The 57455-nt window shown below is 72.8% G+C and carries 48 protein-coding genes and 3 pseudogenes (1 of these 51 running past the window's edge); 27 read left to right on the forward strand and 24 right to left on the reverse strand.

The annotated features are described in order from the left end of the window. Window positions 1-828 (reverse strand): aminotransferase class I/II-fold pyridoxal phosphate-dependent enzyme (locus tag IE321_RS07800; RefSeq protein ID WP_190222264.1); only part of this gene is annotated, 828 nt, incomplete at its 3' end. A gap of 83 nt (window positions 829-911) precedes the next feature. After that, a complete protein-coding gene (locus IE321_RS07805; protein WP_190222265.1) occupies window positions 912-2138 on the reverse strand; it encodes a sulfite oxidase in 1227 nt (408 codons plus the stop codon). A gap of 468 nt (window positions 2139-2606) precedes the next feature. On the opposite strand from IE321_RS07805, the gene IE321_RS07810 reads away from it, so the two are divergent. After that, on the forward strand, window positions 2607-3440 hold the full coding sequence (locus tag IE321_RS07810; protein WP_190222266.1) for a methyltransferase domain-containing protein: 834 nt from the start codon (window positions 2607-2609) through the stop codon (window positions 3438-3440). A gap of 13 nt (window positions 3441-3453) precedes the next feature. Here the strand turns inward: IE321_RS07810 and IE321_RS07815 are convergent, their stop codons facing one another. Next, entirely contained in the window at window positions 3454-5415 is a 1962-nt protein-coding gene (locus tag IE321_RS07815; protein WP_190222267.1) for a DUF5107 domain-containing protein, read from the reverse strand. Between the two features lie 157 nt (window positions 5416-5572). Here IE321_RS07815 and IE321_RS07820 point away from each other — a divergent pair, with 157 nt between their 5' ends. After that, complete coding sequence (locus IE321_RS07820) at window positions 5573-5908, forward strand: DUF6204 family protein (protein WP_043224071.1); 336 nt, start codon at window positions 5573-5575, stop codon at window positions 5906-5908. On the opposite strand, the gene IE321_RS07825 is transcribed toward IE321_RS07820, so the two are convergent. From IE321_RS07825 to IE321_RS07835, 3 genes are all read right to left on the reverse strand, one after another. Then, a complete protein-coding gene (locus IE321_RS07825) occupies window positions 5889-6434 on the reverse strand; it encodes a GNAT family N-acetyltransferase (protein WP_043224070.1) in 546 nt (181 codons plus the stop codon). The genes IE321_RS07820 and IE321_RS07825 overlap by 20 nt on opposite strands. Before the next feature lie 84 nt (window positions 6435-6518). Next, window positions 6519-6881, reverse strand: a complete 363-nt coding sequence (locus IE321_RS07830) for a hypothetical protein (protein WP_190222268.1) — start codon at window positions 6879-6881, stop codon at window positions 6519-6521. Continuing rightward, the gene (locus tag IE321_RS07835; RefSeq protein WP_190222269.1) at window positions 6878-7129 is read right to left on the reverse strand and encodes a LapA family protein; all 252 of its coding nucleotides are present in this window, start codon (window positions 7127-7129) and stop codon (window positions 6878-6880) included. The genes IE321_RS07830 and IE321_RS07835 overlap by 4 nt, the downstream gene beginning before the upstream one ends. 168 nt (window positions 7130-7297) lie before the next feature. Between IE321_RS07835 and IE321_RS07840 the strand changes: the two genes are divergently transcribed. From IE321_RS07840 to IE321_RS07850, 3 genes are all read left to right on the forward strand, one after another. Further along, complete coding sequence (locus IE321_RS07840; RefSeq protein WP_190222270.1) at window positions 7298-8059, forward strand: GntR family transcriptional regulator; 762 nt, start codon at window positions 7298-7300, stop codon at window positions 8057-8059. A 135-nt stretch (window positions 8060-8194) separates the two neighbouring features. Next, window positions 8195-9292, forward strand: a complete 1098-nt coding sequence (locus tag IE321_RS07845; protein WP_190222271.1) for an adenosine deaminase — start codon at window positions 8195-8197, stop codon at window positions 9290-9292. A 55-nt stretch (window positions 9293-9347) separates the two neighbouring features. Further along, entirely contained in the window at window positions 9348-10001 is a 654-nt protein-coding gene (locus IE321_RS07850; RefSeq protein ID WP_043224120.1) for a GntR family transcriptional regulator, read from the forward strand. Window positions 10002-10268: 267 nt separating this feature from the next. On the opposite strand, the gene IE321_RS07855 is transcribed toward IE321_RS07850, so the two are convergent. After that, the gene (locus tag IE321_RS07855; protein ID WP_043224063.1) at window positions 10269-11204 is read right to left on the reverse strand and encodes a carbamate kinase; all 936 of its coding nucleotides are present in this window, start codon (window positions 11202-11204) and stop codon (window positions 10269-10271) included. Window positions 11205-11329: 125 nt separating this feature from the next. Between IE321_RS07855 and IE321_RS07860 the strand changes: the two genes are divergently transcribed. From IE321_RS07860 to IE321_RS07875, 4 genes are read left to right on the forward strand one after another with little or no spacing between them, the layout of a single operon-like run. Continuing rightward, window positions 11330-12244 (forward strand): oxamate carbamoyltransferase subunit AllH family protein, encoded by a 915-nt coding sequence (locus IE321_RS07860; protein WP_190222272.1) that lies wholly within the window; start codon window positions 11330-11332, stop codon window positions 12242-12244. Then, window positions 12241-13791, forward strand: coding sequence for an acyl-CoA synthetase FdrA (gene fdrA / locus IE321_RS07865; RefSeq protein ID WP_226652789.1), 1551 nt, complete (start codon window positions 12241-12243; stop codon window positions 13789-13791). Before IE321_RS07860 ends, fdrA begins: the two co-directional genes overlap by 4 nt. Beyond that, on the forward strand, window positions 13788-15230 hold the full coding sequence (locus IE321_RS07870; RefSeq protein WP_190222273.1) for a YlbE family protein: 1443 nt from the start codon (window positions 13788-13790) through the stop codon (window positions 15228-15230). Before fdrA ends, IE321_RS07870 begins: the two co-directional genes overlap by 4 nt. A gap of 34 nt (window positions 15231-15264) precedes the next feature. Further along, complete coding sequence (locus IE321_RS07875; protein WP_190222274.1) at window positions 15265-16611, forward strand: cytosine permease; 1347 nt, start codon at window positions 15265-15267, stop codon at window positions 16609-16611. Between the two features lie 85 nt (window positions 16612-16696). Here IE321_RS07875 and IE321_RS07880 read toward each other — a convergent pair whose 3' ends face one another. The 5 genes from IE321_RS07880 to IE321_RS07900 all read right to left on the reverse strand — a co-directional run bounded on the left by IE321_RS07880 (window position 16697) and on the right by IE321_RS07900 (window position 23655). Then, the gene (locus IE321_RS07880) at window positions 16697-17635 is read right to left on the reverse strand and encodes a S66 peptidase family protein (protein WP_190222275.1); all 939 of its coding nucleotides are present in this window, start codon (window positions 17633-17635) and stop codon (window positions 16697-16699) included. Next, window positions 17632-19629: a S9 family peptidase gene (locus IE321_RS07885; protein ID WP_043224054.1), complete on the reverse strand. Its 1998-nt coding sequence runs from the start codon at window positions 19627-19629 to the stop codon at window positions 17632-17634. The genes IE321_RS07880 and IE321_RS07885 overlap by 4 nt, the downstream gene beginning before the upstream one ends. Before the next feature lie 29 nt (window positions 19630-19658). Beyond that, window positions 19659-21014, reverse strand: coding sequence for a M20/M25/M40 family metallo-hydrolase (locus IE321_RS07890; RefSeq protein WP_190222276.1), 1356 nt, complete (start codon window positions 21012-21014; stop codon window positions 19659-19661). Then, window positions 21007-21840 carry a M55 family metallopeptidase gene (locus IE321_RS07895; RefSeq protein ID WP_043224052.1) on the reverse strand — a complete coding sequence of 278 codons (834 nt, stop codon included), beginning with the start codon at window positions 21838-21840 and terminating at the stop codon, window positions 21007-21009. Before IE321_RS07895 ends, IE321_RS07890 begins: the two co-directional genes overlap by 8 nt. Window positions 21841-21939: 99 nt before the next feature. Next, complete coding sequence (locus IE321_RS07900; RefSeq protein WP_190222277.1) at window positions 21940-23655, reverse strand: hypothetical protein; 1716 nt, start codon at window positions 23653-23655, stop codon at window positions 21940-21942. Window positions 23656-23829: 174 nt separating this feature from the next. Between IE321_RS07900 and IE321_RS07905 the strand changes: the two genes are divergently transcribed. Next, entirely contained in the window at window positions 23830-25005 is a 1176-nt protein-coding gene (locus tag IE321_RS07905; protein WP_190222278.1) for a hypothetical protein, read from the forward strand. A 13-nt stretch (window positions 25006-25018) separates the two neighbouring features. Here the strand turns inward: IE321_RS07905 and IE321_RS07910 are convergent, their stop codons facing one another. Both IE321_RS07910 and IE321_RS07915 read right to left on the reverse strand, forming a co-directional pair. Beyond that, window positions 25019-27487 (reverse strand): MFS transporter, encoded by a 2469-nt coding sequence (locus tag IE321_RS07910; RefSeq protein ID WP_226652790.1) that lies wholly within the window; start codon window positions 27485-27487, stop codon window positions 25019-25021. 270 nt (window positions 27488-27757) lie between these two features. Continuing rightward, window positions 27758-28201, reverse strand: a complete 444-nt coding sequence (locus IE321_RS07915) for an SRPBCC family protein (protein ID WP_043224048.1) — start codon at window positions 28199-28201, stop codon at window positions 27758-27760. A 169-nt stretch (window positions 28202-28370) separates the two neighbouring features. On the opposite strand from IE321_RS07915, the pseudogene IE321_RS07920 reads away from it, so the two are divergent. After that, a pseudogene (locus IE321_RS07920) lies at window positions 28371-28595 on the forward strand (Rv2578c family radical SAM protein); the annotation flags it as partial. Between the two features lie 100 nt (window positions 28596-28695). Here the strand turns inward: IE321_RS07920 and IE321_RS42775 are convergent. From IE321_RS42775 to IE321_RS07935, 4 genes and pseudogenes are all read right to left on the reverse strand, one after another. After that, the gene (locus IE321_RS42775) at window positions 28696-29247 is read right to left on the reverse strand and encodes a GIY-YIG nuclease family protein (RefSeq protein ID WP_226652791.1); all 552 of its coding nucleotides are present in this window, start codon (window positions 29245-29247) and stop codon (window positions 28696-28698) included. Between the two features lie 87 nt (window positions 29248-29334). Continuing rightward, entirely contained in the window at window positions 29335-29553 is a 219-nt protein-coding gene (locus IE321_RS41865; RefSeq protein WP_226652817.1) for a hypothetical protein, read from the reverse strand. Window positions 29554-29700: 147 nt separating this feature from the next. Further along, window positions 29701-30045 (reverse strand): annotated as a pseudogene (locus IE321_RS43155) (GIY-YIG nuclease family protein); the annotation flags it as partial. Window positions 30046-30116: 71 nt separating this feature from the next. After that, entirely contained in the window at window positions 30117-30857 is a 741-nt protein-coding gene (locus tag IE321_RS07935) for a GntR family transcriptional regulator (protein WP_190222281.1), read from the reverse strand. A 78-nt stretch (window positions 30858-30935) separates the two neighbouring features. Between IE321_RS07935 and IE321_RS07940 the strand changes: the two genes are divergently transcribed. Together IE321_RS07940 and IE321_RS07945 are read left to right on the forward strand one after the other, a co-directional pair. Next, window positions 30936-31592, forward strand: coding sequence for a primase-like DNA-binding domain-containing protein (locus IE321_RS07940; protein ID WP_190222282.1), 657 nt, complete (start codon window positions 30936-30938; stop codon window positions 31590-31592). Between the two features lie 638 nt (window positions 31593-32230). Next, window positions 32231-32617 carry a hypothetical protein gene (locus IE321_RS07945; RefSeq protein WP_190222283.1) on the forward strand — a complete coding sequence of 129 codons (387 nt, stop codon included), beginning with the start codon at window positions 32231-32233 and terminating at the stop codon, window positions 32615-32617. Between the two features lie 474 nt (window positions 32618-33091). Here IE321_RS07945 and IE321_RS07950 read toward each other — a convergent pair whose 3' ends face one another. Next, window positions 33092-34078 (reverse strand): endonuclease domain-containing protein, encoded by a 987-nt coding sequence (locus tag IE321_RS07950; RefSeq protein ID WP_190222284.1) that lies wholly within the window; start codon window positions 34076-34078, stop codon window positions 33092-33094. Between the two features lie 401 nt (window positions 34079-34479). Between IE321_RS07950 and IE321_RS07955 the strand changes: the two genes are divergently transcribed. Together IE321_RS07955 and IE321_RS07960 are read left to right on the forward strand one after the other, a co-directional pair. Next, complete coding sequence (locus IE321_RS07955; RefSeq protein ID WP_190222285.1) at window positions 34480-35058, forward strand: recombinase family protein; 579 nt, start codon at window positions 34480-34482, stop codon at window positions 35056-35058. A gap of 338 nt (window positions 35059-35396) precedes the next feature. Beyond that, window positions 35397-36692, forward strand: a complete 1296-nt coding sequence (locus tag IE321_RS07960; RefSeq protein ID WP_190222286.1) for a phage tail sheath family protein — start codon at window positions 35397-35399, stop codon at window positions 36690-36692. A gap of 160 nt (window positions 36693-36852) precedes the next feature. On the opposite strand, the gene IE321_RS07965 is transcribed toward IE321_RS07960, so the two are convergent. After that, window positions 36853-38316: a recombinase family protein gene (locus tag IE321_RS07965; RefSeq protein WP_190222287.1), complete on the reverse strand. Its 1464-nt coding sequence runs from the start codon at window positions 38314-38316 to the stop codon at window positions 36853-36855. A 56-nt stretch (window positions 38317-38372) separates the two neighbouring features. Between IE321_RS07965 and IE321_RS07970 the strand changes: the two are divergent. The 3 genes and pseudogenes from IE321_RS07970 to IE321_RS07980 form a co-directional block, all read left to right on the forward strand. Then, window positions 38373-39212 (forward strand): annotated as a pseudogene (locus IE321_RS07970) (radical SAM family protein); the annotation flags it as partial. A gap of 112 nt (window positions 39213-39324) precedes the next feature. After that, the gene (locus IE321_RS07975; RefSeq protein WP_190222288.1) at window positions 39325-41019 is read left to right on the forward strand and encodes an alpha/beta hydrolase; all 1695 of its coding nucleotides are present in this window, start codon (window positions 39325-39327) and stop codon (window positions 41017-41019) included. Between the two features lie 73 nt (window positions 41020-41092). After that, window positions 41093-41236, forward strand: a complete 144-nt coding sequence (locus tag IE321_RS07980) for a hypothetical protein (RefSeq protein ID WP_372470299.1) — start codon at window positions 41093-41095, stop codon at window positions 41234-41236. Between the two features lie 1369 nt (window positions 41237-42605). On the opposite strand, the gene IE321_RS07985 is transcribed toward IE321_RS07980, so the two are convergent. After that, on the reverse strand, window positions 42606-43223 hold the full coding sequence (locus tag IE321_RS07985) for a HEAT repeat domain-containing protein (RefSeq protein WP_079021999.1): 618 nt from the start codon (window positions 43221-43223) through the stop codon (window positions 42606-42608). A 357-nt stretch (window positions 43224-43580) separates the two neighbouring features. On the opposite strand from IE321_RS07985, the gene IE321_RS07990 reads away from it, so the two are divergent. From IE321_RS07990 to pssA, 9 genes are all read left to right on the forward strand, one after another. Continuing rightward, window positions 43581-45362, forward strand: a complete 1782-nt coding sequence (locus IE321_RS07990; protein WP_190222289.1) for a 3-hydroxyacyl-CoA dehydrogenase family protein — start codon at window positions 43581-43583, stop codon at window positions 45360-45362. Window positions 45363-45462: 100 nt separating this feature from the next. Further along, the gene (locus tag IE321_RS07995) at window positions 45463-46296 is read left to right on the forward strand and encodes a TetR family transcriptional regulator (RefSeq protein WP_190222290.1); all 834 of its coding nucleotides are present in this window, start codon (window positions 45463-45465) and stop codon (window positions 46294-46296) included. A 419-nt stretch (window positions 46297-46715) separates the two neighbouring features. After that, entirely contained in the window at window positions 46716-48053 is a 1338-nt protein-coding gene (gene ccrA / locus IE321_RS08000; protein WP_043224039.1) for a crotonyl-CoA carboxylase/reductase, read from the forward strand. A 15-nt stretch (window positions 48054-48068) separates the two neighbouring features. After that, on the forward strand, window positions 48069-50129 hold the full coding sequence (locus IE321_RS08005) for an ethylmalonyl-CoA mutase (RefSeq protein ID WP_190222291.1): 2061 nt from the start codon (window positions 48069-48071) through the stop codon (window positions 50127-50129). After that, window positions 50126-51091, forward strand: a complete 966-nt coding sequence (locus IE321_RS08010; protein ID WP_190222292.1) for an HpcH/HpaI aldolase/citrate lyase family protein — start codon at window positions 50126-50128, stop codon at window positions 51089-51091. Before IE321_RS08005 ends, IE321_RS08010 begins: the two co-directional genes overlap by 4 nt. A 5-nt stretch (window positions 51092-51096) precedes the next feature. Further along, window positions 51097-51621, forward strand: a complete 525-nt coding sequence (locus IE321_RS08015) for a MaoC family dehydratase (RefSeq protein WP_043224036.1) — start codon at window positions 51097-51099, stop codon at window positions 51619-51621. A gap of 3 nt (window positions 51622-51624) precedes the next feature. Next, complete coding sequence (locus IE321_RS08020; RefSeq protein ID WP_043224034.1) at window positions 51625-52830, forward strand: acyl-CoA dehydrogenase family protein; 1206 nt, start codon at window positions 51625-51627, stop codon at window positions 52828-52830. 169 nt (window positions 52831-52999) lie between these two features. After that, window positions 53000-53656 (forward strand): phosphatidylserine decarboxylase, encoded by a 657-nt coding sequence (locus tag IE321_RS08025; RefSeq protein ID WP_043224033.1) that lies wholly within the window; start codon window positions 53000-53002, stop codon window positions 53654-53656. Then, window positions 53649-54524, forward strand: a complete 876-nt coding sequence (gene pssA / locus IE321_RS08030) for a CDP-diacylglycerol--serine O-phosphatidyltransferase (protein ID WP_043224118.1) — start codon at window positions 53649-53651, stop codon at window positions 54522-54524. Before IE321_RS08025 ends, pssA begins: the two co-directional genes overlap by 8 nt. 60 nt (window positions 54525-54584) lie before the next feature. Here pssA and IE321_RS43005 read toward each other — a convergent pair whose 3' ends face one another. The 3 genes from IE321_RS43005 to IE321_RS08045 form a co-directional block, all read right to left on the reverse strand. After that, window positions 54585-55568, reverse strand: a complete 984-nt coding sequence (locus tag IE321_RS43005) for a GNAT family N-acetyltransferase (RefSeq protein ID WP_190222293.1) — start codon at window positions 55566-55568, stop codon at window positions 54585-54587. A gap of 56 nt (window positions 55569-55624) precedes the next feature. Further along, complete coding sequence (locus tag IE321_RS08040) at window positions 55625-56719, reverse strand: winged helix DNA-binding domain-containing protein (RefSeq protein WP_190222294.1); 1095 nt, start codon at window positions 56717-56719, stop codon at window positions 55625-55627. A 74-nt stretch (window positions 56720-56793) separates the two neighbouring features. Further along, window positions 56794-57455, reverse strand: partial view of an ABC transporter substrate-binding protein gene (locus tag IE321_RS08045; protein ID WP_190222295.1) — the 3' portion only. The gene runs 604 nt beyond the window's last position; the window shows 662 of its 1266 coding nt (coding positions 605-1266); the start codon falls outside the window, past its right edge; its stop codon occupies window positions 56794-56796.

Here is a 57455-nt window from a genome sequence, read left to right on the forward strand (position 1 = left end):
GGGTTCGTCGAGGGCCTGGGCGACGGCGGGGACGACGGGCACGGGGAGCACGGTGCCGAGGGCGGCGAGGACGTCGAGGGCGCGGGCGCGGGGGTCGCCGTAGCGGTCGGCGCGGGCGGCGCCGGTGGGCGGGAAGCGGGCGACGGCGCAGGGCCAGGAGGCGGGGACGAGTCCGCCGCCGGCCAGGTCGGCGAGGACGGTGACGTCGTCGGGGCACATCTCGGCGGGGCTGAGGAGGACGGTGTCCCGGGGGTGGTGGAGGGTGTCGCGCCAGGTCTCGTCGCTGATGACGTGGAGGCCTTCGGCGACGGCGGCCTCGCAGCTCTCGCGGACGAGTTCGGGCGGGGCGACGGTGGCGGTGGGGTCGTCGGCGACGGACAGCAGCAGGACGCGGGGATCGCCGCCCTCGGCGCGGATCCGGCGGACGGTCTCCAGGAGGGCGTACGGGTCGGGGACGCCGCCCGCCTCGGGGGTGGTGGGCACGTGGTAGGCGGGCCGGCCGAGGAGCCGGATCTGCGGGGTCCACCAGGCGGGGCAGGGGCGGGGCAGCAGCACGTCGCCGCCGTGGGCGGCGAGGAGGGCGAGGAGCAGGGCGGGGGCGCCGGGGGCGACGAGGGCGTCCTCGGCGTGGCCGCGCAGGCCGCGCCGCCACCAGTAGCCGGCGGCGGCCTCGCGCAGGACGGGTCCGCCGCCGGGCGGTTCGGGGTCGGTCCGGCCGGCGGCGGCCGCGGGGAGCGCGGCGAGCGCCGGGGTGCGGGTGCGGCCGCTCTCGGGCGCCGGGGGGCCGTAGCGCACCGGGCCGCGGCCTTCCGGAGCCGTCTCCCGCATGTCCCGTACCTCCTGAGCGCGCGGGGGCGCCGGGCACGGCGTCCCCGTGCCCTTTATAGGCGCTTGTGCCCGCTGTCGCGCTTTTAAGTGACGATGACCGGGTGACGGACCACGGCGTCGAAGAGGTAGCCCTGGGTGTTGTGGACGGCCCGGTCCGGCTGGGTGTTCCCGGCCGCGTCGGTGGTGCGCGTGAGCAGGGTGGCGGGTCCGGGGCGTTCGGGCCGCCAGGGCAGCGACCAGCGGACCCAGGCGCCGCGCCGGGGGCCGTCGTGGAGGCGGGCGGGACGCCAGCTCGCGCCGCCGTCGGTGGAGACGTCGACGGCGCGGACGGGGGCGTACGCGGACCAGGCCCGGCCGGTGAGCCGGTGGACGCGGCCGGACTCCAGGGTGGCGCCGAAGGGGAGCTGGAGGCCGGACTTGAGGGTCTGCCGGGTGATCGGGGCGCTGCCGCCGGGCGGGTGCGCCTCGCCGAGGAGCCGGTACCAGTCGGTGGACCAGGGGCTGGTGAGCGGCCGGGTGGAGACCTCGATGTCGCCGAGCCACTTGATCGAGGCGATGCCGACCCATTTCGGGACGATGAGCCGGACGGGGTGCCCGTGGTCGTACGGGAGCGGCTCGCCGTTCATCTCGTACGCGAGGATCACGTCGTCCAGCGCCTTGGCGACCGGCAGCGGGCGGCGGACCCGGCCGTAGTCGGTGCCGCCGGAGACGTACGGGTCGTCCAGGCCGCGCGGGAGCAGGTCGACGGCGTCGCGGGCGAGTCCGGCGCGGCGCAGCACCTCGGCGAGGCGGACGCCGCGCCAGCGGGCGGCGCCGACGGCACCGAGGGTCCAGGCGGTGCCGGAGACGGCCTGGCCCTGCTGGGTGGTGTAGAGGCTGCGGGCGTTTCCGGCGCATTCGACGAGGGCCGTCCGGGTGACGGAGGGCAGGTCGCGGAGCTGTCCGTAGGTGAAGTGGACGGGGTCGCGGCCGTGCAGTCCGTCGCCCCAGAGGGTGAGCCGCCAGTCCCGCGCGTCGAGGACGGGGGTGGAGGTGTGGTTGCGGACGAAGAAGCGGTCGGCGGGGGTGAGGAAGCCGGTGTCGGCGAAGGCGTCGAAGCGGGCCTCGGCGTTGGTGCCGCGCACGGTGAAGTGCTCGGCGGGCAGCGGCTTGACGATGCCGGGGGCGGTCGGGGCCGCGGGGGTGGCGGAGCCGGCCCGGGCCTCCGCGGCGGCGGCCGGGGCGGCGGCGGCGGGGATCGCGGCGGCGGCCGGGGTGGCGGCGAGGGCCTTCAGGAGCGTTCGGCGGGCGGGCACGGCGGGATGCGGCACGGGACTCCTCGACACGGTCACGGGGTCGGTCCGCCGGACGGCGGCGGGCCGATCGTAGGGGCGCGCGGGGCGTCCGGCCCGGGATCGGGGGCGCCTGTTCACGAGGCTGTCACAGGAGGCGGGGCGTGGGGGCGAGGGGGTGCACGGCGCCGGTCCGACGGGGGCGGGCCCGGTGGCCGGGAGAAGGCGCGGCGGCCCGGTTCCCCCACGGTCCGGGCCGCCCCGCGGTACGCGCCCCCCGTCGCGCGTCCCCCCGCAGGAAAGATATAGAAGTCCTTTCTAGAAACCAACTTCAATCCGCAACCTTTCCGGAACGGCCCGTCGCCACCCTTCCGAACTCCCCTCCGGACACCACCCGTTCAGATGCCGCACCCCACCGCGCGAGTCCATATGACGAGACGCCAGTCTCACTATCCGGCGGAAGCCCCTACGGTGGAGACACGCACCCACACCGAGGGAGTCGGTTCCATGACGCACGCCTCCGAGCGGTCCCAGGCCCACGAGACCGCCGTCTACACCCACGGCCACCACGAGTCGGTCCTCCGCTCGCACACCTGGCGCACCGCCGCCAACTCCGCGGCCTACCTGCTGGACGCGCTGCGCCCCGGACTCGACGTCCTGGACGTCGGCTGCGGTCCCGGCACCATCACCGCCGACCTGGCCGCCCTGGTCGCCCCGGGCCGGGTCGTCGGCGTCGACGCCGCCGAGGACGTGCTGGACAAGGCGCGCGCGACGGCCGCCGAACGGGGCCTGGACGGCGTGGAGTTCCTGGTGGCGGACGTACACGCCCTGGACTTCCCCGACGACTCCTTCGACGTCGTCCACGCCCACCAGGTGCTCCAGCACGTGGGCGACCCGGTCCAGGCGCTGCGCGAGATGCGCCGCGTCTGCCGGCCGGGCGGCGTCGTCGCCGCCCGCGACAGCGACTACGGCGCCTTCACCTGGTACCCCGCGAGCCCCGTGCTGGACGACTGGCTGGACCTGTACCGCCGGGTGGCGCGGGCCAACGGCGGCGAACCGGACGCCGGGCGGCGGCTGTTCGCCTGGGCCCGGCAGGCCGGCTTCACCGACGTCACCGCCACCGCGACCGCCTGGTGCTTCGCCACCCCCGACGAACGGGCCTGGTGGAGCGGCCTGTGGGCGGACCGCACCACGGCCTCGTCCTACGCGGGCCTGGCCGTCGAGGGCGGCCACGCGACCCGCGCCGGACTGGAGGAGATCAGCGCGGCCTGGCGCGCGTGGGGCACCGCGGAGGACGCCTGGTTCATGGTCCCGCACGGCGAGATCCTGTGCCGGGTGTGACCCCGGCGCCCCCTCAGGGCCTCATCCGGAACTCGTAGGCGGCCGGCAGGGGTTCGTCGGTGAGCCGCGCCCACAGCTCGCCGAGGACCTCCGCGCCCTCGCGCAGGTCCGGCACCTCGAAGCCCGCGTCGAAGACGGCGCGGGCCTCGGCCGGGCGCCCCTCGGCGAGCAGGATCCGGGCGTCGAGGAGGCGGAAGGCGCCCCCGGCGCGCACCTCCTCCGGCAGCGCCCGCCACAGGGCGCGGGCCCGGTCGGTGCGGCCGGCCGCGAGCTGGGCCTCGACGGCCTCGCGGGTCAGCGCGGCGGCCGTCGTCACCGCGGCCGGGCCGTCGACGGCCCCGTCCAGTTCCGCGCACGCCTCGGCGAAGCGGTGGGCGGCCCGCTCCGGGTGCCCGTCCTCGCGGTCGGCGACGGCCAGGCAGTAGAGCAGCGGCCAGCGCACCGCCGCCCCGGCCAGGCCCCGCTCCCAGCTCCGTACGGCCTGCGCCCGGTCGCCGGCGTGCCACTGGGCGAGCCCGAGGTGGTACTCGGTGGCCGGGTCGGCCGGGGCCGTCTCCAGCATGTCCCGCCAGGCCGGCGCGGTCTGCGGCGGGAACGGCACGTCGCCCTTGGCGGGCGGCGGCAGGACGCCGGTGCGCAGCAGGTCCCGCCAGGGCCGCTGGTCGGCTCCGAGGGTGGCCTCCGGGAAGGGGGTGCCGGGCAGGGCGAGGCCGGCCCGCAGGACCTCCAGGGCGCCCCAGCCGGAGCCCGCCGCGAGGACCGCGTCCGGCTCCGGGTCGGTGTCGGCGGCCCACTCCCGCCAGTCGGCGAGCGCGGCGTCGACGGCGGTGCGGGGCAGGGCGAGGTCGAGGCTCCGCTCGGCCTCGGCGAGCGCGGCGGCCCCGTCGGTGCCGAGCGCGGCGCCCGGGTCGGCGGCCAGCGGCCCGTACGCCTCCAGCCAGCTCAGCTCCGACTCCGGGACGAGTTCCAGGTGTTCGAGCTGGGTGCGGGCGAGTCCGGCCTGGATCTCGGCGTAGCCGTCGGTGCCCGGCGCGGTGAGCCACTCCTGCCAGCGGCGGCCGCCGGGGCCGGTGCCCCAGACGAAGAGCTTGCGGCCGCGCAGCGCGTCGGTCGAGGTCTGGACGAGACCGGTGCCGTCCTCGTCGAGGGCGGCGATCCAGCGGCGCCGGCCGTCCGGGACGTCGTAGAACCAGTCGGCCGCGTGGGTGCTGCGGCCGGGGCGGGAGCGGTCCGCGCCGTCCTCCCCCGCGGGCACCGGGACCTTGCGCAGGCCGCGCTCGTAGCCGTGGTGCCAGGCGGTGTCGGCGGGGGCGAGGACCCGGCGGCGCTCGGGCACGGCGGTGTTGGACCACCAGTAGACGGGTGCGGGCCGCTCGTGCGGATTGCGGATCCGGACGCCGACGAGGAGGAAGTCGGAGTCCTCGGGCAGCCAGAGGTCGACCTGGAAGGGCAGGTCGCGCAGCCGCTCCCACTCCCAGAGCCGGATCATCGGCGTGCCGTCGGGGGCGGGGACGGTCGCCGCGTGCAGCGGGGCGCAGGAGAGGGTGGTGTGGCCGGTGGCGCCGGTGTTCCACTCGATGCCGCCGGAGAACCAGGCGCCGTTGAGGGCGAAGGCGGCGGGCTGGAACACCGGGTTGCGGTAGACGAGTTCACGGCCGGTGGGCTTGTGGCGCAGCGAGTGGATCCGGCCGCCGAGGCCGGGCAGGACGGTGACCCGCAGCCGGTCGTTCTCCAGGACGAGCGCGTCGAGGGCGGTCTCCGGGCGCTCCCGGCCGTAGCCGTCGCGGACCGGTGCGGGCAGCAGGCTGCGCAGCGGCGCCCGGCCGATGCCGCGGGCCATCTCGCGCGGCAGCGCGGCCAGCTCCTCGGGGCCGAGGGCGTGCGCCGGTCCGGGGGTGCGCAGGGCGGGCAGCGGGTTGTCCGGGCCGAGCGGGGCCGCCGGGAGGGTGAGCACGGCACGTCGTACGGTCGTCATCCGCCCATGGAACACGCCGGGGCCCGCCCTGAACAGACCGCGTGACCTGGGCTTTGTGCGGCGTTTTATTGGCGCGCGCGGCGGCCGGTACCCGGCCTAGGGTGGAGGGTCGTCCGCCGTCGGGGCGGGCACCGGGAGCATCACGGGAGTACGAGAGATGGGCACGCCACACACCTACCGGGTCATCGTGCGGGGCACCTTCGACGGGTTGTCGCCCGAGAGCCGGGAGCGGCTGCTCGCCGAGGTGGAGGAGCACGGCCTGGCGGCCATGCGCTTCACCGAGGAGGGTTCGCTCACCTACGACCGGGCGCTGAAGCACTTCTCGTACCGGCTGGTCGTCACCTCGGACGCCGAGGACGGCGACGAGATGGCCGGGGCGCTCGCCGAGGAGCGGGTGGAGGCGGCGCTGGCCGCCCTCGGACACCGTCACACGCCGCTGAAGTCCACGGTGACCGACCTCGACACGATGAAGATCAACCGCAAGGGTCGGTGATCGCCCAGCGCTCGTGGTCCCGCCACGCCCCGTCGATGAGGAGCATCGCGGGCGAGAAGCCCTCCAGCCGGAAGCCGGCCCGGCGGACCAGGGCGCGCGAAGGGGCGTTGCCGGGCTGGATGTTGGCCTCCAGGCGGTGCAGTCCCATCGGGCCGAAGGCGTGCGCCAGGAGCAGGCCGAGCGCCTCCCCCATCAGGCCGCGCCCGGCGGCGTGCGCGAAGGCGCCGTAGCCGAGGGCCCCGCTGCGGAAGGCGCCGTGCACGATGTTGTTGACGGTGAGGAACCCGGCGAGGGCGCCCGCCCGCTCCCGCTCGCACACGAGGAAGCCGGCCCGGGCCGGCTCCTCGATCAGCGCGCCCGCGTAGGCGGCGTAGTGCTCGGCCGTCCGGGGCGGGAACAGCCACGGCCGGTGCAGCGCGACGCTCTCCTCGGCCCGGGCGGTGAACTCCTCGGCGTCGTCGAGGGTGAAGGGCCGCAGGCCCACGCGGGGCCCGGCCGTGAGGCAGCGGTCGAGAGCGTCGGGCATGGGCCCAGGCTAACGCCGGGCGGGCGGCGGCGGGCGGCGTGCCGGGTACGGCTCCGGTGGCGTCCGGCGCCGCCCCGCCCGCGCTCAGCGGCGGGCGCTCGTCACCCGGACCGGGCAGGGCTCGCCCTTGCGCAGGACGCCGATCACCACCGTGGTGCGGCGGTCGAGGCCGGTGCCCGCGGACGGGTACTGGGTGCAGACCCGCCAGCGCGGGGGCCACAGGACCCGCCGGTCCCGGCCGCTCGCGTCGTGGACGTCCAGCCGGGTGCGGTGGTCCAGACGGGTGAAGACCCGCCACAGCCCGCCGCCCCGGAAGTCCGGCATCGGGGGCCACGCGCCGGCCTCCGCCCGCCGGGCCCGGCGGGTGTCGGGGTCACCGGACGCGCCGGCCGCCGCGGCGGTAAGGGCCAGCGCCGCGCCCGCCCCGATCAGGGTCCCGCGCTTCACCGGCTCCTCCTCGGGCCCCTCCGGGCCGCGTACCAGCCGCAGAGCCCGCCCAGCAGGGCGGTGGCGAGGAGGGCCAGGTAGAGCGGCATCGTCACCTCGGGGATCAGCAGCCGGATCTTGACCTCGCGGGTGTTCTCGAAGATGAAGACGAGCAGGAGGACCGCGACGACCGCCATCCCGATCCGTCCGGGGGTGATGGCGCCGAACCTGTCACCCCGTTTCGTACCCACCGTGTCCTTGGGACTCATGCCCGCCCTTTCCTCCGTCGTCCGTCACGGGCGTACCCGTGGGACCAGAATGGGGGGACCGGCACGTCGACGGGGCGGTGGACGGCTCCGTCCGGGTGACTTGTCAGACAACCCGGGGCGGCTACGGTGGTGGCCGGACGAGCGGTCGGGACGGGAAGAGGAGGGGCCTTGACGGTCAGCGGGCACCGGCGGCGACCGGTCGTGGCGCTCTACGAGCGGATCGCGGACGCCGTCCACGACGGCACCTACCCGCCCGGCTCCACGCTCCCCTCCGAGCCGAAGCTCGCCGCCGAGCTGGGCGTGAGCCGGCCCGCCCTGCGCGAGGCGCTGCTGCTCCTCCAGGAGGACGGGCTGCTGACCGTGCGGCGCGGGGTGGGGCGGACCGTGAACGCGCGCCCGCCGCGCCGCGGCTTCGAGCACGTGCAGCCGCTGGAGGAGCTGATCGGCGGCGGCACCGGCCCCCGCGTGCGGGCCCTGCTGCGCACCCTGGAGGAGCCCACCGACTTCACCACCCAGCACCTGCTGGCGCCCGCCCGCGCCGAGCTGCGGTTCTGGGAGTCGGTGCTGGTCGGCGAGGCCGGACCGGCCGCGCTCTGCCACGAGTGGGCGGCACCGGACGAGGTCCTGGACCGCGTCCACCCGGCCTTCGCCGCCGCGCTGCGGGCGGGCGCGTCCGCACCTTCGGACGGCCCCGCCGCCTCGATGCTCTCGGTCCTGCTCGACGCCTCCCGCGAGCTCGCCCTGCACGCCCACAGCGGGATCACCGCCACCCTCCTCGGACGGCGCCGCGGCGAGCAGCTGGGCCGCCCCGCGGACACCCCGGCGGTCCTGGTCACCCAGGTCGTCCGGGTCGGGGACAGCCCCGTCCTGGCCGCCAAGCACATGCTCCCGACCGGCGCGCCCGCCCTGCCGGTCCTCCAGTCCCACTGAGCCCGCTCCCCCGGCGCCCCGCACCCCCGGCCGGCGGGCGGCGCGGGGGCCGGGCCCGGCCCCCGGAGTCGTACGGAATCGTTCTTCCGGCTTCCGTGCGTCCGCCGGGCGGCCGATGACGTACACTTCCCGGCCATGCACTTGTCTGACAACCCCGCAGCGCCCTCCCCGTCTCCCCGGGCCGCCGTCTCCGACTGGATCCGCCGCGCCCCGAAGGCCGTCCTCCACGACCACCTCGACGGCGGGCTGCGCCCGGCCACCATCGTCGAGCTGGCCCGGGAGTGCGGCTACACCGCGCTGCCGACCGAGGACCCGGCCGAGCTCGCGGTCTGGTTCCGGGACGCCGCCGACTCCGGCTCCCTGGAGCGCTACCTGGAGACCTTCGCCCACACCTGCGCGGTCATGCAGACCCGCGAGGCGCTGGTCCGGATCGCGGCCGAGTGCGCCGAGGACCTGGCGGCGGACGGGGTCGTCTACGCCGAGGTGCGGTACGCCCCCGAGCAGCACCTGGAGGCCGGACTGAGCCTCGACGAGGTCGTCGAGGCCGTCAACGACGGCTTCCGCGAGGGCGAGCGCCGGGCCGGCGGCCGGATCACCGTCCGCGCGCTGCTCACCGGCATGCGGCACACCGACCGCTCGCTGGAGATCGCGGAGCTGACCGTCGCGCACCGCGACAACGGCGTCGCGGGCTTCGACATCGCCGGCGGCGAGATCGGCAACCCGCCCGCCCGCCACCTGCCCGCCTTCCAGCACCTCAAGCGGGAGAACTGCCACTTCACCATCCACGCGGGCGAGGCCGTCGGCGCCGAGTCCATCCACGAGGCGGTGCAGGTCTGCGGCACCGAGCGGATCGGACACGGCGTGCGGATCACCGACGACATCGCCGAGGACGGCACGCTGGGCCGGCTCGCCGCGTACGTCCGCGACAACCGGATCGCCCTGGAGGTCTGCCCCACCTCCAACCTCCAGACCGGCGCGGCCAAGGACTACGGCTCGCACCCGATCGACGAGCTGCGCCGCCTCGGCTTCCGCGTCACCCTCAACACCGACAACCGCCTGGTCTCCGGCACCACCATGAGCGAGGAGTTCCAGCACATGGCGGACGCCTTCGGGTACGGCCCCGAGGTCTTCGAGGAGTTCACGGTCGCCGCCCTGGAGGCCGCCTTCCTGCCGCTGCCGGAGCGTCTGCGGCTCGTCGAGGACGTCGTGCGCCCCGGGTACGCGGCGCTCTGACCTGCCGGGGAGGGAGGGCGACGGGCGTCGCCCTCCCGATGGAAGAATGGCCGCCATGACAGCTGCTGAGGAGTTCAAGCCCGAGTCGGAGCGGATCACGCGCACCCTGCGCGACCAGATCATCGACGGGACCCGGGCCCCCGGCAGCCGGCTGGTGGAGCGGGAGATCGCGGCCGAACTCGACGTGAGCCGGCTGCCGGTCCGCGACGCGCTGCGGGACCTGGTCAACGAGGGGCTCGTGACGCCCCGGCCGCGCACCTGGGCGGTGGTCAGGGAGTTCACCGCCTCGGACATCGCCGACCTCATCGAGGTCCGGTCCGCCCTGGAGATCCTGGCCTTCCGCCTCGCGGCCCAGCGCCGCACCCGCGCGGGCCTCACCAAGCTGCGCGGCGACCTCGACGCCGAACAGGCGGCGGCGCGGCGCGGCGACGGGGCCGAGGCGCGCCGGGCGGCGGCCGACTTCCACGAGACGGTCACCGAACTCGCCGACAACGCCCTGCTGACCGAGCTGGAGGGCACGCTGCGGAGCCGGATGCGCTGGCTGCTCGGCCAGCACGACGACTTCACGGTGGTGGCCGAGGAGCACGAGGAGCTGTTCCGGCGGATCGAGGCGCGGGACGTGGAGGGCGTCGAGGAGCTGGCGCTGCGTCACCTGGAGACGAGCCAGAGCAAGGCGACCGAGCACCAGCGGAGGCTGGCGGCGGAGTAGCCTCCGGGCCCCGGTCCGGGGTCGGAGGTGGCGGGGTCCGCCGGGCCTGGCGTGCCCGCCGGGCCGGGGGTGGCGGTGTCCGCCGGGCCTCGTGCGTCGATGGCCGCCGGGCCTGGTGCGGTGGTGTCCGCCGGGCCGGGGGTGGTGGTGTCCGCCGGGCCCGCCTTCACGTGCCCGGCGGTGGCCGCGACCACCGGCCGGTATACCGAATGATCGAGGAGTCCCGGTCCGACGACCGGGACTCCTCGCGCGTTCCCCCGCGCGGGGTCACTCCCCGACGTAGACGACGCCGCCGGGGACGTCGGCGCGGATCTCCGTGCCGACCCGGCGCTCCATCAGGTCGTCCAGGCGCTCCAGCGGGCCGATGAGGGTGCGGCCGCCGGCCCGGGCGACCCGGATCGCGGCGTCGACCTTGGGCTTCATCGAGCCCTCGGCGAAGGCGAGTTCGGCCAGGCCCTCGGGCGAGGCGGTGAGGATGTCCCGCTGCTCGGGCGTGCCCCAGTCCTGGCTGACGAAGTCGCCGTCGGTCAGCATGATCAGCATGTCGGCGTTCAGGTCGGCGGCGAGGGCGGCGCTGGCCGCGTCCTTGTCGACGACCGCCTGCATGCCGATCTGGCGGCCCTTGGAGTCGGTGCGGACCGGCACGCCGCCGCCGCCGACGCAGACGACGAGGGTGCCGTTGTCGAGCAGGGTGGAGACCAGCGGGGCCTGCATGATGCGCAGCGGCTCGGGGGACGGCACCACGCGGCGGAAGGCGCCGCCGTCGCGGGCGATGGTCCACCGGTACTCGGCGGCGGCCTCGGCGGCGTCCTGCGCCGAGTAGGTCGGGCCGATCAGCTTGGTCGGGCGCTCGAAGGCCGGGTCCGCCTCGTCGACCTCGGTGGTGGTGAGGACCGCGGCGACCTCGCGCTCGCCGGCCAGCGCGTTGGACAGCTCCTGCTGGATGACGTAGCCGATCATGCCCTGGGTCTCGGCGCCGAGGATGTCCAGCGGGTAGGCCGCGACGTCCTGGTAGGCCAGGTTCTGCAGGGCGAGGAGGCCTACCTGCGGGCCGTTGCCGTGGGTGATGACGACCTCGTGCTCGCGGGCCAGCCCGGCCAGGGCCTGGCAGGCGCCCCGGACGTTGGCGCGCAGCCGGTCGGCGGTCATCGGCTCCCCGCGGCGGGCGAGGGCGTTTCCTCCGAGTGCGACGACGATGCGCATGCGTTTTCCCCTGTGACTCAAGTGTTCGCTTATGGGACTCGGAATGGTATACCAATACGGGTGGCACGAAAGGGCGCCACCGCCGCAGGCCGCCGGGACACCGGCCCCAGGACGAGGAGGACGGGATGGAGGACCACGGCGACACCGTGACCGTCCCGGTCCTCTCCGGCGACGCCCGTCTGCTCGACCTGCTGGAACCCTTGCGCGGCAAGGGATCCGTCCATTCGGTCTTCGCCCGCGTGGTGAACCTGCTGACCCCCGACGGCACCCTGATCGCCCTCGCCGCCCGCGGTTCCGGCGACGCGCCGCGCACCCTGACCGCCGACGTCAGCGACTGGTCGGCATACCACCTGAGCGCCGGCCTGGGTGTGACGTTCGCGACCGGGAACGTCTCCGTCGACGGCCGGCGCCTCCGTCTGGCCACCGTCGGCGCCCGCGCCTGGCGTCCGGCCGCCCCCTCCCTCGCCGCGCCCCCGCCGGGCGTCGTCGCCGCCGCGGCCGACGCGCTGGACCGGATCTGCCGCGCGCACGGCCCGCTCGGCGGCATGCTCGGCGCCGCGCCCGGCGCGGGCCCCATGGAGCGGGCCGTCGTCGACGCCCTGCACGCGGGCCGGACCACGCTCCTCGACGCCGTACGGGACGGGGGCGCCGCACCGGTCCGGCTCGGCGTCCTCGCCCTGCTCGGCCTCGGCCCCGGCCTCACCCCGGCCGGCGACGACTTCCTCACCGGTCTCGCCCTCGTCGCGGCCCTGCCCGGCAGCCGGCTCGCCGCGCTCCGGCCGCCGCTGCGCGAGGTCCTCGCCGCCCACGGCCGGCGGACCACCGCGCTCTCCCTCGCCACCCTCCACGAGGCCGCCGAGGGCCGGGTCCGCTCCGAACTCCTCGCCCTGGTCGCCCTGCTGGCGACCGGGGACCCCGGTGCGGCCCTCCACGCTTCCGTCCGCAAGGTGCTGGCCATCGGCCACAGCTCGGGCGGCGACACATTGTCCGGCCTGGTGGCCGGGCTCCATCTGGAAGAAGAACTGCGAGGTTCGCTGTGAGTACCACCACAGCCGTCGTACGGAAGAACACGTACTACGACTCCGTGTCCCTGATGTCCGTCTCGACCAAGGCCAACGCCCTGGACGGGGTGGAGCAGGCGTTCACCGCCATGGGCACCGAGATGAACAAGGGGGTCCTGGAGAACCTGGGGCTGCTCACGGAGGAACTGCGGGCCGCCGAGAGCGGCGACCTCATGATCGTGCTGGTCGCCGAGGACGGCGCCGACACCGGGGCGCTGCTCTCCGGGGTCGAGGACCTCCTCACCCGCAAGGCCCCCGCCTCCGCCGCCGGCGGCGAGGTCACCTACCGGACCATCGCCTCGGCCGCCGCCGGCATCGAGGGCGCCAACCTCGCCGTGATCGCCGTCAACGGCGCCTACGCCGCCCGCGAGGCACGCAAGGCCCTCGAAAGCGGCCTGCACGTGATGATGTTCAGCGACAACGTCACCGTCGAGGACGAGATCGCGCTCAAGAACCTCGCCCACTCCAAGGGCCTGTTCATGATGGGCCCGGACTGCGGCACCGCGATCGTCAACAACGTCGCGCTCTGCTTCGGCAACAAGGTCCGCCCCGGCTCCATCGGCGTCGTCGCCGCCTCCGGCACCGGCTCGCAGGAGGTCTCCGTCCGCGTCCACGCGCTCGGCGGCGGCATCTCCCAGCTCATCGGCACCGGCGGCCGCGACCTCTCCGAGCGGGTCGGCGGCATCATGATGGTCGACGGCATCCGCGCGCTGGCCGCCGACCCCGCCACCGACGTCATCGTCCTGGTCTCCAAGCCGCCGGCCCCGTCCGTGGAGAAGAAGGTCCTCGCCGAGGTCGCCGCCGCCGGCAAGCCCGTCGTCGTCTGGTTCATCGACGGCTCCGAGGAGGCGGTCACCGCCGCCGGCGGCCACTTCGCGTCCGGCAGCCTCCAGGCCGCGCGCACCGCCGTCGGCCTCGCCGGCCTCGCGCCCGCAGCCGCCGGGGAGTTCGACGCCGAGGCCGCCGCGGCCCAGGTCGCCGCCCGTCTCGCCGACGGCCAGAAGTACGTCCGCGGCCTGTTCTGCGGCGGCACCCTCTGCGACGAGACCATGTACGCCGTCCGCGACGCCGGGCTCGACGTCTGGTCCAACATCCAGAAGGACCCGGCCTTCCGCCTCCCGGCCGGCTCCGCCTCCCGCGGCCACACCTTCCTCGACTTCGGCGACGACGACTTCACCAACGGCCGCCCCCACCCGATGATCGACCCGGCGCTGCGCATCGAGCGGATCGTCGAGGAGGCCAAGGACCCCGAGGTCGCCGCGCTCGTCCTGGACTTCGTCCTCGGCTTCGGCTCCCACGAGGACCCCGTCGGCACCACCCTCCCCGCGATCGAGGAGGCGCTGCGCCTCGCGCGCGACGCCGGCCGCCACCTGGAGATCGTCGCGTACGTCCTCGGCACCGACCTGGACACCCCGTCGGTCGCCGCCCAGTCCGACGCCCTGCGCGCCGCCGGCGTCACCGTCACCCTCAGCTCCACCGAGACGGGCCAGTTCGCCCGCGCGATCGCGAAGAAGGCACAGGCATGACCACCGAGCACACCGAACCGACTCCCGCCGCCGCCCTGTTCGGCGGCGAGCTGAGCGTCGTCAACGTCGGACTCGCGATGTTCGACGCGGACCTGCGCGCCCAGGACGCCCGGGTCTCCACCCTCGACTGGACCCCGCCCGGCGGCGGCAACGCCGACGCCGCCCGCGCCCTCGACGCCCTGGAGCGCGCCGACATCGCCGCGCGGATCGACGCCGCCAACGCCGAGGCCGTCGAGCGGATCCTGGCCGCCCGCCCCCTGCTGGTCGGCTTCGGCCGCGCCCTGGACGTCGTCCCCGGCATGACCCCGACCACCATCCTGCACGCGGGCCCGCCCATCGCCTGGGCGGACATGAACGGCCCGATGAAGGGCGCCGTCACCGGCGCGCTCGTCTTCGAGGGCCTGGCGAAGGACCTGGACGAGGCCGCCGAGGTCGCCGCCTCCGGCCGGATCACCTTCAAGCCCTGCCACGAGGCGGACTCCGTCGGCTCGATGGCCGGCGTCACCTCCGCCTCCATGTACGTGCACATCGTCCGCAACGAGACGCACGGCAACACCGCCTTCACCAACCTGTCCGAGCAGATGGCGAAGATCCTGCGGATGGGCGCCAACGACCGGAGCGTCATCGACCGCCTGGTCTGGATGCGGGACGTCTTCGGCCCGATGCTCAAGGAGGCCGTCGAGTTCACCGGCCCCATCGACCTGCGCCTGCTGCTCTCCCAGGCCCTCCACATGGGCGACGAGTGCCACAACCGCAACGGCGCCGGCACCCTGCTGCTCTTCCAGGCCCTCGCCCCCGGCCTGCTCCGGTCGTCCTTCACGATCGAGCAGAAGAAGGAGGTCTTCGACTTCGTCGCGTCCTCCGACTACTTCTCCGGCCCGACCTGGATGGCGATGGCCAAGGCCGCGCTCGACGCCGCCGACGGCGTGGAGAACTCCACGATCGTCACCACCATGGCCCGCAACGGCGTCGAGTTCGGCATCCGCGTCGCCGGTCTGCCCGGCCGGTGGTTCACCGGCCCGGCCCAGCAGGTCATCGGCCCGATGTTCGCCGGCTACAGGCCCGAGGACTCCGGCCTCGACATCGGCGACAGCGCCATCACCGAGACCTACGGCTTCGGCGGCTTCGCCATGTCGGCGGCGCCCGCCATCGTCGCCCTGGTCGGCGGCACCGTGGCCGAGGCCATGGGCTACACCCGGGACATGGGCGAGATCACCACCGCCCAGAACTCCAACGTGACCATCCCCGCCCTCGACTTCCAGGGCATCCCGACCGGCATCGACGTCCGCAAGGTCGTCGACACCGGCATCCTGCCGGTCATCAACACGGCGATCGCCCACAAGGAAGCGGGCATCGGGATGATCGGCGCCGGCATCACCCACCCGCCCGCCGAGGCGTTCACCAAGGCAGCCGCCGCCCTCGCCGACGCCCTCGCCTGATCCGCGAGGGCCCTCCCGGAAACCCGTAGACACGATGAACACTCAGCGCTCCTCCGCGGCACACCCGGCGGAGGCCCCCGGCGAGCAGGGCTCCCCGGCGGGCCGCGAACTCGACCCCGAGTACGAGCACGGCCCGGTACCGGCGGACAGCCGCAAGTCGCTCCTGACCGTCTCGGCGGTCTGGTTCGGATTCCCCATGATCCTGACCAACGCCGTCCCCGGCGGCGTGGTCGTCGCCCTCCTGGGCTTCTGGCGCGGGCTGGCCGCCATCGCCGTCGCCAACCTCGTCATGTTCCTGTACGTCGGCGTCCTCAGCCACCGTGCGGGCACCAGCGGCGAGAGCTTCTCGCTCCAGGCGACGCGCACCTTCGGGCGCACCGGCTACATCGTCGCCTCGGCGTTCCTGGCGACCATCGTGGTCGGCTGGTTCGCGTTCAACACCGGGGCCACCGGCGCCACCCTGCACCAGGCGTTCGGCTGGCACGAACAGCTGGTGGCGGTCCTCGCCGGGCTCGGCTTCATCGCCCTGACCTATCTGGGCATCAGGGCGCTGTCCTGGCTCGGCGCGGTCGCCGCCCCGCTCTTCGTCGTCGCGGGCGTCGCCGCCCTGGTCATCGCGGCCCGGGACCACGACCTGGGCGCCGTGTTCTCGTACCAGGGCGTCGGCGGGAACGCCACGCTCACCTTCGGCGCCGCCGTCTCCATGATCATGGCGACCTTCGCCGACTCGGGCACGATGACGGCCGACTTCACCCGCTGGTCGAAGAACGGCCGGCAGGCGGTGCTGGCCACCGTCAGCGCCTTCCCGGTGGCCAGCGTCATCGCGCAGATCACCGGCGGCCTGGTGGTCGCGGCCGGCGCGGTCGCCACGCCCGCCACGGCCGGCGGCGACTTCCTGCCGATCCTCACCGGCGAGGGCGCGCCGCTGCTGAACGTCCTCGCGGCCGTCTTCGTCTTCGTCAACCTCGGTTCCGTGTGCAGCCACTGCCTGTACAACGGCGCCCTGGGCTGGTCGCACCTGACCGGTCGGACGATGCGGCTGATGACGGTGGTCCTGGGCGTGATCGGCACGCTGGCGGCGCTCGCCGGGGTCTGGAACCACTTCCTGGACTGGCTGGTCGTCCTGAGCGTCTTCGTGCCTCCGCTGGGCGGCGTGCTGATCGCCGACCAGTTCTTCGCCCGGGGCGGCCGGGGCGCCATGGACCGGCGGCCCACCGCGCGGGTGCGGCCCACGGCGTTCCTCGCCTGGGCGGTCGGCGCGGCGGGCGCGGGCGTCGCGCACTGGTTCGCGCCGCAGCTCTCGGACGCGGTCACGGGTCTGATCGTGGCGATCGTCGCGTACGCCGTCCTGGAGCGGGTCCTGCCGGAGGCCGCCGCCTGACGCGGCCGCCCCGTTTCGACCGGAGCGCCTCCGCCCCTTCCGGGGGTGGGGGCGCTCCGGCGTTCCCGCGCGGTCGCGGGGCGGTTCAGAGCAGGGCGGGTACGTCGACGGTGAGCGTGCCGGCGTCGGCGTCGAGCACCGCGGGCAGGCCGAGCGGCACGGTCAGGGCGGTGGGGCCGTGACCGAAGCCCAGCTCCTCCACGACCGGCACGCCGAGTCCGCCGAGCCGGTCGGCGAGGACCGCCCGCACCTCCTCGTAGGGCCCGCACTCCGCCCAGGAGCCGAGGGCGACGCCGGCGACGCCGTCGAGCCAGCCGGAGCGGAGCAGCTGGGTGAGGATCCGGTCGAGGCGGTACGGCTCCTCCCCCACGTCCTCCAGGAGGAGCAGCCCGCCGCGGGCGGAGGGCCGGGCGTGCGGGGTGGCGAGGTCGGCGGCGAGGAGGCTGACGCAGCCGCCGAGGGTGACCCCGGCGGCGCGGCCGGGCACCAGCGGCCGGGCCGTGCCGAGCCCGAGGACGCGGACGGTCTCGGGCTCGAAGAGGGTGGCCCGCAGCGACTCCCGGGTGGCGGGGTCGTCGGCGAAAACGGAGACGGCGGGCATCGGGCCGTGGAGGGCGGCGAAGCCGGCACGGACGGCGAGGGCCTCGTGGAGGGCGGTGACGTCGCTGTAGCCGACGAAGACCTTGGGTCCGGCGGCGCGGATCGCGGTCCAGTCGAGGAGGTCGACCATGCGCTGGGCGCCGTAGCCGCCGCGCGCGCAGAGCACCCCGGCGACGGTCGGGTCGCACCACGCCTCGGTGAGGTCCCGGGCGCGGTCCCGGTCGGTGCCGGCGAGGTGGCCGATGTCCGGGTGGGTGTCGAGGACGTGCGGGGCGACGACGGGGTCCAGTCCCCAGCCGCGGAGCACGTCGAGTCCGGCGGCGAGCGCGGGCCCGGGCACCGGGCCGCTGGGGGCGACGACGGCGACCCGGTCGCCGGGCCGCAGCCGGGCGGGCCGGGCGAGTGCCGGTACGGGGGCGGTCACCCGCGCAGCTCCAGCTCCGGCACGTCGGGCCGGTCGAAGCCGAAGACCCGCGCGTAGAGGGCGAGTTCGGCCTCCAGGGCGCGGATCATGGTGTCGGCGTGCCGGAAGCCGTGGCCTTCGCCGGGGAAGGCGAGGTAGGCGTGGGGGACGCCCCGGCCGGCGACCCGGGTGAGCAGCCGTTCGGCCTGGGCGGGCGGGCAGATGACGTCGTCGAGGCCCTGGAGGAGCAGGAAGGGCGCGGTGATCCGCTCGACGTGCGTGATCGGCGAGCGCTCGGCGTACAGCTCGGGGACCTCGTCGAGCGGGCCGACGAGTCCGTCGAGGTAGCGGGACTCGAAGTCGTGGGTCTCGTCGACGAAGCCGGTGAGGTCGAGGACGGGGTAGATGATCGTGCCGCAGGCGTAGACGTCGGTGCGGACGAGGGAGGCCGCGCTGGTCCAGCCGCCGGCGCTGCCGCCGCGGATCGCGAGGCGGGCGGGGTCGGCGGTGCCCTCGGCGGCGAGGGCGGTGGCGACGGCGGCGCAGTCCTCGACGTCGACGACGCCCCACTGGCCGCGGAGCCGCTCGCGGTAGGCGCGGCCGTAGCCGGTGGACCCTCCGTAGTTGACCTCGGCGACGCCGATGCCGCGCGAGGTGAAGTAGGCGATCTCCAGGTCGAGGACGAGCGCGGAGTGGCCGGTGGGGCCGCCGTGGGCGCGGATGACGTAGGGCGGGAGCGCGCCCGCGGGTCCGGTGAAGCCGGGGTTGCGGGGCGGGTGGACGTGGGCGTGGATCTCCCGGCCGCCGGGTCCGGTGAAGGTGCGGGTGACGGGCTCGGGGTAGTGGGCGGGGTCGACGCGGTCGGTGTGCGGGGAGCCGACGACACGGGTGCGTCCGGTGCGGGTGTCGAGTTCGACGATCTCGTGGTGACGGCGGGGTCCGGCGGCGACGCCGAGGACCCGCGTGCCGTGGACGGCGAGGGTGGAACCCCAGGCGGTCCAGGGGCCGGGGGCGTCGACGAGGGTGCCGGTGTCGGGGTCGAGGATGCCGAGGACGGCGTCGCCGCGGCCGTGCAGGACGGCGATCGGTCCGGTCTCCAGGGCCTTGAACCAGGTGAGTCCGGTCTGCCAGAGGGGGCCGGCGAACTCCTCCTCGCGGGGGCAGAGCGCCCGGACCGGGCCGAGGGCGCCGTCGGCGGTGAGCTCGGCCCGGTAGAGGTTCCACCAGCCGGTGCGGTCGCTCGCGAGGAGGAGGCGGCCGGCCGCGTCCCAGTCGGCCTGCGGCACCGACTCCCCGGGGCCGCCGGCGACCGTCCGGGCGTCCTTGAGGGTGCCGTCGGCGGCGATGTCGGCGAGCACGGCCTCGGTGCCGTCCCAGGGCATCCGGGGATGGTCCCAGCCGAGCCAGACGGCCCGCCGTCCGTCCGGCGAGATCCGGGGCCCGGTGACGAAGCGGTGGCGCCCGTCGGAGAGTTCGCGCACGGCGGCCCGGTCCTCGGCGGCGGAGCCGTCGAGCGGGACGGCGGCGAGGACCCGGCGGACGTCGGTGGGGGCGGGCCCGGTGAACTCCTCCAGGACGCACCAGACCTCGCCCCGGTCGGGCAGGAGCACCGGGTCGGCCCAGCGCAGCCCGCCGCCCACCCCGGAGACGGGGGTGAGCGGCCGGGGCGCCGTGCCGGGCGCGGCGTCGGGCTCGTGGACGTAGAGCCGCTGGTCGGGGAAGTGGCAGAAGACCAGCAGGGGGCCACCGGCGGGCCGTTCGACGGCGGCCCAGGGGTGGCCACCGTATTCGATGACCCGGTTCCGGACGTTCCACGGCGGGGGCAGCACGGTCTCCTCCGTGCCGTCGGCGCGGCGCCGGACCAGGGTCCGGCGGCCGCCCTCGGCGGGGCGCGGCGCGGTCCACCACACCTCGTCGCCGACGGTGCCCAGACAGGCGGGCCGCCCGTCGTTGGCCGCCGCGAGCGCGGCTCCGACGGGTGACGGCCAGCTGCCGTGCGCTGCCTCGTTCTGCATCGTCGCTCCCCCGGGTTCCGGTTTCGGTCCTACGCGGTCTTCAGATAGTGGTCGAGCACCCGCACGCCGAAGTGCAGGGCGTCGACCGGGACGCGTTCGTCGACGCCGTGGAACATCGCCCCGTAGTCCATGCCCGGGGGCAGCTTCACCGGCGAGAAGCCGTAGCCGGTGATGCCGAGCCGGGAGAACTGCTTGGCGTCGGTGCCGCCGGACATGGTGAACGGCAGGGCGTGCGCGCCGGGGTCGAAGCGCTCGACGGCGGCGCGCAGCTTGGCGAAGGTCGGGACGTCGACGGGCGCTTCGAGCGGCACCTCGCGGTGGTGGAACTCCCAGTCGACGTCCGGTCCGGTGAGCAGGTCCATGGTGGCGGCGAACTCGTCCTCGGTGCCGGGCAGCATCCGTCCGTCGACGTAGGCGACGGCCTGGCCGGGGATGACGTTGCACTTGTACCCGGCCTGGAGCATCGTCGGGTTGGCGCTGTTGCGGACGGTGGCCTCGACCAGGGCGGCGGCCGGCCCGAGCTTGTCGAGCAGGAGCGGCACGTCGAGGTCGGGGGCGTGGGTGTCGACGTCGATGCCGTGCAGCGCGGCCAGTTCGGTGAGGGCGGCGCGGACGGTGGCGGTGAGCCGGACGGGCCAGGCGTGGGCGCCGACGCGGGCGACGGCGGCGGCGAGTCGGGTGACCGCGTTGGCCTCGTTGACCTTGGAGCCGTGGCCGGCACGGCCGCGGGCGGTGAGCTTGAGCCAGGCGGTGCCCCGCTCGCCCGCCCCGATCGGGTACAGCGTCATGCCGGGGTGGGGGTGGAAGCTGAACGCGCCGGACTCGCTGATGCCCTCGGTGCAGCCCTCGAAGAGGCCCGCGTGCCGCTCGGCGAGGAAGCCGGAGCCGTCGGCGGCGCTGTCCTCCTCGTCGGCGGTGTAGGCGAGGACGATGTCGCGGCTCGGCCGGACGCCCTGGCGGGCCCAGGAGCGGACGACGGCGAGGACCATCGCGTCCATGTTCTTCATGTCGACGGCGCCGCGGCCCCAGACGACCCCGTCGCGGACCTCGCCGGAGAAGGGGTGGACGGTCCACTCGGCCGGGTCGGCGGGGACGACGTCGAGGTGGCCGTGGACGAGGAGCGCCGGGGCGGTGGGGTCGGTGCCGGGGATGCGGGCGACCACGTTGGTCCGGCCGGGGGTGCGCTCCAGCAGGGTCGGTTCGATCCCCGCGTCGGCGAGCCGTTCGGCGACGTACTCGGCGGCGGGGCGCTCGCGGCAGTCGCCGCCGCCGCGGTTGCTCGTGTCGGTGCGGATCAGGTCGGAGGTGAAGGCGACGACCTCGTCGAGCGCCTTCGCGTCCGGCCCCGCGGGGGACGGGTCCGCGGGGGACGTGCTGCTAGCCATACTGCTCCTCCACTGCGGCCGACACGATCGTCGTGACCGCTTTGAACGTACGGATCGCCTCGTACATCGTCGCGCTGGTGTAGGCGACGCGCCGCTCGCCGCTGCGCGCCACGCCGGGAACCACCGTGGCGGCGGCGCCCAGGTGCTCGGCGTCGAACTCGACCTGCACGGTGTGGGGCCCCGCGTGCACCGGCTCGTGACGCACGGCGAGGGCGACGGCCTCGCGGGCGGCGGCCCGGATGTCGGCGGCGGTGCGGGCCGGGGTCCGGCACACGGCCGCGTACCGCGAGACGTGGTCCTTGACGGCGACCTTGAGCGCCTCGGGGGCGTAGTCGAGGGCGTCCTCGCAGGTCAGGTCGTCGCCGGTGACGAGGATGACCGGGACGCCGTACTCGGCGACCACGTGCGCGTTGAGCACCCCCTCGCTCGCCCGGAGGCCGTTCAGCCAGACGCCGGTGATCGAGTTGGCGAGGTAGGTGTGGGCGAGGACGCCCTCGGCGCCGGCGCCGGTGTGGTAGCCGACGAAGGCGATGCCGTCGACGTCCCCGTGCTGGACGCCCTCCACCATCGACAGCGACTTGTGCCGGCCCGTGAGCATCTGGACCCGGTCGTCGAGCCGCTCCAGGAGCAGGTTCCGCATCGTCCAGTGCGCTTCGTTCACCAGCACCTCGTCGGCGCCGCCGTCGAGGAAGCCGAGCGCCGCCGCGTTCACGTCCGAGGTGAACATCGGGCGGCAGCGCTCCCACTGGGGCGTGCCGGGCAGCACGTCGGCGGGCCAGGTGACGCCGGTGGCGCCCTCCATGTCGGCGCTGATGAGGATCTTCATGAATGGCACCGTACGCTCCGCCCGGCGGCCGTACCACCCCTGTGGATAACCGTCGTTGGAGTGGACCAATGACACCGCCGGGACGGAGGTACGGGCACGTCAGGGCCGTTGTGCGAAGCTCCGGGGGTCTTCCTCGGCCATGCGGCGCAACGCCCGCGCGGCCCGCTCCCGGGGCGGGACCCCGTCGTCAGGCAGCCGCCACGTGTACGAGCGCGGCGCGGCGGTGCCGGCCCCCTCAGGGGGCGGTCCGGCGAAGGTGACGACGGTGGTGTCGGGGTCATGGAGGTACGTGCTGATCCAGCCCGGCCGGAGTCCCCAGCGGGTGAGGAGATCGGGCCGGTCGCGGAGTCCGGCGGTGATCAGGCGGCCGGTGCGGCGGGCGGGCCAGGTCCAGTCGTGGTCCCGCTCCGCGCGGGCGACCTCGGCGTCGTAGGCGTCGGCGTCGAAGCGGTACGCGGGAAGGCCGAGCGGCCGTCCGGAGCGCCGCCAGCCGCTCCACACCACATGGGGGCCCTCGCGGCTGACGGTCGTGTACAGCGCACCGCAACAGCCCTCGGTGCAGTGCGCCTCGGCGAGCCGCACCTCGCGGGGCTCGGGACCGGCCCGCAGGGAGCCGGTGTCGACGAGCTGCTCGGGGGCGTCGCCGGGACCCTGCGCGAAGATCTCGGGCAGGATCGGGCGCCCGTCGACGAGGAGCCTGGTCTCGACCGCGCCCCGGTCCCCGGGGTCGGGTACGGCGACCTCTATCCGCAGCCGGGGCGTATCGGCGGCGGGGTCGGGCAGCGCGGCGCGCAGGTGCCGGGCGGTGCGCCGGATCCAGTCGGCGCGGTGTCCTCCGTCCGGGTCGGCGGGTTCGCCCACGGCGTCGAGGAGCCGGCCGAGGACGGTCTCGCGCAGGCCGGACGGCCAGTCGAGAAGGCGGGAGGCGCCGCTGTGGAGTTCCTGGGCGAGGGTGAGGAGCCGGGCCTGGTGCCCGGGTTCCCGCGGGAGCAGGTGGGCCCGCTCGGCCACCGTCCCGTAGAGGGCGAGGGCGTCGGCGTACCGGGCGATCTCGATCTCGTGGTCCTCCCGCGTGGTCGTCCGCACGAGGAGGCGCACGGCCTGGGCCAGGAGCGCGGTGTCCTCGGGGGACCGGGCGAGGAGGTCGACGAGGGCGGTGGCCTCGGTCGTGCGCCGGGCGGCGTCGGGTCCCATGCGCCGGTGGTCCGCCGCCAGCCCGAGCAGTCGTTCCCGTACGGCGGTGTGGTCCCCCGCGGTGACGTCCTCGACCAGCCGGCGCGCGACATCGGCCACGGGGCGGTGGGTCAGCCACATCAGGGCGGCGGCCACCCGGTCCAGCGGGTCGAGGACTCCGACGGCGTACCGTGCCAGTCCGTGCAGCGTTCCGAGCGCCCGCACGTATGGGACGTCCTCGGGCTCGCCCAGCCGTTCGAGGAGGCCGAGCCCCGCGACCACGCCGTGGACGGTCGTCCCGCCGCGCACCAGGCGCCGGGCCAGGGCGCGGGCGGCGGCCGGATCGCCGGGTTCGAGCGCGGCGGCGACGGGGAAGACGACGTGCTCGCGGACGCCGGTGGCGATGAGCGCGCGTTCGGTCTCGGCGGCTGCGCGGGCCGTGTCGGGTGCGGTCAGCCGGGACCGCAGGAGCCGGGTGACGGTCTCGCGGGCCTGTCCGTACGGCACGCGGGGGCCCGAGCCGTCCGAGGCCCGGGCCGTGTCGGGCAGGGGGTGGCCGCCCCGGGGTGGCAGGGTGCCGGGGGCGGTAGCGCCGAGGCTCCGTGCGTACGCGAGGAGGGAGGGCGCGGTCGGCGCGCTCACCGGGCGGGGTGGTGCTCGATTCCGTGGATCATGGAGGCATGATGCCCGCCGGTCTCCCCCGGACGCCATCGTTTTCCCGGTCGATCCGACTCCCCAATCGGGCCAAACATCGCCAAGGGGTATGTATAGGCTGTCGGCCGCAGTTGTCCCGCCCGACCGACCGGAGTGTTCTCGGTGACCATCGCCCTCGATCCGTCCGACACCACCCCCGACACCGTCCCCGCCCCCGAACCGGAGGAGGGCTTCTGGGTCCCCGAGGCCGCGGAGCCCGGTAAGACCCCCGCGCCCACGCCCGTCGACGACGCCGGCGAGGCCGACGGGAGCGGGGAGGCCGAGGAGGCCGATCCCGCCGACCACGACCCGGTCGTCGTCCGGGACGCCCGGGACTTCGGGGTCTACGCCCGGACCGGCGGCTGGGCCTTCGCGCTGAAGGTGGCCCGGAGCGTGCGGCCCGGCGGGCAGGCGGCCGAGGGCGCGGCGGCGCGGAAGGTGTCGGCGCGGGCGTTCGCGGCGCTCGCGGGCTGCTCGGCGGAGCGCGTGATGCGCCACTACAAGGCGTGGGACATGGCGGCCGACGACGGCCTGGTGCCGCAGTTCGAGGTCCTGGAGCCGGGCGCCGACATCGAGCTGCCGGACGCGGACGTCTGGCTGTCGTACTACACCTCCCGCAACAGCGCGTCCTCGGTGCGCGGCCAGGCGATCAGCGCGGCGGCGGAGGCGGAGGGCATCCGGCCGACGAAGGCGCTGGAGGTGGCGGAGAACCCGACGGCGCTGCGGGCCGCGATCCTCGCCGACCCGGGGACGGCCGAGGCGGCGCGCGGGGCGCTGCTCGACCGGATGAAGGAGGACCCGGCCCTCCAGACCGAGATGGCGCGGGCCTTCGCCCGGACCGACGACCTGAAGAAGGCGGTGGCGAGCGAGGCGAAGGTCGCCGACCGGATCGGCTACGTCCGCCAGATCGTGGAGAACGGCCAGATCAAGACGCCCGCCGGGCAGACCGTCGAGGCCCCGGCCGAGGTGCGCGCGGAGGCCGAGCGACACCTGTCGCTGATCGACGAGCTGGACGACTCGGAGGAGGCCGGCGAGTGGGCCGGTGAGGCGTACGAGTCGGTGAAGGGCCTGGTCGCCAAGGCCGTCGAGGAGGACCCGGCGCTGCGGGTCCAGGAGCGCAGGACCCGCTTCTACAGCTCCCTCCAGAAGGCCACGAAGGTCTTCGAGGAGCTGACCCTCGACGAGGTGATGGAGGAGGAGATCTACGAGGAGGACATGCTCCAGCGCCTCGAAGCCCTCCAGGAGGCGATCGGCAGCTGCATCACCGCCCTGCGCAGGGCGGCGCCGACCGCCTCCTGACCGGAGGCGGCCGTCAGTCCTTGTGGCCGAGCTGGAGGTCGCGTTCGGTGCGGCCGCCGCCGGCCACCTGGAGGACGGTGGCGACGGGCGGGTACCCGGCGGCGATGACCGTGTACTCGCCGGAGGAGAGGTCGACGAAGCGGAAGGTGCCGTCGGGGCCCGTGGTGAGGGTGTCGACGACGTTGCCCGCCGCGTCGAGCAGGGTGACGCGGGCGTCCTCCACCGGGCGGCCCCCGCCGGCCCTGACCGTGCCCCGCAGCACCGCGCCGCCCGCCAGCTCGATGTCCTGGCGGGTCTCGCGGGAGGACTGGACGCTGACCGGGACGGCGGCGGGCCGGAAGGCGGGGGCGCTGGCGGCGAGGGTGTACTCGCCCGCGACCAGCTCGCTGATCACGTACCCGCCCTCGCGTCCGCTGCGGGTGGAGGCGACGACCTCGCCGCGCACGTCGGTGAGGGTGACGGCGGCGTCCCGGACGGGGCTGCCGTCGGCGGTGAGGACGCTGCCCGCGAGGCGGCCCGCGCCGCCGAGGACGACGTCGAGCTCGACGGGCCGGTCGCCGACGGTGACGGAGACGGCCTGCGGCTGGTGACCGCCGGCGGCGGCGATGAGCACGTACGCGCCGCTGCCGGGCACGCTGAGCGCGTACCGGCCGTCCTCGCCGCTGGCGCCGCGGCCGATCTGGCGCCCGCCGACGTCGATGAGGGTGAGGGCGGCGCGCGGCACGCGGCTGCCGTCGTGGTGCTGGACGGTGCCGCAGACGGGCAGACCGGCGTGGTGCGCGGCGGCCGGCGCGGGGGCGGGGGCCGCGTGGCGGGCGTGCGGCACGGCCTGGTTGCCGGTGTCGTGGGCGGGGTCGTACGGGATGTCGGTGGCCTCGGGGGCGGGGGTGTGGTGGGACACCAGCGGTTGCTCCTTGAGGAAGAAGGCGAGGACGAGGCCGAGCACGAGCACCGGCACGAGGTAGAGGAAGATGCGCGGCATGGCGTCCGCGTACGCCTGGACGTAGAGGTCGCGCAGGGCGGGCGGCAGGGCGTGCACCGTCTGCGGGGTGATCGCCTCGGCGGGTGGCGGGGCCGCTCCCTGGGCGCCCGCGGCGGTGAGCGCGGGGAGCCGGTCGGCGAGGGCGTCGTCGAGGCGGGCGGCGAAGACGGTGCCGAAGATCGCGGCGCCGACGCTGCCGCCGATCTGGCGGAAGTAGTTGTGGGCGCTGGTGGCGGTGCCGAGGTCGGCCGGCCGGACCGAGTTCTGCACGGCGAGGATGAGGACCGGCATGATCAGGCCGATGCCGGTGCCCAGGACGGCCTGCCAGAGGCTGTGGGTGAGGCGGGGCGTGCCGATGTCCATCCGGGAGAGCAGGGCCATGCCGAGCACGGCGAGGGCCGCGCCGATCACCGGGTAGACCTTGTAGCGGCCGGTGCGGCTGATGAGCTGGCCGGAGACGACGGAGGCGATGACGATGCCGCCCATGAGCGGGAGCATCAGGAGCCCGGACTCGGTGGCGGTGGCGCCCTCGACCATCTGGAGGAAGCTCGGCAGGTAGCTGGCGGCGCCGAAGAGGGCGATGCCGACGACGGCGCCGACGAGCGCGGTGACGGTGAAGACGGAGTCGCGGAACAGCCGCAGCGGGATGAGGGGTTCGGGCGCGTGGTGCTCGACGACCAGGAAGAGCAGGGCCGTTCCGGCGGCGCCGCAGCCGAGGCCGATGATGACCCGGTCGTCCCAGTCGTACTCGGTCCCGCCCCAACTGGTCAGCAGGACCAGGCAGGTGGAGGCGGCGGCGAGGAGCAGGGTGCCCAGGACGTCGAAGCGGGCGCGGACCTTCGGTTTGGGCAGCTTGAGGACGGCGGCGACGACGGCGAGGGTGACGAGGCCGAAGGGGACGTTGAAGTAGAAGCACCAGCGCCAGGAGACGTGGTCGGTGAAGAAGCCGCCGAGGAGCGGTCCGGCGACGGAGGCGAGGCCGAAGGCGGCGCCGATCAGGCCCATGTAGCGGCCGCGTTCGCGGGGCGGGACGATGTCGGCGATGATCGCCTGGACGCCGATCATGAGGCCGCCCGCGCCGACGCCCTGGAGGGCGCGGAAGGCGATGAGCTGGTCCATCGTCCGTGACCAGCCGGCGAGTCCGGAGCCGATGACGAAGACGACGATGGCGAAGAGGAAGACGCTCTTGCGGCCGAGGAGGTCGCCGAGCTTGCCGTAGACGGGCAGGCCGATGGTGGACGTCAGCAGGTAGGCGGTGATCGCCCAGGACATCCGGTCCAGGCCCTGGAGTTCGCCGACGATCTTCGGCAGGGCGGTGGCGACGATCATCTGCTCCAGCGCGGCGAGGAGCAGCGCGAGCATCAGGCCGAGGAAGACGAGCCGGACCCGGCGGGGGTCGAGCGGGGTCTCGGCCGAGGGCGGCGGAGGTCCCGCGGGCGGGCCCTCCCCGGGGAGCGCGGCGGCTCCCCCGGCCTCTTTCACCAGCGTGCTCGCACCCACGTACGGCTCCCCTCGTCATGGCGTCGCCCCGGCGCGGAAGCGGCCTCGGGGACGGGTCATTCTTCGCATCGGGCGCGAAGCGGGAGCAAGTCGGGCGGGGTGGGCGGGAGGTGGCCCGGCGGCCGGCGGGCGGGGGTGAACGGCGGCGCGCTAGAGGGTACTTGCGGCGCTCATCAGCGCGTTTACGGAACTCCCCGCGCCCCCCGGGCACTTCGGGCGCCGGTACGGGGGCGACGGGGAATCCACTCGAATCGGTGAACGCCCCGGGCGTTACTTCTCGGTCTCGGCCGCGAGCCGTTCGAGCACGGCGTCGTAGATCCGGGCGAGGCCCTTGGGGGCGAAGGTCCGCTCGAAGAAGCCGCCGATGCCGCCGGCGCCGTTCCAGACGGAGGTGACGACGGCGCGGGACCTGCCCTCGCCGGCCGGGGTCACGGTCCAGGTGGTGACCATGGAGGAGTTGCGGTCCTTCTCGACGAGCTGCCCGTCGGTGGGCTCGGTGACCTCCAGCAGACAGTCGCGGACGCGCTTGCTGGTGGCCTGGAGCTTCCAGTGGACGAGGGTGCCCTCGCCGTCGCCGCCCTCGCGCACCTCGTACTCGCTGAAGTGCTCGGGCAGCAGCTTCGCGCGCGCGCCGCTGTAGTCGGCCAGCGTGTCGAACACGGTCTCCGCGTCCGCCGCGATGATCCGTTCCGTCGTGGCCTCGACCTGCGCCATCGCATTTCCTCCAGCTCGTGGTTCTTCGGGGTTCTCGGGGCTGCGGACCAAGCGAACCACGAGCCTCGCGGGGCGCGAAATCCGGGTTGCGACGATCAAGAGAACAGTTGTTCTATTCTGAACTCCACAGGAGTCGAACGTACGAACGAAGCCGATCGAGGAGGCGTCCATGCGCTGGGACCACCTGGGCGAAGACCCGTCCACCCCCGCCGACACCGCCCTGTTCGGCATGGACGCGGTCACCACCCGCACCTTCGACACACCCGAGTTCCGCGGCATCACCTTCCACGAGGTCCGCGCCCGGTCGATCCTCAACCGGGTCCCCGGCGCCTCCCGGATGCCCTTCGAGTGGACGGTCAACCCGTACCGCGGCTGCGCGCACGCCTGCCTGTACTTCCCGCTAGGCCCCGCAAATGTCTAGCCGCTGACCTGCGCGAACACGACAGAGCCCCCGCCCGGATCACCGGGTGGGGGCTCTTTGCTGTGTCCGCGGACTACTCGGCCGCGCCCGCCGGTCGGGGAATGCCGGAGCGCTCAATCGGCCGGGTCATCTCGTCAACCGCGCTCCGCACCACGTCGGCCGGATCGCCGAGCGGGCTCAGATCGAACCATTCCCCCCTGACCCGCTGATCGGCGAACCGCCGGTGCAACGCGCGCTCGTAGTCGCCCTCCAGATCCAGGAGCGGCAGGAGCTTGAAAGGCTGACCGGTCTGGAGCTGCGCAATCCGGTCACCCAGCGTGCTGGTGGTCATGCCGATCTTTGTAAGCGGGGACCCTTCGATGCCGACGAGGTACGTCCGCACGGGCCGGGCCGGCGGGACCGGGCGAGGGAGGGTGGCGATGGGGACACGAACGGGGGCCTGCGAAGGCTCGGGCGGGGACTGCGCCACCGTCGCCAGGGCCACGCACTCTCGCGCGCTGATGATGCTGGTGCACTCCCAGGAGCACGGAGTGGTTCCGCAAGCCCCGTTGCCGAACTGGGTAGTGGGGTTGATCACGTCATTTCCTCTCACCAGGTTCTGACACCGGCCCCGTTCGCGTCGCATGCGTGACGGGGCCTCCCACTGCCTCAGCCCCGGTACCGCGTGTCGCGGTCCGGGGCTTTCTGCGTTGGCGCGCTCGCGGACGGGCGGTCAGTCGTTGCCCCGGTCCCCGTCCAGGGACCGCGTCCGGGAGGGAACGAAGCGGGTGCCGGTCCAGGTGTACTGGCCGACCCACTCGGGCCCGGAGTGCCGGTCCTCCCTTGAGGGCCGCTCAGGAGCCTCGCCCTCGGTGACCGCGTCCGCCCACCGCTTGAAGAGGTCGTCAATCCAGCGGCCGGACGGCTCCTCGACATCCTCCCGCCGGTACACCGTGCCCGGCGGGTCGCATTGGGGGCACTCACACCGGTTGCGCGCTCCGAAGCATTCGCTGACCGGGGCAACGGGCTGCGCCGGAACGAGGGGGCGCCGGACCCTCGCGGGGACGGACACGGGCTCTCCGGCATGGATTGCCTCCACGACCCTTCGGACAGCGTCCACGGGGTCCCCGAGCTGCGTCAGGTCGAACCACTCGCCATGCTTCCGGTAAGCGGTGAACGCCGCATGGAGCTGCGATTCCAGCGGCTGTCCGCCAGGGGTGACCCAAAGGACCTCAATGCGGGCCGGCACTCCGGTCTGAAGGGCCTTGACTCGCCCGGCCAGGTTCCGAGACGTACCAATCTTCACCGGGTCCATACCGGCAAGCCGGAGCACATAGACGACGTCCCCGGAAATGGTGGCAGGATTGATCACGTCAGTCCTCTCATCAGGTTCTGGCGCCAGCCCCGTTCGCGTCGCACACGCGACGGGGCCTTTCACTGCCATAGCCCCGGTACCGCGTGATGCGGTCCGGGGCTCTCTGCTGTGTCCACTCAAGACCGTCAGACACCAGGGGCTCACTCCCCGTCGGGGTGCAGAGGGGTGACCCACCGAATGACCGTCGACGAGGACGCGACGCGGACTGCAACCTCCACGACGCGATCGTCCACGAGGGTGACAGTGCGCATGGTCTGGAGCACGTAGACCGGATCACCGCTCAGCCCCAACGCAGTCTTTTCTTCCTGCGTGGCGGGGCGAGCCGAAACCTCCTGGATCACCTCCTTCTGCTCCGAGCCGAGCCGCTCGGCGGCAAGCTCGCGCGACCCGCCCGTGGACACGGGGTCGCTCAGCTCCGGAGTCACGGCGGAGACGTACGCCGGGTAGTAGGACGTGGACAGGTGCACCGGTACACCGTGCCGGGACACGACGCGGTGGCGCATGAGCACGGGCGTTCCCGGCTCGACTCCCATGCGGCTCGCGACGGACTCACTGGCACCCACGGTGTCGATACGCAGGATGCGCGAGGACTCGTTACGGGCCATCGCGCTGCCCGTGGCCGCGTGCCTCGCGACTCGGGTAGCGATGCTCTCGCTCACGGGGCCGGCGACCACGGTGCCAACACCCGGCTTCGGGAGGGTGAGTCCCTCCAGCTTCAGCATGCGGAGAGCCCTGATCACGGTCGTGTCGGCCACGCCGCCGAACTCCCTGGCGAGGGCCTTGACCGACGGGAGCATGTCCCCCGGGCTCAGCTCGCCGGACTCGATCTTCTTTCGGTACTCGGCCGCAATGTCCTCGTAGCCGACTCTCTTGGCCGCCATGTGCGCACCTCTCTTGATCGGTAGCGGTAGCGCTCTTCGAAGTGGAGCACCTTCCCTTCGACCATACCCAACGCCCGCGTGCCCGCTCGCGACAAGGATCAGATCCTCGAAAAGCTCCTCATGATCACGGGCGAGGACACTGTTCAGGTCGACGTGAAGCACAAGGATCCGTGGAACGGGCGCCTGCCGGTCCGGCTCGCGATCCTGTCCAACGACATCCCGACCTTCGCGGACGAAAGCGGGGCTCTGGCGACTCGCATGCTCGTGGCGACCACAACGCAAAGCTTCCAAGGTGCGGAGGACCGCACGATCGAACCCCGCATCCTCGCCGACGAACTCCCGGGGGTGCTCCGGTGGGCCTTGGAGGGATACGACCGACTCATGGCCAACGGGCTGCGGTTCACGGTGCCGGCATCCGCCCAGGACGCGTGGAACCTCTACCGCGAATCGGCGCAGCCCGTGAACGCGTTCCTGGACGACTGCTGCATCCTCGACCCGACCGCGAAGAGCGATAAGACCGAGGTGTTCAACGCATGGCAGGCATGGTGCCAGGAGAACGGCCGGGACCACGCGGGCACGATGGCCACCTTCGGCAAAGCTCTCTTCGCCGCAGGTAAGGGTGTCCGCGAGGTGAAGCCTCGTATCAACGGCCGTCAGGTGAAGATGTACGGCGGTGTCCGCCTACTGCCTGCGGGGCCGAAGGACTCCAGCACGGCTGACTGGACCGGCCGCTAGCAGTACCCCAAGCCCCCTCGCCGGGTCGGCGAGGGGGCTTTCGTGCGTTCAGGGCGAGCAACGGTCACGTTAGACGAGGGCGAAACGCCCTGAGACCCCCTCCGAGGCGGGCATGAGACGGGCAGGTTTCGACTTGCCCGTCTCAGCGAAACCGCAGGTCATATGCGGTTCCACGCCTAGTGAGACGGGTGAGACGGGCAACTTTCCAAAACTCCGTACGTGAGCGAGAGGGGGAGGGGCTTGTAGGCAAGAGCCGCAATAGCGAAAGTGCCCGTCTCACCCGTCTCACCCGGCGAAATACGAGCTCTGACCTGCGATTTCACTGAGACGGGCACGTCTGGCCTCAGCCCGTCTCACTCGCCGCGCTCGGATGACCGGCTCGTAGCGAACGGCCCCCGACCGAAGCGCACGTCCAGCACACTGCCGCCATGCAATCGATATTGATCCCACTAGGCGCTACCTCAGCACCCGCAAGCTTCGACTGGGCCCCCGTCTGGACACTCGGGGGTGTCGTGCTCACGGGCCTCTTCTTGCTTGCTGGCCACGGCATGGTTCAGCGAGCCGCTCGCAAGCAAGCCAAGGCCCAGGCCGGCCGAGACCTCAGCAAGTGGCACCGTGAGCTGAGGCGCCAGTCATACGTGGACTGCATCGTCACCTACGAGAAGGTGCGCGACATGATCGTCCCTCTGTCCCGTGCCATCCCCTGGCCAGTCAGCCGGGCGCTGAGCGACACGGAGGCGCAGGAGTTGGACGCCCTCCTGGCCACTTTGGGCGAGCGCTACGACGAAGCTTTCCAGAAGTGCCAGATCGTCCGGCTGGAGGGCCCGGAGGCCGTTGCCGACGCCGCACAGCGGCTCATCTTCGCGGCGGCAGACTTCCGGCAAGCCGCCGACGAGCGAGCCCTGGCCGCACGGAATGGCGAGCGCCCTGTCCAGTCGCCGGCCTGGACCTCCTCGGCCGAGAAGATGAACGACCAGTTGGAGGAGTTCATCGAGATCGCCCGCGCCGTGATCTCCGTGGACTAGACGTTCTCTTCGCTTGCGTGACGCCGAGTCGCCGGTTCGACCGCATTCCGTCGCGGAGACAAGCGGTAGCGACAGGGCGGGTGGGCCCCGAGGGCGTACGTCGCCCGCTGCGCCCCTGTCGCGGTCGCGGAGCAATCGAGGGACTCGCGGGGGCTGTAAGGGCGTTGCACGGGCAGGGAGCGGCGCGCTCGGGGCGCCCCGGCCGACGAGGAGAACCGATGCCCGCGACCACGAGGGGCGCCCCCGCCCCGGAACTGTCCACCCACCTGGACCCGTTCAACCTGATTCAGCTCCGGACCCCTATGCCGCACCTGCGCGAGGCCCTCGTCCGCCGGCCGTATCTGCGCGCCCGCCTTCCCCTCCCCCTGCACACCCGCTGCACAGCAATGCGCAACCGCTCAGTCTCCCCCTTGCCGCTGTGGCGTGACTGATCGGTTCAGTTGGCGAGTGAGTGGTTGAGTGGCGTGCGGAAGATCACGCCTCCAGATAGGCGATCATCCTGCTGAGCGTCGCTGTGCTGTCCTTGATCTTGCCGAGGGCGATGTTGCAATCCATGCAGAGCAGCCCACGGTTGTGCCCACGAGCGTGACAGTGGTCGACGTTCGCGTCGCCCATACGGTGGTCGTCGGGATCAACTTTCGTGAAGGGGCTCAGGCATGTCGCGCAGGCGCCACCCTGGCCTATGAGCATCTGGGCGACATCTTTGAAGGTGAGGCCGTAGTTCTGCTTCAGGTTGCTCTTCGCGTTTTTGATCCGAACACACTCATTGCAGACACGCCCCTCGCCGCGATCCTTGGAGCCGTACACGGCGTACTCGTGACCGCTCCGGCATCGCGCACCATCCCTCCGATAGGGCTTGTAGGGCATCGACTCCGGATCGATCCCACGTCTGCGCAACTGCGAGTCGCGTGTGCAGCGCCGACAACTGCGCGCCCCGGTGTTCGGGTTCACGTAGGGGACGTTGTCGTCACCGAACGGGTGCCCGTTCACGCATTCGTCGACGTCAGGAGTGTCGTCGCCGCCTCGGGGATCGTCATGGCGCACGAAGGCTGCGGTTCCCAGGTTCCGCCACAAAGTGGCGTGCTCGTGATTGATGCACAGGAGCTTGTTCTCGCAGTCGCGGGTGACGGTCTGCCCTGGCGCGAGCGGCTCGTCGGAGTGACGTTCGAAGACCCAGCGCTGCACGAAGACGAGAGGGTTCTCTCCCGCCGCGTAACGGTCGCCGTCGTAGTACTGCGGGCGGCCGTCCTTGTCCGTCGCCCCCTTCCAAACCAAGCATCCCGAACCGGAAGGCTCCACGTTCTGAAGCACCACCTCCATGCTGATCGGAGGCCGGCGACCTGCCCGTTCGAAGGTGCCGTGGTTCTTGTAGTAGCGGTAGCAGGCTTGGCACCTGGTCCCACCCATCCGCGTCGCGGGCTTCCCATCGCCGGATTCGCACAACTTCGACATGCCGAGCATCTGAGCACTCATTCGCTCGACTAGCCAACTCAACCCTCATCCGCCGACTGAGGCGCTCAGTCACAAGCGGCGGGCACGCGAGGGTAGACGTTGACCCCAGGTCCATAAGCCGCGCACTGACCCCATCCCGCCTCCGAGGGCATCCACGGACTCCCGCTCACCGCAAAGGTGTCACATGAGAGAAGGCGACGCGGCGCCCATGACCGTCCGGCGAGGCTCGCAGGGGGAGGGCAAGAGCAGGCTTTCAACTCGGTCATCAGACAGCATCTTTGAAGCATCGACCGAAAACGATCGTTTGCGAGACATCCTCGGGCCGGACGGCGGCTCCAGGGTTTTCGTGTCTCACAACTCGTGTCCGAATCAATGTATCGCTAACCCCCGTTTTGGGTACGGTAGTTGACATGAGGATTGGCTACGGACGCGTGTCCACCACAGACCAGAACCTTGACGCGCAGCGCACCGCCCTGGAGGTGGCCGGCTGCGAAGAGATCTACCTCGACCAGATCAGCGGCAAGCTGACGAACCGCCCCGAGCTGGACAAGGTGATGACCCGGCTGCGCGCCGGGGACACCCTCGTGATCACGAAGCTCGACCGGCTCGGGCGCTCCCTGAAGCACCTGCTGGAGGTGTCCGCCGAGCTGGAGGCGCGCACCGTGGATCTCGTCGTCTTGGACCAGGGCTTGGACACCTCCACCCCCGTGGGGCGGTTCATGTTCCAGATCCTCGGCGCGGTCGCCGAGTTCGAGCGCAGCCTGAACGTGGAGCGGACCATGGACGGGCTCGCGTCCGCTCGGGCCAAGGGGAAGGTGGGCGGCCGGAAGAGCGCGCTCACCCCGGCACAGGTCCGGCACGCCCGGTTCATGCGCGACGAGCGGGACGAAGACGGCCGGCCCCGGCACACCGTGCAGGAAATCGCCGACGAACTCGGAGTGGGACGAGCCACGATCTACCGGGCGCTCGATCCGGACCGGGTCGGCTGACCGGTGGCACGGCGGAGCACCCATCTCCTCAGCGGTGAATCCCGGCAGTCGTCGCAACACATGACTGACCAGAACCGTACCTCTCTCGGCGGCTCCTCCTGCCCTCCCGGTCGCTGCCTTACGTGCAGCGTTGAGGGTTCACCCGGAAGGTGGGTTTGCGAGGCTCTGCTGGACCTAACATGGGTCTGGATTAAGGAGATTTGGGTGGTACTTCCGATTTAGGAATTTGGTCTGTGCTGTTTGCTTTGCTCGCCCCATTCGCCCGTGGGCAGGTCTGGAGATCGCCGGGCGGCTAGGGCATCGGCAAGCAGCTGTCCCCTATTTATCGAGGAGCGCGAATGGCCAGCCCGAAGGTGCCTGGGGTCTACGTGACGGAGATGTCCAGCGGGGTACGCATGATCGTCGGGGTGGGCACGTCGACCCCGGCGTTCCTCGGCTACACGAAGCCCTCGGCCAAGGACGTCCCTGACGGTGCGAATGCGCCGTTCTCCGAGGCCGAACGCCAGGTCCCGCGGCAGATCAGCAGCTGGCGGGAATTCGTGTTCCGTTACAGCATGGAGGGCCTCTCCGAGGAGCTCGTGGAGGCGAAGGACCCGGTCGAGCGCCGCACGCTGGAGCGGTGTCTCGCGCTGGCGGAGGCCGTCTACGGGTTCTTCGCCAACGGCGGCACCACCTGCTACGTGGTGGGCTTCACCCACCCGCAGAACGCCGTTTCCGTCCAGGACCTCAACGGGGACGAGGAGTCCCGCACGGGCCTGGCCGGCCTGAAGAGCGTGCCCGAGGTCTCGATGGTCGCCGTGCCCAGCCTGTGGGACATGACCACGGACGCGTCCTCTGAAGCGGCGCCCGACCACGCCGAGGGCGCCGCCCGGATGGCCGCGGTGGTGAAGCACTGCACCGAGCAGCGGGACCGGCTTGCGATCCTCGACGTGCCGCCCGGCCAGGACCCGGGTCAGGTGAAGACCTTCACCGAGAAGCTCGCCGCGCCCGACACCGACGATGCCGCCTTTACCACCCTGTACTACCCGTGGGTCAAGGTCCCGGGCGTGGACGGCCAGGAGCGCACAGTGCCGCCGAGCGGTCACATGGCGGGCATCTGGGCCCGCACCGACACCGAGCGCGGCGTCTTCAAGGCCCCCGCCAACCAGAACCTGCGCGGCGTCACGGAACTCCTCACCGTCCTCACCGACGACCAGCACGGAGAGCTGAACACTGAGGGCGTCAACTGCCTGCGCAGCTTTCCCGACAGGGGCCTGCTCGTGTGGGGCGCCCGCACCAGGTCCTCCAGCCGCGACTGGAAGTACCTCAACGTCCGCCGCCTCGTCTCCTGCCTCGGCGACTCCATCCAGCAGGCCACGACCTGGGCGGTCTTCGAGCCCAACGACGAGACGCTGTGGAAGTCGCTGCGGCAGTCGATCACTTCCTTCCTCACCGACCAGTGGCGCCAGGGCGCCCTGCAGGGCCGCACCCCCGACGAGGCGTTCTACGTGATCTGCGACGAAACCAACAACAAGGCCGAGACCATCGCCGACGGGAAGGTCATCTGCGACATCGGCGTCGCCCCCGTACGACCTGCCGAGTTCGTCCAGTTCACCATCACCCAGATCGCCGGACAGCCCGCCCCGACCGGCTGACAGCCCGCCTTCCCGCAGTGCCGTGCGAGACGGGCTGGAGTAGTCCGTGCGGGGATGCCTGTACGGGGTGGAGCACTGACCGTGGTGCCCGCTGTTCAGCCCGTCAGAGGGGCGCTTCTCATGTGTGTGGCCTCCTATTCGGCCCCCGGAAGGGCCACCGTCAGACGCGGGGGACGATCCGCACGGTGCCCGGGTTGAACGGCCGGCGCCCGCCGCCGCCCGCTCGGTCCACGGTCACCTCGGCGAGGAGGTTCACCACGGCGCGCCTGCGATCGAGGCTGAGCCCCTTCCACGCGGTGCGCACGTCGTCCGCGTCCACCAGGCCCGAGAGGATCCGTGCCCGCTGCGGGTGGGCCATGCGGCTTTCCACGTCCGCGAGGCGCTCACGCAGGCGTCGGGTCGCGTCGCGGAACTCCATCACGTCCGCCTCGTCGTCGTCCGCGAACGCGGCGGCGAGGGCCTTCAGGCGGGCCCGCAGCGCTACCGCCTGTGCCCGGAGATCCTCGGCGCCCGGGGCCGCTTCATCGTGGAACAGATCGGCCGCGTCGGGGCGGGAGAGCCGGGCGATCACGTACTCCTCCACGCAGTCGTTCACAGGTTCCATGTTCCGGGTGAGGTGCTTGCTCACGCGGCACCGATAGGTGGGCTGCGACGTCGCCTCGTCGTCCTCTACGAGGAGTTCGGTTTCGTCCTCCGGGCGCTCCTCGTCACCCTCGGTCCGGTTCTTCTTCACCCCTCGGGATCCGCTCGTCACGGTGGTCCCGTCGGCGCAGATACCGCACAGGGCGATGCCGGAGAGGAGGTGGCGCCGTGCGGGTCCCGGGGAGGTGGCCCGGTCCTCGGTCTCAAAAATGTGCTGGGCGGCGCGCCATAGATCCTCGGGGATGCCTGCCGGCCATTTCCCCTCGTACAGCTTCCCCTCGTACTCCCGCAGCGCCGCGTACCGGGGGTTCTTCAGGACGTGCCTCACCCCGTTGTTGGTCCAGGGCTCCCCGTCCTTGTTGAGGATTCCTCGCTCGCGCAGGTCCCGCGTGATGCCGGATACGGACCTCGTGACCACGAACGTCTCGTACGCCTTGACGATCTCGGACATCTCCTCGGGGATGGTCGTCCAGCCGTCTGCGCTGTAGCCGAACGCCCTCGGGCCGGTCGCGGGGAGGCCCCTCTCCACCCGCTGACGCATCTCCCGCTTCTCGCGCTCGCTCATCTGCTCCACCTCGAACGAGTCGACCTCGCCGAGGAGGCCCGCGAGGAGCCGGCCGCTCGCGGTGGTCAGGTCCAGCTCGGGGCCCTTGACGGCGAGGATCGAGACGCCGTGCTTGCGGAAGAGTTCCATCCCCTCGGCCCGCTCGCGGCGGTTGCGCCACAGCCGGCTCAGGGCAGCCACGATCACGACGTCCACCTGATCGGCGCGCACGGCGGTCAGGAGCCGCTCGTAGTCGGGGCGCAGCCGTTTGCCGGTGGTCGCGGAGATGTCGTTGTCGGTGTAGCGCCCCTGGACCGGGATGCTTCGCGCGAGGGCGAGCGCCCCGGCATCCTCGTCCTGACGGGTGACGCCGTCGCCGGTGAGTTCGTCGTCTCGACTGATCCGGGTGTAGATCGCACCCCGCTGAAAGCCGGTCATGGCCGCCCCGTCCTAAGTCACTTGGGTGACGGATCCTAGCGCGTCCTAACCGGCAGTACAGGTGCGTCTACTGCTTCGCGCGCAAGACCCACAGCTACCTCGACCTGGACACCGGCCTCGGCTTCGACTCCCAGATCGTGGTCAAGGTCAACGCCCCCGAGCTGCTCACCCGCCAGCTCGCCTCCCCCCGCTGGCAGGGCGCCCACATCGCCATGGGCACCAACGTCGACTGCTACCAGCGGGCCGAGGGCCGGTACCGCCTCATGCCCGGCATCCTCACCGCGCTGCGCGACCGCGCCAACCCGTTCTCCCTCCTCACCAAGGGCACCCTGATCCTGCGCGACCTGGAACTGCTGACCCAGGCCGCCGAGGTCACCGAGGTCGGCGTCTCCGTCTCGGTCGGCTTCACCGACGAGGAGCTGTGGCGCACGATCGAGCCCGGCACGCCCTCCCCGCACCGCCGCCTGGACGTGGTCCGCACCCTGGGCGGGCACGGCATCGGCTGCGGGGTCCTCATGGCCCCCGTGGTGCCCTTCCTCGGCGACTCCCCCGAGCAGCTGCGGACCACCGTCCGCGCCGTCGCCGAGGCCGGCGCCGTCTCCGTCACCCCGCTCGTCCTCCACCTGCGGCCCGGCGCCCGCGAGTGGTTCATGACCTGGCTCGCCCGCCACCACCCCCACCTCGTCGGCCGCTACGAGCGGATGTACGCCGGCGGCGCCTACGCCCCCACCTGGTACCAGCGCCGGATCACCCGCCAGGTGCACGAGCTGGCCGCCGAGTTCGGCATCGGCCCGGCCCACCGGGGCACCCCGCGCCGCGTCCCGCGCCCCGCCGCCGGCCCGTCCGGGTCCCCCGCCCCGCCCGCGGGCGACGCGGAGCAGCTCAGCCTGCTCTGAGCCCGCCGACACGCCGGGGAGTCACCTGACACGCCGTCATCGCCCCCTCCTTTCGGGTCGATTACCGGCGGAACAGGTCGTGTCCCGCGCCCCGCGGGGCACTCCACGCTCCATGACCACCCGCGCAGGAATGCTGATCGCCGCTGGGGCGCTGGTCGCCGGGACGGTCACCGTCCTGCCCGCGTCCGCCGCGGGCACCGGTGAACCGGTCCCCCGCCCCCTCCCTCCGCTCGCCTGGACCGACTGCGGCACCAAGGCGTACCCGAAGCTCCAGTGCGCCACCCTCGGGGTGCCGCTGAACCACGACGACCCGGCCGGCCGGAGCATCACGCTCGCGCTGACCCGGATCCCGCACACCGCGAAGACCTCCCAGGGCCCGCTCCTGGTCAACCCCGGCGGCCCGGGCGGCAGCGGCCGCGGCATGGCCGGCTACGTCGCCGCCTCGCTGCCGCCGAAGGTCGCCGCCCAGTACGACGTGATCGGCTTCGACCCGCGCGGCGTCGGCAGGAGCGAGCCCGCGCTCGACTGCCGGCCCGGCCACTTCGACCCGGTGCGCCCCGACTCGGTGCCGCGCGGCGCCGACGGCGAGCGGACCGCCGTGGAGCGCGCCCAGGCCTTCGCCGCCGCCTGCGGCAAGAAGCACGCGGACGTCCTGCCGTTCATCGACACCGTCTCCACCGCCCGCGACCTCGACCTCGTCCGCAAGGCGCTCGGCGCCCAGCGGATCAACTACCTCGGCTACTCGTACGGCACCTACCTCGGCGCCGTCTACGCCCGGCTGTACCCGGAGCGGGTGCGGCGGATGGCGCTGGACTCCGTGGTGAACCCGAACGGCGTCTGGTACGAGGACAACATCGCGCAGGACTACGCCTTCGACACCCGGCACAAGGACCTCATGGCCTGGGTGGCGAAGCACGACGCCGTCTACGGACTGGGCACCGACCCCGCGGCGGTCGAGGCCGCCTGGTACCGGATGCGCGAGGAGCTGCGCGACTCCCCGGCCGGCGGCAAGGTCGGCCCGGGCGAGCTGGAGGACACCTTCCTGCCCGGCGGCTACTACGACGGGTACTGGCCCAAGCTCGCGAGCGCCTTCTCCGCCTACGTGAACGAGGGCGACCCGGCCCCGCTCACCGCCGCCTGGGAGCGGTACGGCGAGGCCGACTCCGCCGCCGACAACGGCTACTCCGTCTACACCGCCGTGCAGTGCCGGGACGCCGCCTGGCCCCGGGACTGGAACGTGTGGCGGAAGGACAGCTGGAACGTCCACGCCAAGGCGCCGTTCTCCACCTGGAACAACGCCTGGTACAACGCACCCTGCGCGTTCTGGCCGGTGGAGCCGCTCACCCCGCCGGACGTCGGCAACGACCAGCTGTCCCCGGTCCTGGTCCTCCAGGCCACGGACGACGCCGCCACCCCGTACGAGGGCGGGCTCGCCCTGCACCGGATGCTGCGCGGCTCCAGCCTGGTCGTCGAGCAGGGCGGTGGGAACCACGGCGTGACCCTCGCCGGGAACGACTGCCTCGACGAGCACCTGAGCGCCTACCTCGCCACCGGCACCGTGCCGCGCGCCGAGGGCGGCGCGGAGGTCGACGCCGTCTGCGCCGCCCTCCCGGCACCCGAGCCGGAGCCGGCCGCCGCGCCGAAGAAGGCGGGGAAGAAGGCCGGGAAGGCCTCCGGGACGGAGACGGCCGGGGACGAGGCCGGGACGCAGGCCGGCACGCAGGTCGGCATGAAGGCGGCGGCCGCCCGGGGCCTGCGGGCCGGCACCACCCTGCACGGGCTGCTCGGACACGTGCGTCGGCCCTGAGTTCCTCCTCACTGACGACGCCCGCGCCCCGGAAAGGCGCGGGCGTCGTCAGTGGCGTGCGCGAGGACGTCCGGTGCCCGCGAGCTCCGCGCTCCAGGTGGACGCGCTGGTGCGGCCCGAGCCGCTGAGGGAGATCGAGGCGTTCGCGCTGGTCCCGGCGGGGCGCCCCGAGGAGCGTCCCGAGGAGGGACGGGCGGAGCTCCGGCTGATACGTTGACGCGCGTGTTCCTCTTCCGTGCGTAGGAGTCGGCGTCCCGACGACCGTGCCCCCGGGTCCGTCCCCGGCGCGGCGTCCCGCCGTCCCCGCACGCCCGGCGCGCTCCCCCGGGGCTGACGCGCGCCCTCTTCCGAGGAACACCTCCATGTCATCGACACCCCCTGCTCCCACGCCTGCCCGCGTGCCGTCGTACGCGGCCGTCCTGCGGGCCCCGCACGCCCGTCGGACCTTCGGCGCCGGTCTGCTCGGCCGGCTCTCCAACGGGGTCGCCCCGCTCTCCCTGCTGCTCTCCGTGAAGGCGGCCACCGGCTCGTACGCCACGGCCGGGACCGCCCTGGCCGCCCTCGGGCTCACCGCCGTGCTCCTCTCCCCGGCGCGGGCCGCGCTCGTCGACAGGTACAGCCCCTCCCGCGCCCTGCCGCCCCTGGTCCTCGGCTACGCGACGCTGCTCGCCGTCCTCGCCGCGGTGTCCGCCCGGCCGGGCGTGCCGGGCGCCGTCCTGGTGGTCCTGGCCGGGGCGGCGGGCATGACGACACCGCCGCTGGGGCCGGTGACGCGGGCGCTGTGGAGCCGGACCCTCACCGACCGGGACCTGCTGCGGCGGGCCTACAGCCTGGACACGGTCGCCGAGGAACTGCTCTTCGTCACCGGTCCGTTGCTGGTCGGGCTGCTGCTGCTCGCGGCGGCCCCGCCGGCCGGTCTCGCGCTCGGCGCGGCCCTGGTCCTGACGGGCGGTCTGCTGCTGTCCGCCTCGCCGCTCACCCGGTCCGTCCCGGGCGCGAAGGCTGCCCGCGCCGCCGGTGCCGTCCCCGCGGGACCGCGGCCGCGCGGCGTCGGGCGGGCGGCGGCCGGGGCGGCCGCCCTGGGCCTGTGCCTGGGGGCCGTGGAGCTGCTGGTGATCGCCTTCGCCGACACGGCCGGGCGGCCCGGCCTGGTGCCGTGGGCGATGGCCGCGCTGTCGGCGGGCAGCGCCGTCGGCGGGCTGCTGTTCGGCGCGGTGCCGTGGCGCGCTCCGGCCGCGACCCGGCTGGCGGTGCTGGGCCTGGCGCTCGGCGCCGTCCTGGTGGTGACGGGGCTGGCCCCGCATCCGTACCTGCTGGTCGCCGGGGTGGCGCTGGGCGGACTGTGCGTGGCGCCGGCGCTCACGACCGCGTATCTGCTGGCCGACGAGTCCGTCGCGGCGGAGCGCCGTACCCGGGCCGGGGCCTGGGTGAACACGGCCTTCAACGCGGGCTCCACGTCGGCGACCGCCGGGGCGGGGCTGCTGGTGGGCCGGCTCCCGCTCGCCGTCTGCTTCGCGCTGGCGGCGCTTCCGCCGGTCCTGACCGGGCTGTCCGGGGTGCTCGCCGCCGTGCGCGGCGGCGACCGGTCAGGCGCCCGGGCCGCCGAGGAGGGTGAGGGAGCGCTCGGCGGCCCGGCCGAGGCGGGGGTGCGGGAGGGCCGCTTCGAGGACGTCCCGGGCGAGCGGGTCGCCGAGGGTGCCGAGGCCCTCGACGCAGGCGAGGCCGACGCGCCAGTGCGGGTCGCCGGCCGCTAGCCGTCGCTCCAGCACGGTGACGAGGGCCGGGACGGACTCGGGGGCGCGCAGGTCGGCGAGGAGCCGGACCGGCAGGAGGGCGTAGGCGGCCCGGAGTTCGTTGGTGGCGAGGGCCGCGGCGGCCCGGGCGGTGCGCGGGTCGCCGAGCCGGACGAGGGCGTGGGCGGCGGTGACGCACCGCTCGGGGTCCCGGTGGTTGAGGAGGAGGACGAGGGCCTCGAAGGAGCGCCGGTCGCCGGTCACGCCGAGCAGGTAGGCGGCGATCTCGCGGGCCCAGAGCGGCTGCGCGGGCGCCGTGAGCAGCCGGTGGAGTTCCTCGGGGTCGGTGGTGCGGGCGAGTTCTCCGAATGCGGCGGGAACGGCTCCTTCCTCGTTCTCGATCTCGTCCCGCAATCGATCGATCATCGAGCAGAATTCGGGATCTTCGGAGATTCCCTCGGCGATTTCCATGAATCCGAGGCTATCCGCGATCCACATCACATTTTCCCGACTTCCCAGGACTGGCGCGCTCGTTACCGGCCGGTTAATCTCAAGTGAGCGGGGAACCCCCGCACTTCTCGCCGCGGCCTGGTGACGCAGCCGCGGCGGGCGCTGGTCGGTTCGGCAGTTCTCGACGTGGTTCAGGGACAGAGCCCTCGTCTCCCTTTTCTTCTCTCTTCAGGCCCTCGCCGCCGTGCGCACGGGGCCGCATCGCCGTACACCGTGGCGCCGCCTTCGCGCGGCCGGCCGCGTTCCCGGTATTTCCGCGCCCCTTTCTCCGTGCGCGCACCGCCTTCAGTCGTCACTCTTCCTCCCAGGAGTCCCCTGATGGACACCCCTCTCTCCACCATCGCCGTCGTCGGCCTCGGCACCATGGGCACCGGCATCGCCGACGTCCTCGTCCGGGCCGGCCGTGAGGTCGTCGGCATCGACGTCAGCGAGTCCGCCGGCGCCCGGGCCGTCGCCGCCCTGGAGGCGTCCACCGCCCGCGCGGTGGCCCGCGAGCGCATCACCGAGGACGAGCGGCAGGACGCGCTGGCGCGCTTCCGCGTCTACTCGGACCTCCAGGCCGCCGCCGCGGCCGACCTCGTCATCGAGGTGGTCCCGGAGGCGTACGAGACCAAGCAGGAGGTCCTCCGCGCGCTGGACGGCATCGTCCGGCCGGACGCCATCCTCGCCACCGGCACCAACGCGCTGTCGGTGACCCGGCTCGCCGCCGACTCGGCGCACCCGGAGCGCGTCCTCGGCCTGCACTTCTTCGCGCCGGTCCAGGCCATGAAGCTGGTCGAGGTGGTCTCCTCGGTGCTGACCGACCCGCGGGCGGTGGACGCGGTCACCCGACTGGCCCAGGACCTGGGCAAGGAGCCGGTGGCGGTCGGCGACCGGGCCGGCTTCATCGCGGACGGGCTGCTCTTCGGCTACCTCAACCAGGCCGCGGCCATGTACGAGGCCCGCTACGCCTCCCGCGAGGACATCGACGCGGCCATGAAGCTGGGCTGCGGTCTGCCGATGGGCCCGCTGGAGCTGCTCGACCTGGTCGGCATCGACACGGCCCGCACCGTCCTCGACGCGATGTACCAGGCGTCCCACGACCGGCTGCACGCCCCCGCGCCGATCCTGAAGCAGCTCTCCGAGGCCGGGCTCACCGGCCGCAAGGCGGGCCGCGGCTTCTACACCTACGCGGCGCCGGGCGCGGCCGAGAAGGTGGCCGACGCGCTGACCCCGGCGGCCTCGGGCGCCGGCGGCGCGGGCCGCGAGGTCCACTCGGTGGGCGTGGCGGGTTCGGGCACGATGGCCTCCGGCATCGCCGAGGTCTTCGCCAAGGCCGGGTACGACGTGGTCCTCGCGGCCCGCTCGCAGGAGAAGGCGGACGCGGCCAAGGCGTACATCGCCAAGTCGCTGGAGCGCTCGGTGAGCAAGGGCCGGATGACCGGTGAGGCCCGCGACGAGACGCTGGCGCGGATCGTCCCGGCCGGTTCGCTGGACGCCTTCGCCGAGGTCGACCTGGCGGTCGAGGCGGTCGCCGAGGACCTGGGGATCAAGCAGGAGCTGTTCGCCCGTCTGGACAAGATCTGCAAGCCGGGCGCGGTGCTCGCCACCACGACCTCCTCGCTGCCGGTCGTGGCCTGCGCCAAGGCCACCACGCGGCCGCAGGACGTCATCGGCATGCACTTCTTCAACCCGGCGCCGGCGATGAAGCTGGTCGAGATCGTCCGGACGGTGCTGACCGCCGACGACGTGCACGCCACGGTCCGCGAGGTCACCGCGAAGATCCGCAAGCACGGCGTGGACTGCGGCGACCGGGCCGGCTTCATCGTGAACGCGCTGCTGTTCCCGTACCTGAACAACGCGGTCAAGATGGTCCAGGAGCACTACGCGACGCTGGACGACATCGACACGGCGATGAAGCTGGGCGGCGGCTACCCGATGGGTCCGTTCGAGCTGCTGGACGTGGTCGGCCTGGACGTCTCGCTGGCGATCGAGAAGGTGCTGCACCGCGAGTTCCGCGACCCGGGGCTGGCCCCCGCGCCGCTCCTGGAGCACCTGGTGGCGGCCGGCTGCCTCGGCCGCAAGACGGGGCGCGGCTTCCGCGAATATGCCCGTCGCTGAGCCCGGCGATCCCGGACAGGGGTGGGGCGGGCTGCTGGAGCCCCCCGGCGGCCCGCCCCCGCAGGCGCGTCTTCCTGCACGGATGCAGTACGTTCGGGTCATGCCCAAGGCCGTGAAGACACCCCGTGCCACCTCTTCCTCCGACGCTCCCCAGGAGAGCGCGGCGGGGACCCGTGCCGCCGCGCAGCGGCTGAAGATGCGCCGGGAGCTGGCGGCGGCCGCGATGGAGCTCTTCGCGACGAAGGGGTACGAGGCCACCACGGTCGACGAGATCGCGGCGGCGGCCGGGGTGGCCCGGCGGACCTTCTTCCGCCACTTCCGGTCCAAGGAGGAGGCGATCTTCCCGGACCACGACGACACGCTGGTGCGCGCGGAGGCGGTGCTGAACGCGGCCCCGCCGCACGAGCACCCGCTCGACACCGTGTGCCGGGGCATCAAGGAGGTCATGAAGATGTACGCGGGCTCCCCCGCGATCTCCGTGGCCCGCTACCGGCTGACCCGCGAGGTGCCGACGCTGCGGGAGCGCGAGATCGCCTCGGTGGCCCGCTACGAGCGGCTCTTCACGCGCTACCTCCTGGGCCACTTCGACGAGCGCGACCACCACGACGGCAACGACGACCCGCTGCTCGCCGAGGTGGCGGCCTCCGCGGTGGTGACGGCCCACAACCACGTGCTGCGGCGCTGGCTGCGGGCGGGCGGCCAGGGCGACGTGGAGAGCCAGCTCGACCACGCCTTCGCGATCGTCCGGGAGACCTTCGGCACGGGCATAGGCGCGGGCCGTCCGGCCCCCTCCCCCCAGCAGACCCAGCCGTCTTGGGAGACGCCGGCCGCGCGGGTCTCCACCTCGGGTGACGTGCTGGTCGCGGTGGCCCGTACGGACGCTCCGCTGGACGAGGTCATGCGGACCATCCAGCAGGCACTCACGAAGGGCTGAGGAGCCCTTCTCCCTCGCCTTCCAAGGTCCGACACGAGGGCCGCCCCCGGTTTCCCGGGGGCGGCCCTCGTCGTGTTCCCCCAGCTCAGAGGGGCATTCGATCGATCATCGCTCATCCGTGAGCACCTTTTCGCATCTGAGAGAAATTGTTGGCACGCAGTGCCTTGTCACGTGACACGGCGTGCCATACGTTGATGTTGTCCGGGCGGCCGGAGCGCGGAGAAGACCCGCGGTCCGGCTGTCCCCACGGCCCTCCCGGCCGTGCGCCCGGACGCCTGCGTCACAGGCACCCTCGCGCCCCACACCGGCGCCGCCACGCACCACCCGAGCCGAACCGACGGCACACCTCCACAGCAGCAGCACTCCCCGACGTACCCCTCAGGCGTCCGCTCCCGGACGCTCTCCGCCGGAGGCACACCGTGAAGGAAATCCTGGACGCGATCCAGTCGCAGGACGCCACGTCCGCCGACTTCGCGAACATCAAGCTCCCCGAGTCGTACAAGGCCGTCACCGTCCACAAGGACGAGGCCGAGATGTTCGCCGGCGTCGCCAGCCGCGACAAGGACCCCCGCAAGTCGCTCCACCTCGACCAGGTCCCGCTCCCCGAGCTGGGCCCCGGCGAGGCGCTCGTCGCCGTCATGGCCAGCTCCGTGAACTACAACTCGGTCTGGACCTCGATCTTCGAGCCCGTCTCCACCTTCGGCTTCCTGGAGCGCTACGGCCGGCTCTCCGAGCTGACCAAGCGCCACGACCTGCCGTACCACGTGATCGGCTCCGACCTCGCCGGCGTCGTGCTGCGCACCGGCCCGGGCGTGAACGCCTGGACGCCGGGCGACGAGGTCGTCGCGCACTGCCTCTCGGTCGAGCTGGAGTCCTCGGACGGCCACAACGACACGATGCTCGACCCCGAGCAGCGGATCTGGGGCTTCGAGACCAACTTCGGCGGCCTCGCCGAGATCGCGCTGGTCAAGTCCAACCAGCTGATGCCGAAGCCGAAGCACCTCAGCTGGGAGGAGGCGGCGGCACCCGGTCTGGTCAACTCCACCGCCTACCGCCAGCTGGTCTCGCGCAACGGCGCCGGCATGAAGCAGGGCGACAACGTCCTCATCTGGGGCGCCAGCGGCGGCCTCGGCTCCTACGCCACCCAGTTCGCGCTGGCCGGCGGCGCCAACCCGATCTGTGTCGTCTCCTCCCCCGAGAAGGCCGACATCTGCCGCGCCATGGGCGCCGAGGCGGTCATCGACCGCAACGCCGAGGGCTACAAGTTCTGGAAGGACGAGCGGACCCAGGACCCGCGCGAGTGGAAGCGGTTCGGCTCCAAGATCCGCGAGTTCACCGGCGGCGAGGACATCGACATCGTCTTCGAGCACCCGGGCCGCGAGACCTTCGGCGCCTCCGTCTACGTCACCCGCAAGGGCGGCACCATCACCACCTGCGCCTCCACCTCGGGCTACATGCACGAGTACGACAACCGCTACCTGTGGATGTCGCTGAAGCGCATCATCGGCTCGCACTTCGCGAACTACCGCGAGGCGTGGGAGGCCAACCGCCTGATCGCCAAGGGCAAGATCCACCCCACGCTCTCCAAGACGTACACCCTGGAGGAGACCGGCCAGGCCGCGTACGACGTCCACCGCAACCTCCACCAGGGCAAGGTCGGCGTCCTCGCCCTCGCCCCCCAGGAGGGCCTCGGCGTCCGCGACGAGGAACTGCGCGCCCAGCACATCGACGCCATCAACCGCTTCCGCAACATCTGAGCCCGGGGACCTCACATGACTGAGCGCCAGAAGGACCGGCCGTGGCTCATGCGGACCTACGCCGGTCACTCGACCGCCGAGGCGTCCAACGAGCTGTACCGGCGCAATCTCGCCAAGGGCCAGACCGGTCTGTCGGTCGCCTTCGACCTGCCGACCCAGACGGGCTACGACCCGGACCACGTCCTCGCCCGCGGCGAGGTCGGCCGGGTCGGGGTCCCGGTCTCGCACCTCGGTGACATGCGCCGGCTGTTCCAGGACATCCCCCTGGAGCAGATGAACACCTCGATGACCATCAACGCCACGGCGATGTGGCTCCTGGCGCTCTACCAGGTGGCGGCCGAGGAGCAGGGTGCGGACATCACCAAGCTCCAGGGCACCACGCAGAACGACATCGTGAAGGAGTACCTGTCGCGCGGGACGCACGTCTTCCCGCCCGGCCCCTCGCTCCGCCTCACGACGGACATGATCGCGTACACGGTCAACAACATCCCGAAGTGGAACCCGATCAACATCTGCAGCTACCACCTGCAGGAGGCGGGGGCCACTCCGGTCCAGGAGATCTCGTACGCGATGTCCACCGCCATCGCGGTCCTCGACTCCGTCCGCGCCTCGGGCCAGGTGCCCGAGGAGCGGTTCGGCGAGGTCGTCGCTCGCATCTCCTTCTTCGTGAACGCGGGTGTCCGCTTCATCGAGGAGATGTGCAAGATGCGCGCCTTCGGCCGCATCTGGGACAGGGTGACCCGCGAGCGGTACGGGATCGAGGACGCCAAGCAGCGGCGCTTCCGCTACGGCGTCCAGGTCAACTCGCTCGGCCTCACCGAGGCCCAGCCGGAGAACAACGTCCAGCGGATCGTCCTGGAGATGCTGGCCGTCACCCTCTCCAAGGACGCCCGCGCCCGTGCCGTCCAGCTCCCCGCCTGGAACGAGGCCCTGGGCCTCCCCCGGCCGTGGGACCAGCAGTGGTCGCTCCGCATCCAGCAGGTCCTCGCCCACGAGTCCGACCTGCTGGAGTACGAGGACATCTTCGCCGGCTCCCACGTCATCGAGGCCAAGGTCGACGCCCTCGTCACCGAGTGCCTGGCCGAGATCGACCGGATCCAGGAGATGGGCGGCGCGATGGCCGCCGTCGAGTCCGGCTACCTCAAGGCCCAGCTGGTCTCCTCGCACGCCGAGCGCCGCGCCCGGATCGAGTCCGGCGAGGACAAGATCATCGGCGTCAACGTCTTCCAGTCGACCGAGCCGAACCCGCTCACCGCGGACCTCGACACGGCGATCCAGACCGTCGACCCGGCCGTCGAGGCCCGCGTGGTCGGCGCCGTCTCCCGCTGGCGCGCCGAGCGGCAGGAGTCCACGGACCGCCAGGGCAACGGCGACCCGTTCGTCTTCCCGACCACCCAGCAGGCGCTGGACCTCCTGAAGGAGGCCGCCCGCGGCACCGAGAACCTCATGGAGGCCACCCTGGAGTGCGCCCGCGCCGGCGTCACCACCGGCGAGTGGTCCGGGGCGCTGCGCGAGGTCTTCGGCGAGTACCGCGCCCCCACCGGCGTCTCCTCCGCCCCGGTCGCGGTGCCGGCCGAGACCGGCTCCCCGCTGGCCGAGGTCCGCCGCAAGGTCGACCGCACCGCCCAGGACCTGGGCATCGGCAAGCTGCGCTTCCTGGTCGGCAAGCCGGGCCTCGACGGCCACTCCAACGGCGCCGAGCAGATCGCCGTCCGGGCCCGCGACGCCGGCTTCGAGGTGGTCTACCAGGGCATCCGGCTCACCCCGGAGCAGATCGTGGACGCCGCCCTGGAGGAGGACGTGCACGCGGTGGGCCTGTCGATCCTCTCCGGCTCGCACGCCCAGCTGGTCCCCGACGTCCTCGACCGCCTCAAGGACGCCGGCGCCACCGACATCCCGGTCATCGTCGGCGGCATCATCCCGAACGCGGACGGCGAGGAACTGCGCCGCGCGGGTGTGGCCGCCGTCTTCACCCCGAAGGACTTCGGCATCACCGAGATCATCGGCCGTATCGTCGACGAGATCCGGAAAGCTCACAAGCTCAGCCCCCTTGAATGTACGGAGGTCCCCGCATGACCAGCCCCGTGAACCGGTTGCGTCCCCGCCGCTCCTGCCTCGCGGTGCCCGGCTCCAACCCGCGCTTCCTGGAGAAGGCCCAGGGTCTCGCGGCCGACCAGGTCTTCCTCGACCTGGAGGACGCCTGCGCGCCGCTGGCCAAGCCCGAGGCCCGCCACACCATCGTGAAGTTCCTGAACGAGGGCGACTGGACCGGCAAGACCCGCGTGGTCCGCGTCAACGACTGGACGACCCACTGGACGTACCGCGACGTCGTCACCGTCGTCGAGGGCGCCGGCCAGAACCTCGACTGCATCATGCTGCCGAAGGTCCAGGACGCCCAGCAGATCGTGGCGCTCGACCTCCTGCTGACCCAGATCGAGAAGACCATGGGCTTCGAGGTCGGCAAGATCGGCATCGAGGCGCAGATCGAGAACGCCCAGGGCCTGAACAACGTCAACGCGATCGCGCAGGCCTCCCAGCGCGTCGAGACGATCATCTTCGGCCCGGCCGACTTCATGGCCTCCATCAACATGAAGTCCCTGGTCGTCGGCGAGCAGCCGCCCGGCTACCCGGCGGACGCCTACCACCACATCCTGATGAGCATCCTGATGGCGGCCCGCGCCAACAACCTCCAGGCGATCGACGGCCCCTACCTCCAGATCCGCAACCAGGAGGGCTACAAGGCCGTCGCGCAGCGCGCCGCCGCCCTGGGCTTCGACGGCAAGTGGGTGCTCCACCCGGACCAGGTCGCCGCCGCGAACGAGATCTTCTCGCCCTCGCAGGAGGACTACGACCACGCCGAGCTGATCCTCGACGCGTACGACTACTACACGTCCGAGGCCGGCGGGAAGAAGGGCTCCGCGATGCTCGGCGACGAGATGATCGACGAGGCCTCCCGCAAGATGGCCCTGGTCATCTCCGGCAAGGGCCGCGCCGCCGGCATGCAGCGCACGTCGAAGTTCGAGATCCCGGAGGCCTGAGTCCGATGCAGTTCGGCCGTACCTATGAAGAGTTCGAAGTCGGTGCCGTCTACAAGCACTGGCCCGGGAAGACGGTCACGGAGTACGACGACCACCTCTTCTGCCTTCTCACCATGAACCACCACCCGCTGCACATGGACGTGAACTACGCGGAGAACACGACCGACTTCAAGCGGAACGTGGTGGTCGGCAACTACATCTACTCGCTGCTGCTCGGCATGTCCGTGCCGGACGTCTCCGGCAAGGCCATCGCCAACCTGGAGATCGAGTCGCTGCGGCACGTGGCGCCGACCTTCCACGGCGACACGATCTACGGCGAGACGACGGTCCTCGACAAGACCCCGTCGAAGTCCAAGACCGACCGCGGCATCGTGTACGTCGAGACCAAGGGCTACAAGCAGGACGGCACCCTGGTCTGTGTCTTCCGCCGCAAGGTGATGGTCCCGACCGCCGAGTACATCGACGCCCGCGGCGGCGAGCAGCCGGGCCGCCCCGCACTCATCGAGCCCTCCAAGAAGCCGGAGAAGTAAGCCATGGCGCGACTCGCCCAGACCCACGGTCTGACCGATGTCCAGCAGGAGATCCTCGCCACCGTGCGGGACTTCGTCGACAAGGAGATCATCCCGGTCGCGACCGAGCTGGAGCACCGCGACGAGTACCCCCAGCAGATCGTGGACGGGCTCAAGGAGCTCGGCGTCTTCGGTCTGATGATCCCCGAGGAGTACGGGGGCCTGGGCGAGTCGCTGCTCACCTACGCGCTGTGCGTGGAGGAGATCGCCCGCGGCTGGATGTCGGTCTCCGGCATCATCAACACCCACTTCATCGTCGCGTACATGCTCAAGCAGCACGGCACCCAGGAGCAGAAGGAGTACTTCCTTCCGCGGATGGCGGCCGGCGAGACGCGCGGCGCGTTCTCGATGTCGGAGCCGGGCCTCGGCTCGGACGTGTCGGCCATCACGTCGAAGGCGGTGAAGGACGGCGACGAGTACGTCCTCAACGGCCAGAAGATGTGGCTGACCAACGGCGGCACGTCCACGCTGGTCGCCGTCCTCGTCCGAAGTGACGAAGGCCACCCGGAGGGCACCGCGCCCCACAAGTCGATGACGACCTTCCTCGTCGAGAAGGAGCCCGGCTTCGGTGAGGTCCGTCCGGGCCTCACGATCCCCGGCAAGATCGACAAGATGGGCTACAAGGGCGTCGACACGACCGAGCTCATCATGGACGGCCTGCGGATTCCCGCCGACCGGGTGCTCGGCGGGGTCACCGGCCGAGGGTTTTACCAAATGATGGACGGCGTCGAGGTCGGCCGCGTGAACGTGGCGGCCCGTGGTTGCGGCGTCGCTCAGCGTGCTTTCGAACTCGGCGTCCAGTATGCCCAGCAGCGTCACACTTTCGGAAAGCCGATCGCCCAGCACCAGGCCATCCAGTTCAAGCTGGCCGAAATGGCTACCAAGGTCGAGGCCGCCCATGCGATGATGGTGAACGCAGCACGCAAAAAGGACTCCGGGGAACGAAACGACCTCGAAGCAGGGATGGCGAAGTACCTCGCCTCCGAGTACTGCAAGGAGGTCGTGGAGGATGCCTTCCGCATTCACGGCGGCTACGGGTTCTCGAAGGAGTACGAGATCGAGCGGCTCTACCGCGAGGCGCCGATGCTGCTCATCGGTGAAGGTACCGCCGAGATCCAGAAAATGATCATTGGCCGCCGCCTGCTGGAGGAGTACCGCTTCCAGGGCTGATTGTCGGTTTTGAGTCGATTAGGCCGCGAAGAAGATCACATACAGTGTTCGTCTTCCGGCCGTCGACTCGGTTCCTGGCTTGCCCAGTTGCACCCCGCAACCGATAGCATCGCCGGAAAGCCGCCGTCCCCCGTTGCCAGCGCGGCATCATCCGCTACGAAGGTCATCCATGCCCCACAGCCCAAACTCTGCACACCGCGACAGCCTCAAGGGCGCACGCATCGCACGCGGAGCATCGCCGTGGCTTCTGCCGACCGTCGCCACGGCGGCGCTCAGCCTCGCGCGCTCGGGCCGCTCGAAGCGCGCCCGGGCCATCGCCGTGCCGACCACCGCGCTCGCGGCCGGCATGCTGTGGTTCTTCCGCGACCCCGAGCGCGAGATCGCTCAGGGCCGGGTCATCTCCCCCGCCGACGGCGTGGTGCAGAGCATCATGCCGTGGAAGGACGGGCGCACCCGGGTCGCCATCTTCATGAGCCCGCTGAACGTGCACGTCAACCGTGCGCCGCTGGCCGGCACGGTGACCTCGGTCGAGCACGTCCCGGGTGGGTTCGTCCCGGCCTTCAACAAGGAGTCCGAGAACAACGAGCGCGTCGTCTGGCACTTCGACACCGAGCTCGGTGACATCGAGATGATCCAGATCGCGGGTGCCGTGGCGCGGCGCATCGTGCCGTACATCCCGCAGGGGACGAAGGTCGAGCAGGGTGACCGGATCGGCCTGATCCGCTTCGGCTCGCGGGTCGACATCTACCTTCCGGAGGGTGTCGAGGTCGCCGTCGAGGTCGGACAGGTCACGACCGCGGGGGTGACTCGCATTGACCGTGATTGATCCCGACACACGCGCCGCCGACTGGGCCGCCGACGCCGAGGCGGAGGCGGCCGAAGAGGCGGAGGAGATGCCGCTGTCGCTGAGGCTGTCCATAGCGGACGCCCTCACGCTCGGCAACGCCACGTGTGGATTCATGGCGGTGTACTTCACCACCACGGGCATCCTCATCCCGCACCTCACCGGCAGCACGGAGTCGGGGATGGCGCGCAACAGCGCCGCCACCGCCGTGATACTGATGCTGTGCGCGGCGATCTTCGACCTCTTCGACGGCATCGTGGCGCGCAAGCTCCGCAGCTCGCCGATGGGCGCCGAGCTCGACAACCTGTCGGACCTGATCAGCTTCGGTCTGGCGCCGGCGTACTTCGTGCTCGTCTACGGCATGGTCGCGGACGACGCCCAGCAGAAGGTCTCGGCGGTCGCCGCGATCGTGGTGCTGCTCGCGGTGGTGCTGCGCCTCGCGCGGTTCTCCTGCGTGACGATGAAGGACGGCATGTTCCAGGGCATGCCGAGCCCCTTCGGCGCGCTGACCGTGGTCTCGATCATCCTCCTCGAGCTGCCGTTCATCCCGACGCTCCTGGCGATCATCGGCACCGCGTGGCTGATGGTGAGCCGGGTCGAGTACCCCAAGCCGCGGGGTGTCCTCGCGGCGGCGATGCTCAGCTGGATCGTCGGGGCGATGGCCATGCTGGCCGCCTGGGCCTTCGACGCCCCGGGCGGGCAGTTCCTGCTCCAGACCGGGTGCGCCCTCCAGGTCGTGCTGGGCGCCGTGATCCCCCTCTTCGCGACGGCCCGCCGGGTGAACACCTTCCGCGGCAACCGGCGGGAGAGCCGGGAGGCGCGGCAGGCGGAGGCGGCGCAGCTGCGCTGACCCCCCGGCCGTACGGACACGGGTGAAGGGCCCGGAAGCGATGCGCTTCCGGGCCCTTCGTCATGCCAGGCGCTTGTAGTAGAGCGTGGTCGCCCGCAGGGTGCCCGCCGGGTCGGCGGCGTACTCCGGGACGGTGCCGACCGGGGTCCAGCCGGCGCCCCGGTAGAGGCGCTCGGCGGGGCTGTCGGTCTGGGTGTCCAGGACCAGCAGGGTGAGGCCGGTGGCGGCCGCGTGGGCCTCGGCGGCGGCCAGCAGGCGGCGGCCGAGCGCCCGGCCGCGGGCCGAGCGGTGGACGAGGAGCCGGGCTATCTCGCCGCGGTGCCGGCCGTTGGCGGTGGCGGTACGGAGGAGGGTGACGGCCCCGGTGACGGCGCCGTCCGGGCCGAAGGCCGCCCAGACGTCCCGGGTGCCCGCGGTCCCCTCCCACCAGGCGACGGCCTCGGCGGGCTCCAGGGGGGCCAGGAAGCCGACGGAGGCGCCGTCGTCGACGGCGTCCACGAGGAGCGCGGCGAGACCGTCGGCGTGCTTCCGCACGTCGTCGGGGGCGAGGAGGGCGACGCGGTCGCCGGGCGCGAGCCGCTTCTCCAGGCAGAGCAGGCCCGGGCGGTCGTCCCAGGAGTCGGCGGGCTCGAAGCCGAGCTTGCGGTAGAGGGCCAGGGGGCCCTCGCGCCACTCCCAGACCGTGAGCCGGACGGCCGGGGCGCCGGCCGCGGCGGCCCGGCGCAGCGCCTCGCCCATCAGCGCCCCGGCGAGCCCCCGCCCGCGGGCCTCCGGCTCCACCCACACCCGCTTGACCTCGGGCACGGTCCCGGCCTTCAGGACCAGACAGCCGAGGGCCTCCCCCGTCTCCGGCGCGGTGGCGAGCAGCACGGTGTCGGCCGCGAAGGCGGTGACCGGGTCCTCGGCCTCGGCGCGGCGCGCGGCCGGCAGCTCGGCCGGGCCGCTCACGGCGGCGCCCTTCTCGGCCTCGGTGGCGAGGTGGTAGGCGGTGAGCAGGGCGGGCAGGCGGGGGTGGGCGGCGTTCTCCTCGATCATCACGTTCATGGTCCGAGCATCACACCGGGACGTTTCCGGCAGGTGTCGCAAGGCCCCGGGCCGGTTCACGGCGCGGCCACCCGGACCCGGTCGCTCGTGCCGCCGGTCAGGAACGAGGCCAGCGCGGCGCCCTCCTCGGTCACCCCGGCGCGTTCCGCCCGGGAGAGCGGGCGGAAGGGGGTGACGGCGACGGCGTCGTCGCTCAGCGTCCAGACGCCCGCGACCCGGCCGTCCACCAGCAGGGCGCGCTCCCCCGCGACGGACAGCCCCCGGTGGGCGTCGTCGACGATCCGGCTCCGGTCCTGGTAGCCGAGGATCGCGTTGTCGAAGGAGGGCAGGAAGCGAACCGGAGCGGGGGTGTCCGGGTCAGGCCGGGGCGCGTCGGGCAGGTCGAGGAGTTCGCGGCCCCGCTCGTCGCGGAAGACGACGAGTTCGTCCTGTACGGCCTTGACGGCGGCGGGCAGTCCGGCGAGGCCGCACCAGGCTCGGAGGTCGGCGGAGGCCGCGGGCCCGAAGGCGGCGAGGTAGCGGCGGATCAGGGTCTGGCCGACGGGGTCGGCGGGGTCGTCGGGGAGCGGGGGGACCTCGCGGCCCAGCCAGCCGGAGAGGGTGGCGTTGCGGACCCCCGCGCGGGAGCCCCAGAGGCCGCGCGGGGGCAGCTGCACGGTGGGGAGGACGCCGCCGACGATGAGTTCGCCGAGGGCCCTGCGGGGCGGTTCGGGCCAGCGGTCGGAGACGGCCTCGACGAGTTCGGCCAGGGTGCGGGGCTCGCCGTCGGCCATGACCGCGTGGGCGGCGGCGGCCAGCTCGTCGGGGTCGACGCTGGCGAGTTCGGTCCGGTAGGTGGTGAGGACCCGCTGCCGGAGCATGGCGTCGTGGCGGGCCCGCCAGGCGAGGGCGTCGTCGGCGGTGACGAGGTGGATGGTGCGGCGCATCAGGGGGACGCGGACAAGCTCGCGTCCGGTGAGGAGGCCGTCCAGGGTCTCCGGGCGGAAGTCCCGCACCCGCGACCAGAGTCCGGTGAACGGCTCCTGCGGTTCCTGCGCCTGCATCCCGCAGAGGTGGGCGACGACGTCGGCGGCCGGGGCGGCGGTGCGGTCGAGCAGGAGCTGGCGGGCGAGGGTGGCGCGGCCCAGGGCGCGGGGGGTGAGGAGGGTCATGGCGGCACGTTCCCACGGGAGGAGGACAGGTTCTGTCCTCCTCCCGTGGGACACGGGCCCGGCCGGAGGGGCTGTCAGAAGGTGTAGGTCTTCGCCGCCTCGGAGACGAAGGGCTCCCGGACGGTGCGCATGCCGCCGGCCGCCTTCTTGTCGGGCTGGATGATGACGGACTGGCGGGAGGACGGGGACTTCGGGTCGGTGAAGTCGTGGGTCATGCCGAAGCCGGGGTCGTGGGCGTTCAGGATGAGGAGCGCCTTGCTGACGCCCTCGCGGGTGAGGTCGCCCTTCTCGCACGCCTTCTTCAGGATCTCGCCGAAGGCGGTCGCGGCCGTCCAGCCGGCGACGACGCCGTTGTCGAGGCCGTCCTCGGGGTAGGCGGCCGCGTAGTCGGCGGCGAGCTTCTTCGCGACCGGGGTGTCGGCGCCGATGGGCAGGCTCGGGGAGGCGAACCAGTACATCTTCTCCAGGGCCGGGCCCGCCTGGGTGCCGAGGAGCTGGGGGGCGAAGGCGGAGTTGTTGCCGACGACCGGGACGCGCAGGCCGGTCGCGGCGGCCACGCCGACCAGGGAGGCGGCCTGGCGCGGGCCGGCGCTGACCAGGACGGCCTTGACGCCGGCCTGCTTGAGCGCGGCGACCTGGGCCGACATGTCGTTGTCGGTCGGCTTGATCTTCTGCTCGACGACGGTCAGCCCGGCCTGCCCGGCGGCGTACTTCGAGCCCTTGAGGGCGTTCTCGC

Source organism: Streptomyces hydrogenans (genome assembly GCF_014656075.1).
Classification (GTDB): Bacteria; Actinomycetota; Actinomycetes; order Streptomycetales; family Streptomycetaceae; genus Streptomyces; species Streptomyces hydrogenans.

Bases quoted from the DNA above. Each gene is read 5' to 3' on its own strand.
- IE321_RS07995 (WP_190222290.1), top strand. From the start codon at position 45,463: ATGCCCAAGGCCGTGAAGACACCCCGTGCCACCTCTTCCTCCGACGCT.
- IE321_RS08040 (WP_190222294.1), bottom strand. From the start codon at position 56,719: ATGACCCTCCTCACCCCCCGCGCCCTGGGCCGCGCCACCCTCGCCCGC.
- IE321_RS07855 (WP_043224063.1), bottom strand. From the start codon at position 11,204: ATGCGCATCGTCGTCGCACTCGGAGGAAACGCCCTCGCCCGCCGCGGG.
- IE321_RS07875 (WP_190222274.1), top strand. From the start codon at position 15,265: ATGAACACTCAGCGCTCCTCCGCGGCACACCCGGCGGAGGCCCCCGGC.
- IE321_RS42775 (WP_226652791.1), bottom strand. From the start codon at position 29,247: ATGCGACGCGAACGGGGCCGGTGTCAGAACCTGGTGAGAGGAAATGAC.
- IE321_RS07895 (WP_043224052.1), bottom strand. From the start codon at position 21,840: ATGAAGATCCTCATCAGCGCCGACATGGAGGGCGCCACCGGCGTCACC.
- IE321_RS07955 (WP_190222285.1), top strand. From the start codon at position 34,480: ATGAGGATTGGCTACGGACGCGTGTCCACCACAGACCAGAACCTTGAC.
- IE321_RS07985 (WP_079021999.1), bottom strand. From the start codon at position 43,223: ATGGAAATCGCCGAGGGAATCTCCGAAGATCCCGAATTCTGCTCGATG.
- IE321_RS07835 (WP_190222269.1), bottom strand. From the start codon at position 7,129: ATGAGTCCCAAGGACACGGTGGGTACGAAACGGGGTGACAGGTTCGGC.
- IE321_RS08025 (WP_043224033.1), top strand. From the start codon at position 53,000: ATGCCCCACAGCCCAAACTCTGCACACCGCGACAGCCTCAAGGGCGCA.
- IE321_RS07885 (WP_043224054.1), bottom strand. From the start codon at position 19,629: ATGCAGAACGAGGCAGCGCACGGCAGCTGGCCGTCACCCGTCGGAGCC.
- IE321_RS07870 (WP_190222273.1), top strand. From the start codon at position 13,788: ATGACCACCGAGCACACCGAACCGACTCCCGCCGCCGCCCTGTTCGGC.
- IE321_RS08005 (WP_190222291.1), top strand. From the start codon at position 48,069: ATGACTGAGCGCCAGAAGGACCGGCCGTGGCTCATGCGGACCTACGCC.
- IE321_RS07890 (WP_190222276.1), bottom strand. From the start codon at position 21,014: ATGGCTAGCAGCACGTCCCCCGCGGACCCGTCCCCCGCGGGGCCGGAC.
- IE321_RS07815 (WP_190222267.1), bottom strand. From the start codon at position 5,415: ATGACGACCGTACGACGTGCCGTGCTCACCCTCCCGGCGGCCCCGCTC.
- IE321_RS07810 (WP_190222266.1), top strand. From the start codon at position 2,607: ATGACGCACGCCTCCGAGCGGTCCCAGGCCCACGAGACCGCCGTCTAC.
- IE321_RS07935 (WP_190222281.1), bottom strand. From the start codon at position 30,857: ATGGCGGCCAAGAGAGTCGGCTACGAGGACATTGCGGCCGAGTACCGA.
- IE321_RS08015 (WP_043224036.1), top strand. From the start codon at position 51,097: ATGCAGTTCGGCCGTACCTATGAAGAGTTCGAAGTCGGTGCCGTCTAC.
- IE321_RS07915 (WP_043224048.1), bottom strand. From the start codon at position 28,201: ATGGCGCAGGTCGAGGCCACGACGGAACGGATCATCGCGGCGGACGCG.
- IE321_RS07990 (WP_190222289.1), top strand. From the start codon at position 43,581: ATGGACACCCCTCTCTCCACCATCGCCGTCGTCGGCCTCGGCACCATG.
- IE321_RS08020 (WP_043224034.1), top strand. From the start codon at position 51,625: ATGGCGCGACTCGCCCAGACCCACGGTCTGACCGATGTCCAGCAGGAG.
- IE321_RS08010 (WP_190222292.1), top strand. From the start codon at position 50,126: ATGACCAGCCCCGTGAACCGGTTGCGTCCCCGCCGCTCCTGCCTCGCG.
- IE321_RS07850 (WP_043224120.1), top strand. From the start codon at position 9,348: ATGACAGCTGCTGAGGAGTTCAAGCCCGAGTCGGAGCGGATCACGCGC.
- IE321_RS07950 (WP_190222284.1), bottom strand. From the start codon at position 34,078: ATGCTCGGCATGTCGAAGTTGTGCGAATCCGGCGATGGGAAGCCCGCG.
- IE321_RS07860 (WP_190222272.1), top strand. From the start codon at position 11,330: ATGGAGGACCACGGCGACACCGTGACCGTCCCGGTCCTCTCCGGCGAC.
- IE321_RS43005 (WP_190222293.1), bottom strand. From the start codon at position 55,568: ATGAACGTGATGATCGAGGAGAACGCCGCCCACCCCCGCCTGCCCGCC.
- IE321_RS07845 (WP_190222271.1), top strand. From the start codon at position 8,195: ATGCACTTGTCTGACAACCCCGCAGCGCCCTCCCCGTCTCCCCGGGCC.
- IE321_RS07960 (WP_190222286.1), top strand. From the start codon at position 35,397: ATGGCCAGCCCGAAGGTGCCTGGGGTCTACGTGACGGAGATGTCCAGC.
- IE321_RS07820 (WP_043224071.1), top strand. From the start codon at position 5,573: ATGGGCACGCCACACACCTACCGGGTCATCGTGCGGGGCACCTTCGAC.
- IE321_RS07975 (WP_190222288.1), top strand. From the start codon at position 39,325: ATGACCACCCGCGCAGGAATGCTGATCGCCGCTGGGGCGCTGGTCGCC.
- IE321_RS07825 (WP_043224070.1), bottom strand. From the start codon at position 6,434: ATGCCCGACGCTCTCGACCGCTGCCTCACGGCCGGGCCCCGCGTGGGC.
- IE321_RS07965 (WP_190222287.1), bottom strand. From the start codon at position 38,316: ATGACCGGCTTTCAGCGGGGTGCGATCTACACCCGGATCAGTCGAGAC.